Origin of the sequence: Mycoplasmopsis primatum ATCC 25948 (assembly GCF_000702785.1) — a bacterium.
Classification (GTDB): Bacteria; Bacillota_I; Bacilli_A; order Mycoplasmatales; family Metamycoplasmataceae; genus Mycoplasmopsis; species Mycoplasmopsis primatum.
Genome location: NZ_JNJV01000003.1, coordinates 1 through 41,745 on the forward strand (window position 1 = coordinate 1; position 41,745 = coordinate 41,745).

The window sequence follows — 41,745 nt, forward strand, 5'->3', positions numbered from 1 at the left end:
CTTTCTGTCTTCAATCGATTGAAAATCTTCTATTTTTTCTTTTAAAATCTCTAAAAAATTAGGATTAATTTCCTTGAGTGTATTTACATTGCCTAAACAAGCAATTCTTTTAAAACCTTTTGAAAAACCGCCTGATTGAACCACATGACAATAATCAAATTTTCCATTGCTATTTATTAAAATTATATATTTTCCCATATGCTAATTATAGCATAAATTGTATGTAATTGTAATAAATAATTAGTTTTTTTAAATACAAAGTATTTAAGTATAAAAAATGACCCAAAAAATGGGTCAAACTCAGAAACTCGGGATTTTCTCTCTATTGCTTCTCACACTTCATCATTTATGTCCTCTGTAAAAATCGTGTTATTTATATAGAGATCTCCATCTTTAACCTGAAACAAAAAAAGACCCATTTTTTTGATTTTAGGTCTTTTTTGTATAGTGTGTCTCTTTTAATTTATTAATAAATTATTTTTTTAAGTTTTCGAGTGTTAATTTATGTAATGCTGATCTAGCAGCTTCTCAAATAATTTCATTAAAAGTAGGGTGTGGATGAATTGTGTGAGTTAAATCTTTTACACAAGCGCCTTTTTCAATAGCTAATGCTATTTCAGCGACATAATCGGTCACGTTAGCACCAATCATATGCGCACCTAAAATGTGTCCGTTTTCTTTGTTAACCACTAATTTAACAAAACCTTTGGTTTGACTAGCAGCAATAGCTTTACCTAGAAAACTAAATGAATATTTAGATGTTATAACATTATAACCAGCATCAGTTGCTTGTTGTTCTGTTAAGCCTACGAAAGCAATTTCTGGATTTGTATAAATACATGCAGGCACAGGTTTTGATTCTGGTTTATAAGGAATACCATAAACATCAAGTATATGATATACAGCAGTTACAGCATGTGAGTATGCAACGTGAGCTAACATATTTTGTCCAGTTACGTCTCCAATAGCATAAACGCCTTTAACATTTGTACGCATGAATTCATCAACAAGAACTTCTTTACGAGCACCTAATTTAACGCCAACTTCTTCAAGTTTTTCAGAAGCAGGAATTCTACCAGTAGCAATTAAAATAACATCTGCGCTAATCTTTTCTTCTTTGCCATCCTTAACATAAACTAGGCTTTCATCTGAATCAAGCTTGCTACTTGAAGCATTAAAGATAATTTCAATTTTGTTGTCATTTTGCAATACTTTAGTTATTTCAGTAGCAACATCTTTATCAACTCCAGGAAGCAATCTATCTTCTCTTTGAATAATAGTTACTTTTGTACCTACAGCAGCATAAACTTGTGCAAATTCAACACCAATAACACCACCACCGACAATAACCATTGATTTAGGTAAGTTTTTGTTATAGTTGATAGCTTCACGTGAAGATAATAATTTACCGCTTTCATAGCCTTTTTCAAAACCTTCAATGTTTTTCATTCTTCTAGCGTGGCTACCAGTAGCAATAATTAAATTCTTAGCACGGTAAACTTTACCATTGACTTTAATTTCCTTAGCACCAACAAATTCAGCATCGCCATCAATTACTTGGCACTTCGAGCCCTTCATAAGCATTTTAACGCCACCTGATAATTGGGCAACAACCTTAGCTTTTCTTTCATGCATTTTTAATCATGTTTTGTCATAATCAATTTTTAAGTCAGCAAAATTTGCCTCAATACCATATTTAGCAGCATCTAATATTTCTTCAAGCACGTGCGTTGACTTAAGCATTGCTTTAGTTGGAATACATCCAATATTAAGACATACACCGCCTCAAAATTCTTTTTCAACAATTAAAGTTTTAAGACCAGCTTTTCCAGCCATTTCAGCAGCTAAATAACCACCAGGACCTGAACCAACTACAATAACATCAAATTCATCATCAACTGAACCAGTGTATTTTTTACCAGCATCTTTTCATGCTAATTTAGTTTTTTCACTTTCATAAGGTTTATTACATGATTGCTTAGAACATGTGCAATCAGTGCATTTAGTTTTGCATGCTTCTTTAGCCATATTAAAATTCTCCTAATTGTTCTGGACTTTCAATTAATTCCTTAACTCTACCTTGGAATCTAGCCATATCAGCGCCGTCTACTCATTGATGATCAGCAGCAATTGATAAGTACATAATTTTTCTATTTTCAACTTTAGCATCTTTAGTTAATTTTAATTCATCGATAATAGCACCAGTAGCTGTAATAGCAACTTCACCTTTATTCATTATTGGAGAGCCAAAAAGAACACCTGAACTACCAACATTAGTAATAGTGAAGCATCCACCAGTCATATCAGACATTTTTAATTTTTTGTCTCTAGCAAGAGTCGATAATCTTACTATTTCATTTTGAATATCAATAACATTTAGTTTTTCAACACCTCTAATAACTGGGACAACAAGACCATAAGGTGTATCAACAGCTATACCAATATTAATTGTATCTGGATAAATAATTTTTGCATTTGCAGCATCTCACTTAGCAGTAAAGTTTGGAAATTCACTTAGGGCTATTGAGGAAGCTTTAACTATTCATGATAAAAAAGTTAGTTTAACATTATGATCTTTTAAAACTTTATCTTTAACTGCACTACGTAAATTTCATAAGTTTGTAACATCTGCTTTAATTGTTAGAGCACAATAAGCAACTGAATCAACAACTTCTTTAAGGTTTTTTGCTATTGCCTTACGAATGGTTGGAATAGGTAATTCTTTTGCTTCTAATGCTTTTTCCTTTACAATTTCGGCCATATTATTTACCTTCTTTTCTTGCTTTAATAGCTCTTTCACGTGGTGTTAGTTTAGAATCATCGCCGCATTCTTTATCACATTCTTTTTCAGTTTTTTTACTTGGTTTAGCAGCATATGCTGAGAAGTCTAATAAATCATTTGAAACCTTAAGTTGTCCAACAACAGCAGGCGCGTCTGCTGATCCAACTTCTTCTTCAACTTTTTGTTTTTCTTTATCTAACATATTTCTCCTTTGCATTAATTAAACTTTTGTTTGTTTTTTTGAAATAGACAAATCAAACAAACATTAGTTTAATATTAAAATTAATAAATTTGATTAAATTATAAAACAAAAAGCATAAATGCTTTTTGTTTTTTTAATAGATTATTAGATTAGCCTAACATTTCTTCGATTACTGTTGCAATTTTTTCTTTATTAACCATGAAGTAGTGTTCTAGTGCTGGAAGTGGAACAGTAACGTCTGGGCCGTTTAATCTTCTTGGTTGAGCAACTAAATCATCAAAGCAGTGTTCGTTAACACGTGTAATGATTTCTGAAGTAATTGAAAGTGTTTGAACAGATTCTGAAACTGCTAATACACGACCTGTTTTCTTAACTGATTTAACAATGGTTTCTGTGTCCATTGGTTTAAGAGTTCTAAGGTCAACAACTTCGATAGAGTAGTTTTTGCCTTTTTCTTGTAGCAATTTAATTGCTGCAAGGGTTTCATGAACCATGTGACCATAGGTTACAACTGTTAAGTCTTCACCTGGAACTACAACATTAGCTTTTCCAATTTCAACTGTATAGTGACCAGCTGGAATTTCTTGTTTGAAAGCACGGTAGTCACGTTTGTGTTCAAGGAATATTACAGGGTCATTTTGTTCAAATGCTGCTAACATTAAACCTTTTGTATCGTAAGGTGTAGCAGGCATTATAACTTTAAGGCCTGGAATGTGTGAAAATAGTGTTTCAATAGATTCTGAGTGGTGTTCCAATGCTTTAACACCTCCACCACAAGGCATTCTAAAGATTGCAGGACATGACATAGCACCACGTGTTCTATTTCTGTAACGTGCTGCGTTACCAAAGATTTGTTGCATAGCATAAATAGCAAAACCTGAAAATTGCATTTCAACAACTGGTCTAAGACCTGCTAATGCAGCGCCAATTGCTGAACCTGCTATTGCAGATTCTGAAATAGGTGAGTCTCATACTCTTTCTTCGCCATATTTCTTTTGAAGACCATCAGTAGCACGGAATACACCACCTTCGAAACCAGCATCTTCACCATAAACAACTGCATTAGGGTATTTTTCTAATGCTACATCAAGAGCATTAGTTAAAGCAGCTATATTGTTAACTGAAATCATTTTTTCTGACATAATTATTCTCCTTTAAAATATAGATTTTTACTTAATTATTTTAAGAATCTTCTGTTAGCTTCTTTTTGTTCAGCTAATTCAGCTGGCATTGTTTCATAGGTGTAATCGTAAATATCATCAAAGCCTTCGCTTGATAAAATTGCTGCTGAGTCTGCATATGCTTGTTTTGCTTCTGCTTCTGCTTCTTGTGCCAATGCTTCAATTTGATCTTTAGTAATAATTTTTTCTTTAAGCAAGTATGCTTCAATACGATGGAATGGTTCTCATTCTTCGTGTTTTTCTTCTTCTTCTCTTGAACGGTAAACTCTAGGGTTATCGCTAGTTGTATGTTGTCCTTGACGTCATGTAAGCATTTCAATTAGAATAGGACCGTTGCCTTTTCTTGTATATTCATAAGCTTCTTTAATAACTTCTGAAGTAGCAAGTAAGTCATTACCATCAACACGAACACTAGGAATACCATATGACATAGCTCTTTGTGAAAGTGTTTTAACTTTATAGCTGTGGTGTTCTGGAACTGAAATAGCTCATTGGTTGTTCATAACTACCATAACAAGTGGTCAATTACGAACTGAAGCCATATTTAAGCCTTCGTGGAATTCACCTTCATTTGTTCCACCATTACCAATTGTAGTTAAGCAAATTTGACCTTTGCCATTAGCTTTAAGTGCTGATGCTACACCACCAGCCATTGATGTTTGTGAACCAATAATAACTTGCATAGGTAATGTATTAAGACCTGGCATTTTTGATCCAAGTTCTGAACCATTTCAGTATGCATAGATTGATTTCATTTCAACACCACGTGCTAATAATGTTGGCAGTGCACGGTAGTGTGGAGCATATCAGTCATCTTTTTTAAGATTGTATCCGATTGCTGCTAATGCAGCTTCTTCACCTAAGTTAGGAGCAAAAGTTCCTAGACGACCTGTTTTTTGTAATGTTAATGAGTAATTGTCTCATTGACGAGATCTAACCATAATTTTATACATTGCAAGTAATTGTTTCTTTTGAGCTTCTGTAGGTTTGTAATCAGCGTTGATTAACTTTCCTTTTTTGTCAAGAAAACGAATCACTTCTTTAGGGTCACTAACAGCATGACCTGGGTAATGTATTTAAATTTCATCCGCTTCTCCTTGTTTTTTTTAATTAGTATTCTCATTGATATTTTGCTAACAAATGAGATACTAAAATTATATATTGATACATAGTTAAAGGACTAAAATATGGAATTTTTTCCACATTTTTTATTTTTTTTATTTGTTATTATTATTTAGAAAAAAATAAAAGCGTGTAGAAATAAATTAACAGATATTTATTCAATAAATTTCTTTGAATATTTTTATTTTTTTAGATATTTAAATTAAAATAAATCTATTATTTTTTACTATATTTATTCAAATACCCAATTTAACATGAAAGGTGATAATTTATGAATTTAGCAGACAATCTTTTTATTATTTCGTTAACTTTAACCTTTGTTTCTGGAATCGGTCTTTATATTTTAGTTTCGTTAAATTGATATAAAACTATTTTTTATCGTGCTACTTTTGTGAAAAATTATTGTATAAATAATGAAAAAAGAGTAAGAGATTTTTATATAAAAAATATAGTAAAAAATATCACTTTTATCACATTTTTAACAGCCACATTATCATTCTTAAATATTTTTAGTATTGTGGCTTTTATATATTTATTTGCTTCAAAACAAAACAGTATCATAACTTATTATCACCTAATAGGTTTTGTCACTTTTGGGGTTATGCTATACCTAACCATTACTAATGCAATGATGATTGCAAAATTAAAAGAATGAAGTATTTCTAATATTAAATTGCCAAAAGCAAACTATATAGAAAATGATATTAATTGAAATTTAAAAGGCATCAAACAAATATCTTTTATGGAAGATGAATTGAGAGTTATAACAACATTAGGTAAAAAATCAATAAATATGAGCATTAGAATTTCTAAAAATTTTGAAGACAAAACTGATAATGAAAAGCAAAAAGAAATTTATGAAAAATTAATTTTTGATTTTGATAACACTAAATGAGCTAATGGTGAAGACATTGATATTAATTCATTTCAAGCAATCTTTAGCAAATATAATATTGTATAAATCTGTTTTTCAATAATTAAAACTCGTGCCACTTATAAAAGCACGATTTTTGTTTAATATTATTTTAGTTCATTTCAGATAAATTTAGCTGCAATAGCACCATCAGAAGCTGCGGTTACAATTTGCCTAATTTCTTTTTGGCGAATGTCTCCAATAGCATAAATGCCTTGAATTTTAGTTTGCATTTTTTCGTTAGTAACAATAAAGCCATCTTTGTTAGTTATATCTAAATGACTTATAAAATCAGAAACTGGTACAAAACCAATCATTGGGAATAAACCGTCGCAATGTTTAGCAACAATTTTGCCATTTTCATCTATTAAATAGATTTTTTCAACAAAATTTTCGCCTTCTAACTTTTTGATATACGTGTTAAATAAAATCTTAATTTTTGGATGGTTTTTAACTTTGTCCACTGTAACTTTTTCTGCATAAAATTTTGACCCGCGAACAATCAAATTAACTTCAGAAGCAAAAGCTGTGAGATATAAAGCTTCTTCAAAAGCTGAATTGCCATCGCCAAGAACATAAAGCACTTTATTCTTAAATAAAGGGCCATCACACACGCCACAATAACTAATGCCTTTTTTATCAAATTTATCAAAATTTTCAATATCACTAGGTTTGCGATTCACTAAGCCAGTAGCAATAATAACTGTTTTTGACTGAATGATTGAATTATCTTGCAAAACTATTTCTTGCAAATTATTAGCAAGGTGATTTATTTTAATTACATTTGCACTTTTAAATTGGGAACCAAAAGACATCGCATGAGAATAAAGCATATCTGCTAATTCGTAGCCTGAAACTTTTTTTGTACCTAATCAATTTTCAACTTCAGTTGTTGAATTTATTTTTCCACCGGGTACTTCTTTTTCAATAATTAAAGTTTTTAAGCCACTTCTTGAAGCATATAAAGCTGCATTAAGACCGCCAGGCCCAGAACCAACAATAACTACATCATATAAAACATTTTGTTCCATATTAAGAAAACACTCTTTCTATAGCTTTAGCATTTTTAGATTTAATTCTGGTTTTTTCGATCCAAGCAATATATTCTTCTGGATGGGCATATTGATAAATAAATCTATTTTTTCTTCATTCACGCAAGTAGTGTAATGGGTTGAAAAATTGAAAGAATAATAAGCCTAATGAACCAATAGCAAAGAAGATATAAGCAGCAATAATATACATTTGTTGACGATAAGCACGCAATGGTTCCATAGCTATACGTACAAGTCCATATCAAACAAAGTATAGTGAAGCAGAAGCCCCTGGTTTTAATAAACCAAATCTATTGACTACTCATACAAGTAATATGTATGCTATAAAGTTAATAATACCTTCATATAAGAATAATGGATATCTATAGCCCGTGCCTTCTGTATCTTTGATAAACATATTAGCAGCAAATGTTTTTCCAAAGATTAAAGAGCTTGAGCCATCTCAGTCTATTCTTCCATAAACTTCATGATTAGCATAATTACCCCAACGTCCAATCACTTGTCCTATTAAAACAGCTGGAATAATAAAATCAGCAGCTTTTCTAATATCAATTCTATCTCTTATAAAGTAACCATATGTAAAATCGGCTATCATGGCGAAAATAACACCACCTTGGATACTTAGACCACCTTCTCAAACTTTATACCAGTTTCGCCAGTTATAGTTTGGATTATTAATAGATTGATCAACAACGTTTCATAAACGCGCGCCTAAAATGGCTGATGGAATCGTTAAGAAAATTAAGGTTAGTAATATTTCTCATGGATATCTTGCTCTTCGTCAAAAAATTACAATTGTTAAAATAGCAGCGACCATACCAAGCATCATAGTTAATGAATAAGTGTGCACTGGAAAAGAGCCGATGTTAAAGAGTACACTAGCAGTATTTGCTGTTTTTCCAGCATCGGGAGTTCAAACTCCAGGATAAACTTTTCATAAATTTGGATCATTTTGAGTGCTTGTGGTGTCAAATAATTGATATAAATTATTCATGAACATCTCCTTTATCTAATTCTTTTTGCCTTTGAGCTAGTAAATCTAACGAATTAAAGCCTTCTCTTTTCGCTAAGAATGCTATCACGGCTCCTTCAATTAACGATGATACAGAAGCTCCAACTTTAATAGGCACCTGAACCTTTGGTATTTTGCCATCTAACACATTATAATAAATCTTTTTATCACCCAGGCGGTCTAATTTTTCATAATCTATGTTAGCATGGTCAACTAATTCAACACACAAATTAATTACTGAACCACGCATAATTGACTTAATTCCATATGTTTGTAAAATATTGATTAAACCTGTTCCACGCATTTCAAGTAAATCTTGTGTTAGATATGGTGCAGACCCTCAAAAATGCGCTCCAATGTGCTTAACTAAAACAGCATCATCAGCGATAAATAAATGACCTCTTTGAATTAGCTCATGAGTAGCTTCTGATTTACCAGCACCAGAAATACCGACTATCAAGACACCTATACCATGAATTGAAAGAAGACAGCCGTGAACTTGTGTTTCTTCTGAATAAAAATCGCTAAGATAAGTACCAATTGTTGAAGTAATTTTTGAAGTGCTTCGATTAGCAATATAAAGTGGAATTTGATATTTATTGCACACTTGTGTAATGATTTTATGATGTGTTGGTAAAACACCCTTAGATAAAATTAATAATGGAGGCTTAACAGAAAGCACTCTATCAAGTGTTTTTAACAATTGATCTTTTTTTAATGTTTTAAAATAAATTGATTCATTTGTTCCTCAACAAATTACATTTTTTGAATACCTTGTATTTTTAGAAGCACCAGCAATTTCTAATCCAAGCCTTTGAATTGCTGGATACTTAATATTTCTATAAACAAGTTTTTGATCTTTATTCACAAGTTCAATATCAAACTTGTTGATTACTTCTAAAACATTAATAACTTTTTTTATCATTGGTTCCTTAAATAAGTATTAATTAATTTTAAAAATTATATAGTAAATCATATATTTAATATTAAAGAAAAATAAAGCCTGAGCTTATTTATTAGAGTTGGCGATTGTTAAATCATCAGAATTATCAGACTGTTTTTCATCAGTGGGTTTTTGCTCAACTGATTCTTTTGCATCTGTTGGCTTTTGACTAAAGTTATCACTGACTATATTCTTGTTAAAATTTAAAAATTCTTTTTCCTCATTAATGTAAGAAATATATAAATTTGGATATTTTTTAAAACTTAATTTAGCATACAAGGAAACTCATTTTCTGGCTGTGCTTTCATTATTTTTTTTGATGTTTTTAATAGCTACCAGTAATATTATGTTTGCAATAGTAATCAACAAAAATCACATTAATAAAAGTGAAAAAATAACATCTGTAAAAATGATGATGTAGACTGTTTTAGTGGATTTAACAAGCATAATATTTGTTCAAATCATCATGGCAAAAAACAAGATAAATGAAGGAATAGCAGCAGAAAGCATTTGCACTGCTTGTTTGTTCATTGAAAGTTGTTTGGACTCGATAACATCATATCAAGCATCGTTTTTTTCTTCTTGTGTATATTTGTGTTTCATATTTTTTCCTAATCAAATGTTACATTTTTAAGATTCTTAATTCAATTAATAAAATAGTTATATGTTTTATTAAAATCATATATATTATTTTGCTTAAAACCCTTTAAATCAGCAATTTTAGTCAAAATATTATATGTATTTATTTCATCCAAATTCATTAAGGTTTCTTTTTCGATGTTAAATTCATCAATAATTAATTCAGGATAATAATCTACTAAAACTTTTAAAAAAGTGCTGAAAATAAATTTCTGTGGAAATATTTTGGTTTCAATTGAACCGATCATTGCTAATTTAGCAGCAGCATATTGGTCATTTAATTTAGGCAATAAAATTCCAGGTGTGTCCATAAAATATAAATTGTCATTTACTACTCATTTTTTAATTCTTGTAACGCCAGGATAATTAGCAACTTTTAAACTTTTTTTATTGGAAACTAAGTTAATTAAAGTACTTTTGCCAGCGTTAGGAATGCCTAAAACAAACGTTTTGATTCTAGAATTAATAAACCCTTTCGCTTTGTCTTTCTGAATTTTGTCTTTAGCTAAAAATTTAATTTTATTAATAATAATATTTTTGCTTTTTGCATTTCTTAAATCTAATCACAAAACTTGTGAATTATCAAATCTTTTCTCAATTTTATTCTTTTTAGATTTGTCCATCAAGTCACTTTTTGTAATCACAAACAATCTTGGTTTATTTGGCATAATACTATCAAAATCTTCGTTGTAACTACTAATAGGACATCTAGCATCTAAAACAATAAGAAAAATATCTGCTAATGAAGCATCTTGTTTAATTTCTCTTAGACCTTTAGCCATATGACCTGGATATCAGTTAATTAGTTGCTCATCATCTTTGATTTCTTGTTTCATTATTTTTTATTCTTCAACTTCAAATTTTCTGCTTGCAATGAAGTTATTTCATTTTGATGCTTAGCAATAATATTTTTTATTTCATCTTCTAATGAATTATTTTTAGCATCTAAATCAGATGCTAAATCTCATAATTCTTTTATAAAATTATTAACTTCTGTAACTGAATATCCATTAAGTTCTCGACTAAATTCTTTATTAATAAATTTTTCTCTCGCTTTTTGTTCCACTCTATCTCCTTATTTCTTACTATTATATATTTTATACAAAACAATTCCAGCACTAACAGCCACATTTAGACTTTCAAACTCAATTGGTATGTATATTTTTTTGTTTGCTAGTTTATTAATATTAGAGGCAACACCTGAGCCTTCGTTGCCAAAAACAATAACTATTTTTTCATTAACAGGAAAATCAAACGAATTTATATTAATGCTATCTTTTTCTAATGAGGTTGTATAAATTTTATATCCTTGATTTTGAAGCTCTAAAATTGTTTTATATGCATTATCATATTTTTTTGTATTAACGCTAAAAATAGCTCCTTGACTTGATCTAATAACTTTTTGATTATTAAAATGAACATTTGAATAAATAGTATCGAAACCAAAAGCCTTGGCAGTTCTTATAATGGTGCCGACATTACCTGGATCTTGTACATTATCTAAAAACACAACTTTGTTTTGTTTTCTTGTCTTTTGATTTCTAAAAGAGCATAGAGCCACAATGCCCTCAGGATTGGTTGTTTGAGTCAAATACTTCAATATATCATAGCTAATAAAATTTGATTCAGCATATATAGCTTTTTTATCAATTAGTTCATATGTTGCCACAACTAAATTATTTTTATATGCTTCTTCAACCAAGTGATAGCCCTCAATTAAAAAATAGTCATCTATTTTTCCAGCTAAAATCTTGCGTAATTCTCTAATATGTGAATTGCTAACACTATTAAAAGTCTTGTTATTATATCTTTTTAGACTTTCCATTCTTTAAGAAAATCCTTTCCTTTTTGAACTTCATATAATGAAAGATCGCAAAAATCTAATTGTCGCATCACCTCAAAACCAACAATAGCAACTGAATTAGCTAAATTAATGCTTCTCATAGCACTAACCATAGGAATTCTTAGACAATAATCAATGTTGTCTTGTAATATTTTTTTATCTATCCCTGTTGACTCCTTACCAAACATTAATCATATTTCTTTATCTTTTTCGTATTGTTTTTTAAAATCAATATCAGAGTAAGTTTTATAACCATATCTAGTAATGTAATAAATTTTTTTATCTTTGTATTTGTTATAAAAGTCTTGATATGAATGGTGTACTTCATGCTCTATGTCACTTAAAAGTCTACCCGCTGCTGGTCTAGATAAATATTTAGGATCTAAATCAAAAGAAATTGGTTTAATAATGTGTAATTTAGCGCCTAATGCAAAACATGTTCTAATTATGTTAGCTGTATTAGGTGGTATTTCAGGTTGATATAAAACAATATTTAACATATTCATTCTCCTTTGAAATAATTTATTTATTATATATTTAATATGGTTCAGTCATAGTATTTAATACAGACGATAACAAAAGTTTATTTACAAAATGTTAATAATTTTTTCGATAACTGCTGTATTTATTTGCATATTAAAATTAACAAAAACAGCTGTTTTACACGCAAATAAAGAAAAGTACCATATATCAAAAATCATTTGTGCGTTAAATATAAAACTCAATTTAATAAAAAACTAGAGTAAGAACTCTAGTTAATATTATTATATTAATTATTTAAATCAATTATTTGTGTGAATACTTGACTATATACAGTATTACCATTTAAAAGTAATCTTCATGATAATTTATATATACCAGCAGATATTTCTTCAAAATCCACACCTTTATTATATTTTGTATATGTTCTTACACCAGGGGCTGCTGTAACGCCTTTGCTACCATTTGTTATAAAATGATCATCAAACTTTATAAGTGTAGTTATGTTAGTTTTATCAATTTGCACCATTTGTTTACCTTTTGATGATACTTTTATTCACTTGTTTTTAGCCCCACTTAACGCTTCCTTCAATTTTGCCTTATTATTGATAGTAAATATAGTACCATTTAATGATTTTTCATACAAATCTGGCGCGATCAAATTTTGTATATTGCTGTCATCTTTTTTGAAGTTTTCTAATTTGAAAACATGTTCTTTTAATTCGCTATTATATTGAAGTTTATACGTTACTTCTAAAATACCTGTTTTATTATTTGCTTTAATTGACTTAATTTCATATGAACTTAATTTGTCAATTCCTGAACCTATTAATTTAATGTTAGCTGTTTTGATATCACTAGGGATAGTATTAGCCATATCTGTATCTTCAACAGAAATTTTAGCATTAGCAATAAAATCATCTAATGAAAATGCAACAACCATAAAACCATGAATGTCAAATAATTTTCAAGAAGTTTGTCCATTTACTTCAATTGTAACTTTAATTTTTAAGGTACCAGTGATATCATCAGCACCCAAAATTTCTTTTGTGATCTTAGCGCCATCAAAAGTATATGTCGCGCTCGCTTTTTCAAATGTTATTTTTTCTTTATCACATTGAGATGGTTTTACTTTATTAGCGTCAGCATATTTTGCAACAACACCATCAAATTTTTCAAATAGTGCATCTTTTATAAAACCAGAAATTTTGACTTCTTTTGTAGTAGTTTTTAATGATGTTTTTTTGCCATCAAGAGTTAAATAATATGAGATAGTTATTTCACCATTTTTATGATCGATTTTAGTAATATCATAATGTAACATAGCATCTTTTATAGTTAATTTTGGTGCTACAATGCCTGCTTTATCTGCATTATTAACTTGAGTTTTATCAGCATCCGTATATTTAAATTCATTTTCTATACGAGTTGTCTCTTTTTCTAGTTCATCAGTGCCAATAGATTGAAATGGTTCAGAGGTAAATAGTTTAGTGGTTTCATAATGATACAATCTATCTTTTTCTTCCTTATGAAAAAGACCTAAAATAAATTCAATTCCATATTGTTCATCTTCTTTAATGAATTTCACAACATTTGATTTTTTATCAACAGGATTATATATTCCTGTTGCGTAAGTGCCTTTTTTATACGCTAATCTTTCATTAAATCTAAAAACTGCAATTCTATCAGCGGCGTTTTCACTAGTATAAAATGTCGAATCTTTGAAATCATAGTATAACAAACCATTAGGATTGTTAGTTACTCAGTGTTTAGAATCAATAGAATCAATAGGTTCAATAAACAATGTTCCATTTTTAATTTCTCTTAGTTGATTATAAATAGTCTCAATATGAGTTTTAGCTATCTGAATATCAAATTCATATTTAGATGATGTAACACCATTTTTTGTAAATGAAGCAACTACTGTTCTTATTCCTTGTGTTAATTCATCATCAGAAGGAGAATTATTTTTAAATTCCTTGCTTGTTACTTCAAAACCATTAGTAGAAATGTCACCACCATTAGCATCTGTAAAAGTAACTAATTTTAAATCCACACTATCTGCATATTTCTTTGTGTCGCCAGTATATTGAGATTTAAAATTCATAACCTCATCATCGATGTTATTAGTTCCTACTAAAATTGTTTTTTTAAATTCTTCATATGCTTGATCAAGTTTAGTTTTGCCTTGTAAAGCATCTTTTTCATCATTAATTTTTTCAGCTGTCACTACTTCAGTATTAATTTTTTCTATGTTAGCATTTGACGCAAATCTAATGCCTTTTTTAACACTGTTTGTATCAGTAGTTTCATTTATTTCTATAGTTGCAAGATCATTTTTAATATCAATTATTGTTTTTTTCAAAGCATCTAAGTTAGGAGTTTTAACTGTTTCATTAGTTCCTACTATTATTGCTTCCTTTAATGCTTTATAAGAACTTTGCAATTCTTTAAGCACATCATTAGCTTTTGCTTCATCAGTTTCTTTATCTGCTTTTTCTAGGGCACTCTTATATGCTTGAATTAACTTAGCAGGTGCAAATCTCTTACCTTTTTCTAATTTAGCAGGATCTTTTTCATCCGATTCCCCGAGATCTTTTAAAATATCTTCACTTACTAATTTCTTATACTCTTTTTTCAAAGCATCTAAATTAGGGGTTTTTGTCACTTCGTTTCCTGAATTCTTGCTGCTACATGCCGCTGATAATAAAATTGGCGATGTAACAGTGGCAAATGCCCCAATCATCGAAATTAATTTTTTAGACTTTTTACTCATCACTCTCCTTAAAAAACATAACGTGTAAAAAATGTATTTTCTAATACAAAATAAGTATAAAACTTTAATGATTGGACGTTCCATATATGGAAATGTGGAAATATATGATCTTTGATGCCTCATCATATAGATTTAAAAATTAATAATCATTATTTGATATTTTAATGTTAAATATGTTTAACTTTGATGACCGCGTCACTTCTAAACGCTTTTTACATTGTAATTTTAAAGTGGTTTAATTCCATATATATCTATAAATCAGTCATATATGAACTTTTTAACACTTTAACTGGGAAACTTATAAATAAAAAAAGCACAAGTATAAATCTTATGCTTTTTAAAATTATTTTTCAATTTTAATTTTAACACCAGGTCCCATAGTTGCAGATAATACTATATTTTGAATATATGTACCCTTAACAGTAGCTGGTTTCAATTTTTTAATTAAATTAATAACAGTTTTGATATTTTCTACAAGTTTGTTTGAATCCATTGAAACTTTTCCAACCAATGTGTGAACAACACCGGCTTTATCTGTACGATAATTTGCTTTACCTTTTTTAAGTTCTTCAACTGCTTTTTCAGGCGTTGGAGTAACTGTTCCGGTTTTAGGGTTAGGCATTAAACCTTTAGGCCCTAATTTTTTACCGTATTTTCCTAAAAGAGGCATCATAGCAGGATCAGCAACCATAACTTCAAAGTCAAAATTATCTTCTTTAATTTTTTGCTCTAATGCTGGGCCATCCACAACTTGATCAGCACCTGCAGCTTTCGCTAGTTTTTGTTTTTCAACATTATTTGTAACAACTAATACTTTAATTGATTTACCAGTACCATTAGGTAATAATACAGAGCCACGAAGTTGTTGTTCTGCTTTTCTAACATCAAGGTTAAGTTTGAATACTAAATCAACAGAAGCATCAAATTTAGCATATGAAGTTCTTTTAACAATTTCTACTGCTTCCAATAAATCATAAGCAATATTTTTGTCATATGAACTTCTAGCATTTTGAAGTTTTTTTCCAATTTTTGAAGACATATTATTTTTCTCCTTCAGCTTCTGATGATTGTTCTATAGTTTCAACATCAATTGCCTTATCTTTGGTTTCAATCATACGTGCTTCTGCTTCTTTTAATTCAGCTTCCTTAGCTTCACTGATTTGTTGAGCTTTTAGTGCGTCGGCTGCAGCTTTTTTAGCAGCTTTAACATTGTCATAACCTTCAATTAATATACCCATGTTTTTTGCTGTACCAGCAATAATTGCCATAGCAGTTTCAACATCATCTGTGTTTAAATCTGGTAATTTATATTCAGCGATTTCTCTTAGTTGTTGTTTGGTAATTGTAGCAGCAATAGTTGTTTTACTGTTAGCACTACCTTTATTTACCTTAGCAGCTTGCTTTAGTTTGTAGCTAGCTGGCGAAGTAAATAATTTGAATTCAAATGATTTATCATTATAAACTGTAATTTGAACTGGAACTGGTTCATTTCCTCTGTCACGTGTCGCATCATTGAAAGCACGTGTAAATTCTGGCATATTAATACCAACACCTGCAAGAGCAGGCCCTGGTTTAGCTTGGCCAGCATTAAATTGTAGCTTACGAACACGGACAATATCAGCTTTTGATTTTGCCATATCTTGTTATCCTTTCGATAATGTGGTTCTGACGATTAAATCTCCCACTAGTTAAGAACAATTTATATAATATTAATTATTAAATTGCATTAACAATTATATAGTAAAAAGAAAATTTTCAGCCTTGATATTTTATTTTGAAAAAACATCCCTTTCTGTGTGCTTTCAAATGTTTAACCTTTGTTTTTTAGCCTCATTTTCAGCAAATTTTAATTTATTAAAATAATTTAATAAAACACCTTCATTAACAGCAAAATAATTTCCTTTCTTAATTGAAATATAATGAACTCTTGCTAACCCGTTTTTTACTAATTCATAACCAACATCAATTTCGCCGTTTTGCTCTGTTTTACAATATAAAAAAGCAACTTTTCTTGCATATTTATCTTCACTAACATATTTGTAATATACCTCTTTATTGTGTAATAAACTAATCAAAAATTGTTTTGCTTTTTGAGCAAAATAATTTTCATATTTAGCTAGATTTTGATGAATACTTTTATATGTTTCTGGTGCATCAATACCTATGATTCTAAGACCTACTTTTTGCTCATTTTGGATAAAATAAATTGTATCTCCGTCAACAACACTGATAAATGAATCAATAAAACTTTTTCGCAAATAATGTTCGCCAGAATTAGGAAAATGACAACTTACTATGCCCACGTTCGCTAACATTATGAGTATCACATTAAATAGTTTGAATTTCATTATTTAATATTTTGTGTTGTAGCATTATTTCTAAAAAATATAAAAAAAATAGAAAAACGAACCATTTTTCCTATTTTTTTAATATCTATTATTAGAACCAAATTCCCTAATTTTTTCTTTAACTACATCTTGAATAGCATTAGCGCCAGGTGCTAATAATTTTCTAGGGTCATAATTTTTACCTTGTTTTGATTTCCCAGAAATTATGAATTCCTCAGTAGCATGTGCAAAAGCAATTTGTAATTCAGTATTAACATTTATTTTTACAACACCTAATTTAATAGCTTTTTGTATTTGATCAAGTGGAATGCCACTACCGCCATGCAACACTATGCCTATATCAGTGGATTTTGCAATTTCGGATAAAGCATCAAAATTTAATGATTTTCAGCTTTCAGGATATTTACCATGTATATTGCCTATACCAGCTGCTAAAATATCAATGCCAGTGTTTTTCATAGTTAATGCTTCATTAACATTAGATATAACACCAGATGAAATAATCCCATCTTCTTCACCACCAACAGCGCCAACTTCCGCTTCAACAGAAATATTATTTTTTTTAGCCAAAGCCACCACTTTTTTTGTTTTATCAACATTTTCATCAAACGGAAGTGAAGAACCGTCAAACATAACTGATGTAAAACCAGCTTCAATAGCTTTTAGGCAAGCATCATAATCACCATGATCTAAATGCAGAACCACTGGAATATTTATTTGTAAATCTTTTACTAATGATTTAACCATATTAGCAACAGTGGAATATCCACCCATATATTTAATAGCACCCATACTTGCGCCAATAATTAAGGGAGATCTTTCCTCTTGAGCTGCAATCAAAACATTTTTAGTTCACTCTAAATTATTAATATTAATATGCGGAACAGCATATTTATTAACTTTTGCATGATTAATTATATTAATAGCATTAACTAATTCATATTTATTTGGCATTTATTATTCAAAACCCTCTCTAGTTGTTCACAATCCTTTTGCATTTCTTTTAAAACGCGAATCAACAGTTAATAAACGATATAATTCACCAATTTTATTTTGCCTAATAACTGAATAATCTGTTTTTTTAGAATTTGATTCGTCTTCTCATTTTAGTCTAAGTTGTTCTTCCACCTTATCAAAAATTGTGTTGAAGTCCACATATTCTTGACCTTCTGATTTTTTAAGTAAAAATTCAATTGTAACATCTAACATTGTGCTCATATCTACCTCTTTTTTAAATTTACATAATTATAAAAATAAATTTATATTTTAATTAAAAAACTAATTTTTATATGTATTAATAATTCTACTTATTTTATTTGCAATATCCAATAAATCTTGCAGTGTGTCTTTGAATAATGATTTAAATTGATTTGGATCAAGATCACTTGGGTGAATCTTCATATTTCAATCAGATATATTATCAACAGCTTCAAAAATAAATTCATCAAATAATTCATGAAAATCAAAGTCTATTATGTTGGCTAAATTTTTCTTCTCAGTAAAACGCAAAATGAGTTTTTTATTCTTGTTTGTTTTTAATATTTCGCTTGTTTTATAGAGTTTTTGGACAAAATTAATTGTTTCTTTAATCTTGTTGTTTGATCAATTTATAGTTTTATTAGATGAGTTTTCCTCGTATTTTGGTACAGCAATTGTATTTCATTCATTTCATAAATTAACAAGGGCATGTGTGTGACCAAAATTATTTTCCGGATTTCCTTTAATTTTTGAATAATCAATGTTTATTTTTTTAGCATCATAATATCTACGCACATATTCAGCACTCATACTTTCAGCATCTTTTTTTAAACTTTCAAAAAATATTCCTTGATAATCTGCTCTTAAATTACTTGATACATTTTTAAAAAAAGGTCAGCCTTCATATGTGTTAAAATGATTTACAAATAATTTAAATGCAGAATTTGTATTTAATTGATAAATTCAATCCTTAATAATACTATCAAGCTCATCATTTAAAATTCGCACATAACTCATATTAAGTCGTGCATTCGCAATATTATTTTTTGGCGCATTAGTTAGCTCATTAAAAACATCAATTTTCTTATTTTTATAATATTCATTTTCAGTTAATTCAACAAAACTCTGTTTGTCTGGATCAGGAAAATATCCTAATTTTAATTCGTATAAAGATTGTCCATCATTATATGAGTCGGTATATATAGATATTTTTTTTATCACTAAATCAAATCATTTTTTGGTGATTTTATTAATTTTTTGATAGTTGTCATAATAATATTTTTGATATTCGTTCTTATCATTAATAGCTTTTAAAAATTTATTTCATAAAGATTTATATTGATTATATTCAAAGGTAAGTTCCTTATTAAACTCTGCCTCAATTATGCTTTTTTGTTTATAAAAACTACTTTGGCAACTAACTAATGCAAAAGGAATAGGGGTTATTGACAAATATAAAAATTTATTGTTTTTTTTACTAAACATAACATTAGACTTTATTTTCTACAAGCAGTTTAAGTTTTTTAACTTCTTTTGTGCTTAACTCTCTATAGGTTCCTTCTGGCATTTTTTCAACTGTTAAATTAGCAAATGAAATTCTTTTAAGACTTATAACTACATGACCTAATGATTCAAAAAGTCTTTTAATATGGTGATATGAACCTACATGTAATGAAATTATATAGCTTTTAGTATCAACTTGGTCAACAACTTGATGGCTTATTTTCCCGTCTAATTCGATTCCTGAATTCATTTGATTAAATTCTTTTAAAGTTAGGGGGGAGTCAATTCTAGCTCTGTAAACTCTCTCAACTTCATATTTTGGATGAGTTAGTTTATTAACTAATGCATAATCAGTAGTTAATAAAAGAGCACCAGTTGTGTCTCTATCTAATCTGCCAACTGGAACAATTCTTTCATCTGTGTTAATTAAATCAACAACTGTTTTTCTGCCTGCTGGATCTTTAACGGTAGAAATTGTATTTTTAGGTTTATTTAACAAAAAGTACTTAAAATTAGTGTTTTTTGTTAAATTCAAAACATTTTCACCTATCTTGATCTCATCATCAATAGTTGCCTTATCACCAAGATGAACAATCTTACTATTAACAAATACCTTACCTTGTTCAATTAATTTTTCTGCTTCTCTGCGTGATGCAAAACCTGATTGTGCTATTAATTTTTGAACTCTAACTAACTCGCTCATAACTACCTATCTTTAATTCATTCATTTATCATAAATTTCTTGTTGTTGCTTTGTAAAAGTTATACCTTTTTCAACATTATAATCATATGTTCTTTTTACAACTTGCTTAAAACCTTCATCAAAGTTGCTAAAAACAAGTTTACGTAATTTTTGCACTCCCTCAAATGCCCTACCATTGCATATTTTGTCCGCTATAAAAAGTATTTTATCAAGCACACTTAAATGAAGTGCTAATGATGTGTGTACATTAATAGCATTATAAATATCATCATTATCATTCATATAAATATATTTGAATCATAAGGCTCCAGCTACTTGATGTAATTTATATCAGGGAAATACTTCAATATCATAAGCATTATCATAAAACTGCGAAATAAACTTTCTAAATTCATTTTCACTAAGTTCCTTACAAACATCGTGAAATAAACCTGCATAATATGCCACTTTTGCATCATAATTAATAACTTTAGCTAATTCAGCAGCAAATTCAGCGGCAGCAACACAATGTTTTGCTCTTTTAGCACTCAATATTGAATGAATGACTTCTTTTGCATATAAAAAATTATTCCCTATATATTTATTAACTTCTGTTGATAAATATTCAAAGTGCCCTTTTCTAACGGCTGTAGAGGATTCTTTAAAAATATTATTATTTATAATTTGAAGACCATATTTTTTAGCATTAATTTTGTTAATATTTTTGTTTCTTTTATATACAACAAATTGGCAGCTTTGAACCATTTCATCGACGTATTCTCATTTGTGGAATTTAGGCAATAAATCAGAACCCATAATAAAAAATAGTTCATCATTAGGAAATTTTTGTTTGAAGTATCGAATAGTTTCAAAGGTATAACTTATACCACCTCTTTTAAGCTCAAACTGCGAAATTTCATAATTAATATTAGACTTTTCCAAAGCTAAATTTAACATGTTAACTCTATCAATATCAGGCGCAACTTTATTTTTTTTCTTAAATGGGCTAATAGCTGTTGGAATGAAATAAATTTTGTCTAATTTAAGTGTTTCATAGGCAAATTTAGCAATTTTTATGTGTCCATTATGTACAGGATTAAATGAACCACCGAACAATCCTATTTTCATAATTCTCCTTATTTTTTTATATGTACATCATCCTCAACAAAGCGACTTTGAATTGATTCTTTAACCTTTTCTCTTGATGCCTGATAAGCTGATTTCAATACATTTTTACCAACTTTTTTGTTTAAGTTATTAATAATATTATCTACTTTATTTTTTTGTTCATTAACTTCATATGTTTCAAAAATTGAAAGCTGTTTATAATAATCAAATTCATTAATTAAATTAGTCAATCTAACACCAACCCCACGAATTGGTTGCTCCTTTCAAAATTTTTCAAATAATTGAATAGCATTTTTATAAATTAGCTCATTGTCATTAGTGGGCTCCACTAATTTCATTTGCTTACTACTTCATATTTTTGAACTACTTCTGATAATTACTGTTAGAGTGCTTGCTATTAAATTTCTATTTCTAGCTCTTAGACTAACTTTATCGGAAATTTGTTTAATAATTTTGTATATCTCTCTTCTTTCATCTAAATCATAACGATCGAACGTTAATTCATTGCCTATACCTTTTAGATTATTGTGTTCATAAGATAATTGATCATTCCCGTTCCCATTAGCTTCATCTATATATGACTTTAATCTTTGTCTAAAAAGCATATATAACTCTGTATCAAATTCACTTGCTCTAGCTAAATGTCCAATAGTTTTAATGCCTATTTTCCTTAACTTAATGGCTGTTTTTTCGCCAATGCCATAATATTTAGCAATATCAAGGGGTCAAATATCAACTTCTATTTCCTCTGGAATATCAATAAACTTTATTCCAAAAGGTTTTTTTAAGCCAGTAGCCATTTTAGCCATTCATTTAGTATGAGAAATACCAATAGATAAGGGTATATCAAATGTTTTTTTAATATCTGCTTGTATTTTTCTTGCAAGTATAACTGGATGAACTTTTGAAACCAATTTAGTTACGTCCATTCAACATTCATCAATAGAACCTATCTCAATATCACGAGTATATTTTTTAGCTAAATGATCAAAAATATGATTCGATAAAGTTATATACAATTCAAAGTCAGGTTCAACAAAAATTGTATTAGGAGCCTTTTTCTCAATGATATATTTTGGTATACCAACTTTGATTCCCATATTTTTTAACTCATAAGAAATACTAGAACAAATAGAGCGGTCTAAACCTTTTGAAACCGCAACAGGAAATTTTTTTAATCTAATATCACGTGAGCGATGAGCACTAACAAAATATGAATCAAAGTCAATATGAAAAATCATTTTATTATTTTTCATTTATTAATTTTTCTTTCAATAGTTTAGATAGCATTTGAACACACTCTAAACGATTCGCATGTTGACTAACATTATCAAAAACTAACATTTCGCCAAGCTCAATCAATTCCTTTTCATCCATATTTTTTTTATATAGCATTTTTTCGTATTTATCTATAAAACAAAGAGATTGTGTTATATTTAAGCCTTTCAAATAATGACACAATAAATCTGTTGAAGCCACAAAATATGCACAGCCTGTTCCTTTAAAATATATATCTTTAATAATGCTATTGTCTATGAGATACTCAACTTCTAAATAATCACCACATGAGTTACTATATGTTTTGAGCTCACTATCAAATTCTTCTTTTTTAAAAGCAGGATTTAGATAGTGACTCATAATAATTTCTCTTTTATCTTCAAAACTATATGACAAGAAAATCGCCTCCATTTTTTAATACTTTTAAAAACTTATCTATGTCTTCTTTATTATTATAAACACCTAATGAAAGTCTCACATAAGAATTATGATCTTTAACTTTTTTAAGATAATGAGCACAAAATATTCCGGCTCTAACATATATATTATGTATGCCTAAATAATGAGCAACATCTTGAGCATTAACATTTTTTACATTAAATAAAATTATGTGATCGTCTCTTTTTGAATAAATTTCAATGTTAGATATTGTAATTAGTTGATCATAAAGATAATGACTTAATTCAAGTAATATTTGCTTGCTTTTGGTATAGCCAATATGTTTATGAAAAAAGTCAATTGCTTTATCAAACATATAAATAGCCGCAAGATTCGCTGTTCCTGGCTCGAATGCTTCAATACTTGTTTTTACTATGCACGAACCATCTTTCTCTATATCAGCAATGCTTCCTCCACCTAATGTAGGGGGATTGATTAAGTTTAATATATCTTTTTTAACTATCAAAGCACCAAAACCAGTTGGGCCGTAAAACTTATTAGCACTAAAAGCTATAATGTCACAATTTTTAAGGCTAACATTATCATAAACAATGGCTTGCGCAGCATCATTAATTAAAATAGCGCCTACTTCTTGTGTTTTTTTATAAACTTTCTCCATATCAATATCAATTTGATAATTGTTAGTAATTTGAGATAAGGCAACTATTTTTGTATTCTTATTGATAAAATTCAATATATCTTCATCAGTTACTATGTTAATTTTTAAACCTTTTTGCTGTGCTAGATTAATTCAGGGGGCAAAATTAGAAGAATGATTATAAGCGTGCAAAATAATCTCATCACTTTTTTTTAATATTTTAGATAGCATAATGGCACATTTATTTAGACTATCAGTAGTGCCAGATGTAAAAATAACTTCATCTTCATTAGCATCAGTTAAAAAAGCGATTTTACTACGCAAATTTTTCATAACTTGATTTGAATGAATCCCTAATGGTGAATCATTTGTTCTTGTACTGACTGAATAATTATTATAGAAATTACTGCATGCTTCAATTGCTTCATTTGGTTTTAAAGCTAATGCAGCATTATCTAAATAAACAATTTTATCCGCCATTGGAAAATATTTTCTTAAATCATTCTTCATAGTATTCCTTATTTTTTATCTAAAAGTTTTTGAGCAACTTTTTTAGTACATTCAATTAACTTTTTAAGAATGCTATCTTCCCATTGAGAGTGTCCAGCATCTTTTATGTAAAATAATTTTGAATCATTTAGTTGATTGTGAAGTACATAAGCACCATAAGGTCAACAAATTAAATCATGAGAACCATGAACTATATATGTCGAAATGTCTTGAATTTTAGAAATGTTATTCATAATATAGTTTTCTTCAAAGAAACAATTATTATAAAAATAATGGTTTTCAATTAGTGCAATTTCCCTAATAGCTTTTATGTCTTTTTCATCAAAAGTAGCATTTTTGATCTTAGAATTAATTGATTCTCATCTTGCTCATTCTATTAATGCTTGCTCTTTTAAAGCAGGATTATCTGAGTGCATAAGACTATGATAATAACTAATAACATCACTACGTTTGTCTTGTGGCACAAGGTTAATATATCTTTCAAAATCTATTGGATTAAAGTAATTAGTTCCTTCTTGATATAATCAAATTAAATCTTGTTTGGTTGCTAAAAACACACCACGTAAAATTAAATGTAAAACTTTATCAGGATGACTAATAGCATAACATAATGAAAGAGTTGAACCTCATGAGCCGCCAAGCAGAACTCATTTGCTCACATGACAATGCTTTCTTAACAATTCCATATCTTCTATCAAATGCCATGTTGTATTGTTTGCAAGTGATAAAGATGGCTTGCTTTCACCACAACCTCTTTGGTCAAATAAAATTATTTTATAGACTTTTGGGTCAAAAAGTCTTCTACTATCTCTGTTAGCGCCACCACCAGGTCCACCATGAACATAAAGAACAGGAATTCCTTCTGGATTACCAGAAACTTCATAGTAAATTTCATGCGGACCATCATTTGTTTTTAAAAAACCTTTTTCATAAGGTTCAAACTTAGGATATAAATATTTTTCAATTGTTTTCTTAGGCATTTTTACTTCCTTAATAATGTTTAACTATTGGGAAATCTTTAACTCATTTTTGGACGGTTTGCTTAATTTCTTTAATTCTTCTTTGTGTCTCTTTTGAAGAATTTTCAAATGCTTCATAATTTTTTAAAATCTCATCAATAAGCGATGCTAATTCAGACCATTTATTAAAATTACGTGAAGTCATGGCTGCAGTTCCTACTCTAATTCCTGATGTAACAGCAGGGCTTAATGGGTCAAAAGGCACTGTATTTTTATTAACGGTAATATCAAATTTGCCTAAAATTTGTTCGGCTTGCAATCCTGTAATTCCATAACTTTTTTGAACGTTAATTGTAAATAAATGATTGTCGGTACCATTAGAAACCACAGTAGCGCCTTTTTTAATAAACGCATTAGCAAATTCACTAGCATTAGATACCACGTTTTTAGCATATGTTTTAAATTCTGGTTTAAGTGCTTCATAAAAAGCAACAGCCTTGCCGGCTATTGTATGAAATAATGGACCACCTTGATAGCCTGGAAAAACACAACGATCAACTTTTTTAGCAATTTCAGGATCGTTCGTCATAATAATAGCCCCACGTGCGCCCCTGAGTGTTTTATGGGTAGTTGATGTAATAATGTCAGCATAGCCAACTGGTGAGGGATGAACACCCCCGATAATTAAACCTGCTATATGGGCAATATCAGCCATCAGTTTAGCTCCACATGCATCAGCAATTTCTTTGAATTTTTTAAAATCAACTATTCTTTGATAAGCAGAATAACCGCAGATAATAACTTGCGGTTTTTCTTCAATGGCTTGTTTTTTTATAGCCTCATAATCAAGGCAGCCATTTTCGTTTACTGAATATGTAATAGCATTATAAAAAATGCCGCTAAAACTAATCTTATATCCGTGAGACAAATGGCCGCCAGAAGATAAGGCTAGCCCCATAATTTTATCGCCTGGTTTAGCAATAGCAGCTAACGCTGCTGCATTAGCAACTGAACCTGAATAAGGCTGAACATTGGCATATTCAACATTAAACAATTTTTTTAATCGTTCAATTGCAAGGTTTTCTACTTGGTCTACATATTCACAACCGCCATAATACCTTTTATTTGGATAACCTTCGCCATATTTGTTAGTCAAAATACTGCCTGTTGCTTTTAAGACATCCTCACTAACATAATTTTCAGAGGCAATTAGCTCAATGTGCGATTGTTGTCTCTTGAGTTCATTGTTAATTGATTCTTGAATTTGTTTATCATTTAAAGTTATTTTTTTATACATATTGTTCTCCTTATTATTTATTGTAAAAATCATTAATTTTTGATATTTCTTCTTTTGTTCCAATAATTTTTAAAGTCACATTTCTGGTTTCACCAGTAGCAAAATCATCAATTTGTTGAATACTAAATGAAGGAGATATTTCGTTAATTTTAGCAACTTGATCACTAATATTGTCAAACTTATTTATTGTAAAAGTTAAGTCAATTGATTTAAGTGATTCATTATCAAAATCTTCAAATATAATAGGTTTTTGAATGTTAATATCATAAAATTCTGCAACTCAAACATTAAGCGAATTAAGAACAGGATGAACTTTTCCAATTCAGCCTATAAAATTGTCTTTATAGTAAATTTTTGCTGATACATTTGGATGTATATTTTCATTGTTTTTATAAGGTATAAATTGCAATTTATCAGTTTTTAAAAAGTTGCAAATATCTTGCTTCATTTCATCAAATGATTTTTCATTTGAAAGCAGTCCATATACAAATTTATTGTCGTTAATCATTCCATATTCAAAAAGCGACAAATTAACCATCTTCCTTTTAATATTATATTCAGCTACTTCCAGCAATGATGTAATAATTGAGTTTCTAATTTCTTCTCTTTCTTTAGAAACGAAAGTCATTAGTTTAACTGTTTTATTGAAATTAAAAGGATTTAACTTATTTTGTTCCGTTGATATCAGTGTAAAAGTTCTAACTTCATTATAGCCCATAGCTTGAATCATATTTTTAGAATCTACATTATGAGCAACTTTATAAGGATTAAGTTTTGGCGCAACAGGAGCAAATTTATCATAACCATAAAATCTAAAATACTCTTCAATAACATCTTCATAGCATTCAATATCACTTCTATATGTAGGACAAACAACTCTATTTTTATCCATAGAGAATCCGAGATTTTTTAGCACTTCTTCAGTTTCATCAAATATTTTTAAATCCTTAAAGTCGCAATTTGAATAAATTGCTAATTTTTTTCTGCTTTGAATAACAGATCTACCTTTTTTAATTTTTGGCAAATTAACAACTTGACTTACAATGTGTCCATCTTCAATAGATTTATATTTTAAAAAAGCAATCCCATTAAACGTAATTTGTGAATTTAACGCCTTTCCACCTTGAATTGACGACGCAGAATCGATTTTAATTTCCTTGGCACCATGACGAACTAATTGCGGATCAAATAAGCCCGCTTCATAAACCACTGTTTTGGTATTGGCATCCACAGCTGCACTTTCACAACCCATAACTGATGCTAATGAAATAACTTTTTTTGAATCTTTTATTACAAGAGTATCTTTGATATTAACTTTTTTGCCACCTAATATTTCGACTTCGCCTGAATATTTAACACACGATAAAGTCCCATTTAATTTATCTTTGTCATATACATGTGTAGGCGAACCAGTTATGAGTAGTGCAATATTTGTAAGGTCAATAGCATATAAACCTTTGGAACTTATATTATGTTTAGCTAAAAATAACACATCATGTAATGATGTAGTTTTATTTTTTAATTTGCACTCAACAAAACTCAATTCATATGCTTCTTTTTTCATCGCTTTTATCTTTGTTCTAAATTTATAACCATCTTTAGGCATAAGATTAGGTCATTTAAATTCTGTGCGATAATAAGCAGCTAATTCCATTACTAAAACATAATATGAATTTGATTCAGGTCTGTTAGCAGGTGTAGTAATATCAATAATATAATCATCAAGACCGAAATATTCAATAGGGTTTGTATCTACTGTAATTGCATCATCTTTAATTAAGATAATACCATCAGGATCATAAGGTAATAAATCCGGATTAAAACCTAATTCTATATACCCTGAAAGCATGCCATTAGAAACAACGCCAGCCATTTTTTTGGCATCAAAAACTATGTCACCTTTTTTAGCTCCCGGAACAAATGCTACTGTTCAATAGCCAATTTGGGCATTTTTTGAAGTTGTTTGTATAGTGAGTTTGCCTTGATTTGTAAGTAGCTCAACAATATTTAATCTGTCACTATTGCTATTTTTTTGAACATTAACAATTTTTCCAAATTTAATGCCTTCAACATCTGAAAACTTGCTAATGCTTTCTACTTCATAACCTAAATTATTTATGTCTTTTTCAACTGAAGCATCAAGCTGTTTTTTAGGTATAAATTTATTTAATTCTCTTAATGAAATTATCATGTTTATTCCTTTCTTAAATCAAAATTAATTTTTTCTTCTAATTTATTATTTACTTTAATAAAAAAATTTGAGTCTTTAAAGCTGTGGTTTGTTTTAGCATATGCTAATGGCGATGGGTGGGTAGTAAAAATTATTCTGTTATTATCTATTTTATTTTTAACCAATGCCAATGCATCGTTGCCCCAAATACCAAAAATCACTTTATTATTCAATTTGATTATGTAATCCAAAAGATTGCTAACAAAAATTTTTCATCCAAAATTGCTGTGGCTTTTAGGCATATTTTCATTTACAGTTAATGAACTATTAAGCAAAAGCACACCTTGTTTAGCCCATGATTTTAAACTATATGTTTCTATTATCGTGTTAGGATAATCTTTTTTGAGCTCTTTCAATATGTTCTGCAAACTTTTTGGACATTGTTTATTTTGAGTGCTAAATGCTAAACCATCTGCTTGATCTTTAAGATAATATGGATCTTGCCCAATAATAATCAATTTAAGATCTTCTGGCTCGCAATATTTTAAACACTCAAAGATATTTTTATCTTCCGGAAAAACATTATGCCTTTGTTTTTCTATTTCAATTTTTTTCATCAGGTTTTGAAAATATTCCTGATTTCTTTCATGCTCTATAAAATCTCAAAATTTATTTTTCATTATTAAATTGATAAAGAACTCTTAAATCATTCTTATATAAATGTCTAATATCTTTAATACCATATTTAATCATTGCTAAACGCTCGAGTCCAATTCCTGCTGCAAAACCATTATATTTTTTATCATCATAACCGGCTTTTTGCATTACATTAGGATGTAGCATTCCAGCACCTAATATTTCTATTCATTTACCTTTATATAAAATATCAACCTCAGCACTAGGCTCAGTAAATGGGAAATAACTAGGTCTTAACCGAACTTCTAACTCTTCTTCAAAGACATATGAAAGTAATGATTTAAGTGTTCAAATTAAATTTGGAAAACTAATTTTTTCACCAACACTTACAAAATCTAATTGTGTGAATTGATGAGAGTGAGTAGCATCATCTTCATCATTTCTATATACTTTTCCAATAGCAAAAATGTTTATTTCTTTGTTTTTATTTTGTTCAAGCTCATAAGCGGTTATACCAGTATTATGAGTTCTCAACAATATATTTGGTGTTATATATAGTGAATCGTGCATAGCTCTTGCTGGATGATTTTTAGGTATATTCAAGCGGTTGAAATTGTACTCATCGCTGACAATTTCACCACCTTTTGATTCAAAATAACCATTTTGGCTAAATCAATCTCTCAATCTTTGCTCTATAATTGAAATAGGATGAATTGAGCCAACTTTTTTAACAGGCTTAGAAACATCGATAAATTCATTTTCAATAATTTTATTAATTTTTTCTCTTTCTAACCTTGTTTCAACTTCTTGGAATTTAGCTTCATAAAAGTTTTTAATTTCGGTCATTTTTTGACCTATTAGCTTTTTCTCATCTGGTGATGCGGTTCTGATTTTTATCTTTAACTGTTCCATTTCGCTATCAGCTGAAAAAACTTTACTTTTTGCTAATTTGAATTCTTCAAATGTTTTAATTTTATCTCAGTCAATATTGTTATTCATTAGATTTATTTCCTTTCAAAAACTCAATAAATTTATAATATTCTCCAATTTTTTTTGAATCATTTTTATCAATTTCAAAAAACTTTTTGCCTATTGCTTGTTTTGGCAAATACTCTTGTTTTACTCAATGATTTGGAAAATCATGTGGATATTTATATCCTATGCCATCGCCTAATTTAGATGCTGGTGCATAATGACTATCTCGCAAAAATTTTGGCACTTCATAAATGTTCCCAGCATCAATATAAGATTCAACATTACTTATTGCTTTATAAATTGAATTGCTTTTAGGTGCCAAAGCAACAGAAGATATAGCATAATATAATGGTAATTTAGCTTCTGGAAAACCTAATATTTCAACTGCTTGTAAGGCATTTTGAACTCTTACAGCTAACATTGGATCAGCAAAGCCAACATCTTCATAAGAGCAAGCAATTAGTCTTCTAAACAAGCCTTGATAATCACCAGATTTAACAATAATAGAGCCATAATACAAAGCAGCATCAATATCGGAACCACGCAATGATTTATGGAATGCTGATAAATTATTATAATGAGCACTTGAATTCTCATCACTATAAAATGAAACATTAGGTACAACTTTTTTAATATCATCAACTGTTATTGTTTTATTCTTAGTCATAAGAACTAACATTTGTAAATTATTTAGACATACTCTATAATCACCATTAGATAATTTAACAAAAGTTTTTAGCACACTATCGCTCATGTTGTATTCTCGGAAATGTTTGTTTAAATTATATTTAATTCCATCATACATTTCTTGCTCACTTAACTTAGTAAATTGCAGTATTTGCATCCTACTTCTTAAAGCAGGGTTGACTCTGAAATAAGGATTTTCTGTAGTAGTGGCATAAACTATAATTTTGTTAAATTCCAGATAAGATAACAAAATATCTTGCTTATCTCTGTTTAACCTATGAATTTCATCAATTATTAATATTTCACTTTCGTCAAGTAATTTAACTAATTCAGCCTTGCTATTTATAGAAGCATTAAAATAACTATATTTTAAACCTATGTCATTAGCTAATGCTATTGACGCAGATGTTTTACCAGTACCCGATTCACCAAAAAAAATGAAACTAGTTTTTATCTTGCCACTAGCTACTTTTTTTAGTAAATCAACAACAGGTTTTTGACCTATAATGTCGCTTAATGTTTGCGGTCTTAATTCATTAGCTAAATTCTTCATATTGATATTAATTTTAACCATTTTTATTTAGGTTTTTAATAAATTTGAAAAATTCCTAAAAATTTTGATTTTTGCTGAAAATTAAATAAAAAAATGGCGTTCGCAACGGGAATCGAACCCACCACCCCAAGCTTAGGAGGCTTGTGCTCTACCTTATGAGCTATGCGAACATTGGTATATTTATTTTATAATAATTTATATTTTTTTAAAAAATTATGATGCTGGCGAAATTAAAAATAAAAAAATGGCGATCACGAGAGGATTCGAACCTCTGACAACAAGCTTAGAAGGCTTGTGCTCTATCCTGCTGAGCTACGCGACCACATTTGTAAAAATATTATAATACATTTTAAATTTTTAATAAAAGAATTGTAGCACACATACAAAATTTATTTACTAAACATTATTTCATATTTATTTCACATTTGTATATGTTTACTCATAAACATATCTTAAAAATTCATATTATTTGCTTCGTATATCTATATAGCGAGGCAATTATTTTATATAATTACTTCACTTACAGAATTCATAGTTAATATGTTATTAAATAATTGGAGACACACAAATGAAAAAAAGTAGAAAAGTTTTAACTTTTATATCATCTTCAGCAATTGTAGCACTGCCTTTTTCTTTTATTAGTGCTAGCTGTAATAGCAAATCTAAAATATTCGATAATTTTAAAATAGAAATGAAAAATCCACATTTGATAACTCAAACAGAAATTATTAAAGCAGGTATTGATAATTTTGTAAATTTCGTGGATACAAAATATAAAAACGGATACTCAGTTCAATTTTTAGATTTTGCCGATAATTCCAATAAAACAGCAAAAGAAAGAAAAACTATAAACGTAAAAATTAATATTCTCAAAGACGGAAAAGTTGTCTTAAAAAATGTAACTTGGTTTGAAAAGAATCTAAAAGATTACAAAGAAAACTGAAGTATTGATGAGCTAAAAGATCTCTATAACACTATAAAAAATCCAAGCGATTTAGTTTCCTTTAATAATAAAAAAATGGTAGCAACAGAAGCCGATCTTATTGTAAAGGATGCTTTTAGTAATAAAGATCCACATATACAAGTAAGTGCTGTTATTCAAGAAAGAAATGATTCCACTGGAAAAATCACCTATAAAATTGCACTGGCTAATAAAGAAAAACCAAAAACACCTAAGTTTACTTCCACTGAAATTTTTGAAATTAACAAGTTTTATTCAATAGAGGATGTTAAATCAAATATAAATACAGATAGCTTAATTCTAAATAACGCTAATATGTTTTTACCCTCAAAATATCAAGTCAAAATTAATCCCGATTCAAATATTGTTAAACAATATCCAAATCTTAAATTTGAAGTTGTGTCTTTAAATGATAACGATAGAAGCGGTAAGAAAAATATCGAGGTCAAAATAAAAAGTGCTGAAACAGATAAATTATTAGGTTCTAAATCTTTTGAATTAAAAAAATTTATGTCATTGAACCGCTTAGATTCATTAGTTGATAACATAACATTAGAAGATTTAAATATTACTTCAAATGATCAATTATTACCTTCAAGTTATAATGAGAAAATTGCTTTAAAAACTGAAAGCAATATACCTCAAGAAAATCCTAATGTTGAAGTTGTTGTTGATAATAGAACAAATAACGATAATGATGGCTCAATGGAATTAAAAATCAAACTAAGAGATGTAAAAAATGATGTCATAACCGATTCGTATTCATTATTAAGAATTGATGGCTTCTATACAAGAGTCAAATTAGAAAATCTCGTTAAGAAAATAACGTTGGATGATATTAATATTGCACCAAACAATCAAATATTTGCTTCTAACTATAATGAAAAAATTACACTAAAAACTGATAGCAAAATTTTACAAGAAAATCCAAATATTGAGCTTGTTGTAGATAACAGAGCTAATAACGATAATGACGGACTTTTAGAGTTAAAAATTAAGTTAAAAGACACTAAAAATGCTACTATAACTAACTCACATACATTATTAAATGTTAACGGTTTTTATCCAAAATCTCAATTTGAAAATCTGGCTAAAAAGATGACATTGGATGATTTAAATATTAGTGCTAATGATCAATTATTGCCATCCAACTATAACGAAAAAATAACATTAAAAACTGATAGTAAGATTCTTACCGAAAACTCTAATATTGAGGTTGTTGTTGAAAATAGAGTCAATGATGATAATAACGGATTAATGGATTTGAAGATCAGATTAAAAGATATTAAAAATGATGCAATTACTGAGACAGTCGCTTCATTAGTCTTTAATGATTTGTGAAGTATTAATAAATTTAATGAGTTAGTAAAAAACCTCAATCACGATAGTTTTGAATTAATAGGGTGAAAAAAATATGAAAAATACCCTGAAAATTATAAAAATGGCGATTTATTACTAAAAAACGAAATTAAAGAACAATATAAAATTAAAAACATTTTGTTGTCTTCAAACCTCGTTAAAAAAGATATAACTGAAAATAATTTATCAAAAATTGAATTTAAAATAAAGGATGCTATTAATAATTTAAAACACACTAAAATAGTTGATATTCCTTATTTCTTTTCAGAGGCTGAATTTAATTATTTAATTAAAAAAATAACAAAAAATAACCTTGAAGTTGAAAAAGATGTAAATAAATTATCAAAAGCATATGCCAACAAATCTTATACAGATTTTGTTAAATTGAAACATAATGATGCAGATCCATTTGCAAAGAAAAATATAATAAATACATACACTAATATATTATTAAAATCGTTAGTTGTAAATTTTCAGGGTGGTGCAATCCCTGGCGTTAATGGTTTTGCTTTTATAAGATGTGAATTGCATGTTAGCTTTTTATCAAATCCAACTAATTATCTTTCGCCAATAAATCTAATAGTTTCATATAACCTCAAACAAATCAATAAGTGATTTAACGCCTGGCGTTTGGATGAAGACAGCATAACCATATCCTTCGCATAAAACAAAAATCAAGCATAGGCTTGATTTTATTATTTTGCTGTTTTATAGGCGAATAATTAAAATAATTTAAATTGGTCTGTGTCGCTTAGGCTATCTAAAATACCCATCCTATTCATGTTATCAAATATTGTTTTAGACACACCAGTTCTTGCTTTAAAGTCTTCTTTTGATAAAAATGCTTTTTCTTTTCTAGCTACAACTATATCGTTAGCTTTAACTTCACCTAAACTTTCAATCGAGGCAAATGGTGGAATTAAACATTGTCTTTCTTTGTCTATAATTCACTTATCTGCTTGTGACCTATTAATATCTACGTTTGCTATATAAAAGCCCCTTGCATATAATTCTTCGGCTACTTCAAAAACACCAATTAAGTCATTTTCTTTATTTGTTCTTTCAGGCATTTTTTTAAGTTCAAAAAGTCTTTTTGATACTTTTATACCATTGCGTCTATCAATCATATTTTCAATATCATCAGCTTTTGAGTGAGCTGTAAAATAACTAGCATAAAATGCTAATGGTTCATAAAGTTTAAATCATGCTATCCAAAGTGCCATAGTTACATATGCAGTAGCGTGTGCCTTAGGAAAAAGATACTCAATTTTTTGCATGCTTTTAATTAATCATTTTGGTACTTTGTGTTCTTCAAGTAAAGCAACTTCATCATTTGTTAATCCTTTACCTTTACGAACTTTTTCCATTAACAAGAAAGATTTTAATGGCTCAACACCTTTTTTCATAAGCATAGGCATAATGTCGTCCCTACAACAAATAACTTCATTCAATGTATGACCTTTTTCAAGCACTAATTCATCCGCATTATTAATTCACACATTTGTTCCGTGACTCAAACCTGATATAGAAATTAAATTAGCTACTGATTTTGGTTTTATATCATTTAACATTTGTCTAACAAATGTTGTACCAAATTCAGGTAAGCCTAATGCTCCTGTTTTCTCATTAGAAATTTGTTCTGGCTTAATTTTCATTGGATCAACAGAACTAAATAACTTAATAACATTTTTATCATTTTTAGGTACATCTTGAATATTGATGCCTGTATATTCTTCAAGTAATTTTATAGATGTAGGGTTATCATGACCTAGAATATCAAATTTTAGTACATTATCATGAATAGCTTTGTAATCAAAGTGTGTTGTCAATCATGTTGAATTTTGATCATTCGCCGGAAAATTAACTGGCGTAAAATCAAATATGTCAAATTGTTTAGGAATAATAATAATTCCACCAGGGTGTTGACCCGTTGTTCTCTTAACATCTTTAATTCTGTTAGCTAAAAATTCTACAAAGATTTGAGGAATATTTTGACGTGTTTGATCAGCATATGATTTAACATAACCAAAGGCTGTTTTTTCAGCAACTTTTGATATAGTTCCCGCTCTGTATGTATGGCTAGCACCAAAAAGTCTTCTGATTTCTTCATGCACAACGCTTTGGAATTCACCAGTAAAGTTAAGGTCAATATCTGGTACTTTATCAGCGTTAAAACCTAAGAATGTTTCAAATGGTATAGATTGCCCATCACCTTTCATAAGAGTTCCACATTTAGGACAGGGCTTATCAGGTAAATCAAAACCACTGGTTATTCCTTCAACTTCAGCAAGCTCAAAATGTTTACAATTAGAACAATTATAATGCGGAACTAATGGATTAACTTCAGATATACCAATTAATGAAGCAACAAATGAAGAGCCAATCGAGCCACGACTTCCAACTATAAAACCTTGATCAAAAGACAACTTCACCAGCTTATAACTTATTCAATAAATGACGTCAAAACCATATTTAATAATAGGCTTCAATTCAGCATCAATTCTTTTTTGGATTATTTCAGGTAATTTTTCACCATATTTTTTATGAGCGTTTTCATAAACTAAATCATGAAGCTTTTGATTGGAATTATCAAAGTCTGGTGTATATAAATCTTTTTTAATAACTTCTAAATTTTGAGCCATATTTGCTATCAATTGGCTATTATCAATAACGACTTCATTAATTAGTTTTTGATCCTTTAAAAAGCTAAATTGTTCTATCATTTCATCTGTGGTTAAAAATCTTTGTGTTGGAATATGCAATTTTCCTTCTTCGGCTTTTTTATAGTCAAATAAATAGTGTCTGGCGTTCTTTATACCCTTAGCATAAACAAGTGATTCATAAATATATTTATCTCATGGATCAAGGTATTTTACGTCAGCTGTTGCCACACAAATTTTGCCCATTTTTTTGGCTTCTGTGATTATTTCAATTAATGCATTATAAAGTTCATCTTGACTAATAAAACCATCTGCAACTCAGTGTTCAAAACATTGAGGGGCTGGAATTTCAATAAAATCATAATAAGCTAATTCTTTAAGAAAATCTTCATGACAAGAATAAAAATATTTTTCGATTAATAAACTCTTAAGGGTTCCAGAACCAATAATAATATCTTTTTTATTATGTAATGCTAAATCTTCTTTATAAGTTATTGGACTATTTATAAAATTTTTAGTTAAGCAATCTGTAATTAAAGAAAATTGTTTTTTGAGACCTTCTTGTGTTAGAGCAATTGTTGAAACTTCATAACCAAACGATTTAGCATATAAATCCTTTGAAGTATATTCAGAAAGTTCTTTAAAAGTGAAAACTTCGCCTTTATTTAGCTGGGCAATTATATTAGTTCACACCTCAGCTAAAACCTTAGCATCATAATCACCACGGTGTGCTACATTAGGATCATATATAACACCTAGTCTGGAAGCAACATCTTCAAGTCTATGTCTTTTGTTGTTTGGAAAAGCAATTCTAGAAGCTATCAGTGTATCAATAACAGTCACCTTAGGAAAAGGCATATTATGAATTCTAAATTGTTCCTTTAAAAAGTTATAGTCAAATTTTGCATTGTGAGCTAATGCAATTTTATTATTTAAGCAGTCATAAATTTTTTGCAAAGCATTTTTAATTTCTAAGCCTTCTTTATTAAGCATATCATTAGTTATGCCTGTCAAGTCTGTTGTAAAATTGCCTATTGGTAATTTAGGTTTAATAAAAAATTGAACAACATTTCCTAGTTTTAATTCATTGTTAATTTCGACTGCACCAAATTCGATAATTTCATGAAATTTAGGGCTTAGCCCTGTGGTTTCAATATCAAAAGATACATATGAATAGTCTTTAAATGTTCCAGTTGGAATATCACCATAAATTGCTTTATTATGCTTACTTATAGTTGTAAAAGCTGTTCCATAAATGGCTTTTATACCAGCTTTTTTAGCTGAATTAAACAATTTAGGATATCCCTGGGCACCGTCAGTATCCATAATACCAACCGCCGACATTTTTCACTCTTTTGCTCTTGCTACAAAATCATCAGCATTAAAAAGACCGTCCATAGTATTCATTTTGGTCGATATATGAAATTCAACTCTTTTTTTATCAATATCAGCGTTATCTTTTGAAATTTTAAGTGGTGATTTTGTTATTTCAACAGAATCCACATAAACAAAAAAGTTATTATTTCTAATTCTTTCTGCCACTGGAATGCTTCCTCTAACTTTTACCCAATTTTGTTTATCGGGATCTATTAAATCTTTTTGTTCGTTAGTTAGTCAGTCCGTATCTAAAAACCACGAGCATGAAATTGCACTTTTAAAATCGCCAACCTTAAAATTAATCATCATCCTTTTATCTTTTAAAGAGTTTGTTTTAGATGAAAAAAGCAGTCCTAAAAATTCAATATTAGTTTTTTCAGGTAGATTAGCTATATCAGAAATAGAACAAGAAATATATGATTTATTTTCCGCTTTTCTTTTTCTCTTTATAAGCGGTTCATTATAATAAGATACCTCAGCAGTGGTTTTTTGGTTAATTTCAAGCATTTTTTTAGCTAATGAAACTTGTGCTTCACGTACTTCTTTTTTGCGTTCTTTATTAACTTCTTGTTCATTAACATCTATTTTTTTTCTATCAAAAACGAATTTGAAACCTACTAATCCATAATTATTAAGTCTTTTTTCTATTTCAGCAAATTTGTCGGCGTATTGATCTTCAAAACTTCTAGAAGATATTTTTAAAACAGCATTATGATTTTCATCAATATTTATTGTTTTATCTAAATTAACACTTTTAAGTGCCCCTAACCTTACACTTTTTTTACTAATAATTGTTTGAATAAAATCAATAAGCTCTTTTTTACTTAGTTGATCAATAGGCATACTGAAAGACACATTTCAATTTTGCGAGTTTTTTTTAAAAAACTTCTTTAAATTAGCAATAGTTTCATAGGAAACAATTTTAGGAAAAATGATTTGAAACTGAATTTTGTCATTAGAACCATCATCATATACATCATTTAATATATTTAATTCAGCATCCTTAATATCAGGTATTATTTCTAATTCTTGTGACTCACAAAATGCAATAAATCTCTTATTTCCCAAATTATTCATAATTTTAATTATAATGTTTAGAAAACAAATAATAATATAAATGATAAAAAATATACAGTTAATGATTTATTGTGGGGGATAGAATGAACAAAATAGATAGCAGAGAAAAAATTATTAAAATAATTGGCGAGGAATATTTAACATCGAATATTGAAAATGGTGAATTTTCATACAAAAAATTAAAAATAGATATTAATAATGTGGTTGAAAAAATTAAAGAAAAATTTGGAAAATACAACTCACATTGATTTGTTGATATAAGATTTGTCGATGAAAATAGTAACGTTACTGTTCTGTTTGAAACAAAGAAAAACCATTTAGGTATGACAAATGATGATGCTGAGCAAATATATAATTACTATTTGTTAGAAAAAGAATTCTCTGATAATGATGTAATAAGTATTTTTTATAATTTTAGAGACCAAACCATCAAAATATGAAAAAATGAAGAACTATTAGATAATGAAAAACAGCTAAATAATATGCAATATTACATAGATTTATTTAGAGAAAAAAGAAAAAATGATAAGAATAAAGTGTTGGACACTACTAATAAATTAAATGAAAAATTGCATAAAAATAATATCGATGAAAATCAACGATCTCAATTTGTTGGTTGTTTGTTAGTGGCGCTAAATAATGGTTTAAATATTAATAATGACTGAACATCAACCGCTGAAATTCTAGATAAAATAAAATTTATACTAAAGGATAAAATCAACAAAAATTCTGATGACCTTCAACAAGAAACAAAAATAAATCTATTAATTAATATATTAGAAAATCAAAATATAAGAGATCTACATTTAGGCGAATTTAAACAATTACTGCTTACTATTTATAAAGATTTAATCCCTTATATTAATGACAAAACAGCACAAGGTGAAGATTTATTAAATTTGTTTTTTACTACATTCAATAAATACGTTGGAAAAAAAGATAAAAATCAAGCATTTACCCCAACACATATAACTGACTTCATGTGTTCAATTGTTGGATTAAATACTAACTCAAAAGTTTTAGACCCAACATGTGGATCAGGTTCTTTTTTGGTTCAAGCAATGTCAAAAATGATTAAAAATGCTGAAAATAATATGCAAAAAATTAATGATATAAAGCAAAAACAATTGTTTGGGATTGAAAAAGAAGAATTAGCTTTCGGATTAGCAACTACCAATATGCTAATACATAAAGATGGTAGATCTAATATAATTCTTGGCGATTGTTTTGAATTATCTGATTGAATTAAGAAACAAAATATAAATGTTGTGTTAATGAACCCACCATTCAATGCTAAGAAAATGCCAAAGAAATGCCCTCAAAAACAAAAAAGTGGAATGGATGCTACAAAAGGTTTTTATTTTGTTAAACATATCGCAGATACTGTAAATAATGGACTTTTAGCAACTATCCTTCCGTTATCATGCGCTATTGGAAATGATTCTGTAATTAAAAATATTAAAAGTGATATTTTAAAAAATCATCACTTAAAAGCTGTTTTTTCTTTGCCTAATGATGTCTTTCATCCTGGCGCTGCTGTTAGTACTTGCATAATGTTGTTTCAACTAAACACACCACATATGGAAGCTGATGAAGGAACATTCTTTGGTTATTATAAAAACGATGGTTTTATTAAGAAAAAAAATATGGGTCGTGTTGAAAAAGTTGATTGACAAAAAACTAGAGCTCAATGAATTAATACATTTAGAAATAGAGAACAAATTCCGGGTTTTTCTATAATTAAAAGAGTTGACGAAAATGATGAGTGATTACCAGAAGCGTATATGGAAACAGATTATTCACAAATAAGTGAAGAAAATTTTGTAAAAACAATTAGAGAATTCTTATCTTATAAGGTAAAAAAGCCAATATCAATTAAAAATTAAGCGAGGGAAAATGAGTAATTATATTGATACTTCAAAATGAACTTACTTCAAATTAAGCGATATATTTATATTTGAAAAAGGTAAGTGCAGTAATTCAACAGAGCTAAATGATGAAATTCAAGAAGTTCCATACGTTGGAGCTAAAAAAACAAGCAACGGAGTTATGAAGTGAGTTGAAAGAGACGATGCATTGATTTCAAAAGGCAATTGCGTTATTTTCATATGCCAAGGTGAAGGTAGTAACGGTTATAACTTATATTTTGATATTGATTCTATACAAACCACATCTAATATGATAGGTTATAATGAACATTTAAATGAATTTAATGCTTTATTTTTAATTACTATTTTAGATTTAGAACGACCAAAATGATATTTTGGTAGAGGAAGAGCACCAAAATTAAAAGATACTGTAATTAAATTGCCTTCTAAAAATAATGAACCTGATTGAAAATATATGGAAGAATATATTAAATGTCTTAAAACGAAAGAAAAAGAAAGAATTCTAAGCTTTCTAAATTATTAAATGGTAAAAAGATATTCTAAACACATAAAATAATTAGTATTTTAAAAAAAGAAAAATTCAAAAATTTTCAAAGAAACCTTAATCTCCTAAGTTTCCATGTTACAAATAACAAAAAAACGAATAAGCCTATAAAAAAGGTATATTCGTTTTTTAATATGATTAATTTACTATCCTAAATAATTTTAATAAATTATTACTTATTCTTTAATTTCTC

Annotated in this window: 37 protein-coding genes and 2 tRNA genes; 4 read left to right on the forward strand and 35 right to left on the reverse strand. The window is 28.7% G+C overall.

Translation table 4 applies throughout. The features are described 5' to 3' along the window. The 6 genes from T386_RS04255 to T386_RS0100570 all read right to left on the reverse strand — a co-directional run. The coding region (locus tag T386_RS04255; protein ID WP_036459825.1) for a hypothetical protein at positions 1–198 on the reverse strand (198 nt) is incomplete at its 3' end. 276 nt (positions 199–474) lie between these two features. Further along, positions 475–2,028 (reverse strand): dihydrolipoyl dehydrogenase, encoded by a 1,554-nt coding sequence (lpdA, locus tag T386_RS0100550; protein WP_051622757.1) that lies wholly within the window; start codon positions 2,026–2,028, stop codon positions 475–477. A 1-nt stretch (position 2,029) separates the two neighbouring features. Beyond that, positions 2,030–2,761 (reverse strand): 2-oxo acid dehydrogenase subunit E2, encoded by a 732-nt coding sequence (locus T386_RS0100555; RefSeq protein WP_029513232.1) that lies wholly within the window; start codon positions 2,759–2,761, stop codon positions 2,030–2,032. Between the two features lies 1 nt (position 2,762). Further along, entirely contained in the window at positions 2,763–2,984 is a 222-nt protein-coding gene (locus tag T386_RS0100560) for a hypothetical protein (protein ID WP_029513233.1), read from the reverse strand. A gap of 149 nt (positions 2,985–3,133) precedes the next feature. Next, on the reverse strand, positions 3,134–4,126 hold the full coding sequence (locus T386_RS0100565) for an alpha-ketoacid dehydrogenase subunit beta (protein WP_029513234.1): 993 nt from the start codon (positions 4,124–4,126) through the stop codon (positions 3,134–3,136). 35 nt (positions 4,127–4,161) lie between these two features. Then, positions 4,162–5,202, reverse strand: a complete 1,041-nt coding sequence (locus T386_RS0100570) for a thiamine pyrophosphate-dependent enzyme (protein ID WP_235732232.1) — start codon at positions 5,200–5,202, stop codon at positions 4,162–4,164. 356 nt (positions 5,203–5,558) lie between these two features. On the opposite strand from T386_RS0100570, the gene T386_RS0100575 reads away from it, so the two are divergent. Continuing rightward, positions 5,559–6,248 (forward strand): MAG0920 family protein, encoded by a 690-nt coding sequence (locus tag T386_RS0100575; protein ID WP_029513236.1) that lies wholly within the window; start codon positions 5,559–5,561, stop codon positions 6,246–6,248. A gap of 59 nt (positions 6,249–6,307) precedes the next feature. Here T386_RS0100575 and T386_RS0100580 read toward each other — a convergent pair whose 3' ends face one another. The 28 genes from T386_RS0100580 to T386_RS0100715 form a co-directional block, all read right to left on the reverse strand. Then, a complete protein-coding gene (locus tag T386_RS0100580; RefSeq protein WP_029513237.1) occupies positions 6,308–7,231 on the reverse strand; it encodes an NAD(P)/FAD-dependent oxidoreductase in 924 nt (307 codons plus the stop codon). Position 7,232: 1 nt separating this feature from the next. Beyond that, on the reverse strand, positions 7,233–8,246 hold the full coding sequence (lgt, locus tag T386_RS0100585; RefSeq protein WP_029513238.1) for a prolipoprotein diacylglyceryl transferase: 1,014 nt from the start codon (positions 8,244–8,246) through the stop codon (positions 7,233–7,235). Then, on the reverse strand, positions 8,239–9,189 hold the full coding sequence (gene hprK / locus T386_RS0100590) for an HPr(Ser) kinase/phosphatase (protein WP_029513239.1): 951 nt from the start codon (positions 9,187–9,189) through the stop codon (positions 8,239–8,241). The genes lgt and hprK overlap by 8 nt, the downstream gene beginning before the upstream one ends. Before the next feature lie 84 nt (positions 9,190–9,273). Then, entirely contained in the window at positions 9,274–9,810 is a 537-nt protein-coding gene (locus tag T386_RS0100595; RefSeq protein ID WP_029513240.1) for a UbiA prenyltransferase family protein, read from the reverse strand. 8 nt (positions 9,811–9,818) lie between these two features. Then, complete coding sequence (gene ylqF / locus T386_RS0100600; RefSeq protein WP_029513241.1) at positions 9,819–10,682, reverse strand: ribosome biogenesis GTPase YlqF; 864 nt, start codon at positions 10,680–10,682, stop codon at positions 9,819–9,821. Beyond that, positions 10,682–10,912 (reverse strand): MAG0865 family DivIVA-related protein, encoded by a 231-nt coding sequence (locus T386_RS0100605; RefSeq protein ID WP_029513242.1) that lies wholly within the window; start codon positions 10,910–10,912, stop codon positions 10,682–10,684. Before T386_RS0100605 ends, ylqF begins: the two co-directional genes overlap by 1 nt. A gap of 9 nt (positions 10,913–10,921) precedes the next feature. Next, positions 10,922–11,671: a TrmH family RNA methyltransferase gene (locus T386_RS0100610; protein ID WP_051622758.1), complete on the reverse strand. Its 750-nt coding sequence runs from the start codon at positions 11,669–11,671 to the stop codon at positions 10,922–10,924. Then, positions 11,659–12,189, reverse strand: coding sequence for a tRNA (cytidine(34)-2'-O)-methyltransferase (locus T386_RS0100615; RefSeq protein ID WP_029513244.1), 531 nt, complete (start codon positions 12,187–12,189; stop codon positions 11,659–11,661). Before T386_RS0100615 ends, T386_RS0100610 begins: the two co-directional genes overlap by 13 nt. Positions 12,190–12,458: 269 nt before the next feature. After that, positions 12,459–14,945, reverse strand: coding sequence for a lipoprotein 17-related variable surface protein (locus T386_RS0100620; RefSeq protein ID WP_029513245.1), 2,487 nt, complete (start codon positions 14,943–14,945; stop codon positions 12,459–12,461). 343 nt (positions 14,946–15,288) lie between these two features. Then, a complete protein-coding gene (rplA, locus tag T386_RS0100625; RefSeq protein ID WP_029513246.1) occupies positions 15,289–15,984 on the reverse strand; it encodes a 50S ribosomal protein L1 in 696 nt (231 codons plus the stop codon). A 1-nt stretch (position 15,985) separates the two neighbouring features. After that, positions 15,986–16,582 (reverse strand): 50S ribosomal protein L11, encoded by a 597-nt coding sequence (gene rplK, locus T386_RS0100630; RefSeq protein ID WP_029513247.1) that lies wholly within the window; start codon positions 16,580–16,582, stop codon positions 15,986–15,988. A gap of 132 nt (positions 16,583–16,714) precedes the next feature. After that, positions 16,715–17,260 carry a thermonuclease family protein gene (locus T386_RS0100635; RefSeq protein ID WP_235732233.1) on the reverse strand — a complete coding sequence of 182 codons (546 nt, stop codon included), beginning with the start codon at positions 17,258–17,260 and terminating at the stop codon, positions 16,715–16,717. Positions 17,261–17,371: 111 nt separating this feature from the next. Continuing rightward, positions 17,372–18,247 carry a class II fructose-1,6-bisphosphate aldolase gene (gene fba, locus T386_RS0100640; RefSeq protein ID WP_029513249.1) on the reverse strand — a complete coding sequence of 292 codons (876 nt, stop codon included), beginning with the start codon at positions 18,245–18,247 and terminating at the stop codon, positions 17,372–17,374. A gap of 3 nt (positions 18,248–18,250) precedes the next feature. After that, positions 18,251–18,511, reverse strand: coding sequence for a DNA-directed RNA polymerase subunit delta (gene rpoE, locus T386_RS0100645; RefSeq protein WP_029513250.1), 261 nt, complete (start codon positions 18,509–18,511; stop codon positions 18,251–18,253). 60 nt (positions 18,512–18,571) lie between these two features. Next, positions 18,572–19,756, reverse strand: a complete 1,185-nt coding sequence (locus tag T386_RS0100650; RefSeq protein ID WP_029513251.1) for an MAG0770 family lipoprotein — start codon at positions 19,754–19,756, stop codon at positions 18,572–18,574. A gap of 4 nt (positions 19,757–19,760) precedes the next feature. Further along, complete coding sequence (locus tag T386_RS0100655) at positions 19,761–20,477, reverse strand: pseudouridine synthase (RefSeq protein WP_029513252.1); 717 nt, start codon at positions 20,475–20,477, stop codon at positions 19,761–19,763. A gap of 12 nt (positions 20,478–20,489) precedes the next feature. After that, positions 20,490–21,584, reverse strand: a complete 1,095-nt coding sequence (locus T386_RS0100660) for a nicotinate-nucleotide adenylyltransferase (protein ID WP_029513253.1) — start codon at positions 21,582–21,584, stop codon at positions 20,490–20,492. Positions 21,585–21,592: 8 nt separating this feature from the next. Continuing rightward, positions 21,593–22,840, reverse strand: a complete 1,248-nt coding sequence (locus T386_RS0100665) for a Y-family DNA polymerase (RefSeq protein WP_029513254.1) — start codon at positions 22,838–22,840, stop codon at positions 21,593–21,595. Then, positions 22,830–23,258 (reverse strand): iron-sulfur cluster assembly scaffold protein, encoded by a 429-nt coding sequence (locus T386_RS0100670; protein WP_235732234.1) that lies wholly within the window; start codon positions 23,256–23,258, stop codon positions 22,830–22,832. The genes T386_RS0100665 and T386_RS0100670 overlap by 11 nt, the downstream gene beginning before the upstream one ends. Further along, positions 23,248–24,408, reverse strand: a complete 1,161-nt coding sequence (locus T386_RS0100675) for an aminotransferase class V-fold PLP-dependent enzyme (RefSeq protein WP_029513256.1) — start codon at positions 24,406–24,408, stop codon at positions 23,248–23,250. The genes T386_RS0100670 and T386_RS0100675 overlap by 11 nt, the downstream gene beginning before the upstream one ends. 8 nt (positions 24,409–24,416) lie before the next feature. Continuing rightward, complete coding sequence (gene pip / locus T386_RS0100680) at positions 24,417–25,388, reverse strand: prolyl aminopeptidase (protein ID WP_029513257.1); 972 nt, start codon at positions 25,386–25,388, stop codon at positions 24,417–24,419. Positions 25,389–25,398: 10 nt separating this feature from the next. Then, positions 25,399–26,664 carry a serine hydroxymethyltransferase gene (gene glyA, locus T386_RS0100685; protein ID WP_029513258.1) on the reverse strand — a complete coding sequence of 422 codons (1,266 nt, stop codon included), beginning with the start codon at positions 26,662–26,664 and terminating at the stop codon, positions 25,399–25,401. Between the two features lie 13 nt (positions 26,665–26,677). Continuing rightward, positions 26,678–28,855, reverse strand: a complete 2,178-nt coding sequence (locus tag T386_RS0100690; RefSeq protein WP_029513259.1) for a phenylalanine--tRNA ligase subunit beta — start codon at positions 28,853–28,855, stop codon at positions 26,678–26,680. Between the two features lie 2 nt (positions 28,856–28,857). Next, on the reverse strand, positions 28,858–29,514 hold the full coding sequence (locus tag T386_RS0100695; protein ID WP_029513260.1) for a uracil-DNA glycosylase: 657 nt from the start codon (positions 29,512–29,514) through the stop codon (positions 28,858–28,860). Then, a complete protein-coding gene (pheS, locus tag T386_RS0100700; RefSeq protein ID WP_029513261.1) occupies positions 29,504–30,469 on the reverse strand; it encodes a phenylalanine--tRNA ligase subunit alpha in 966 nt (321 codons plus the stop codon). Before pheS ends, T386_RS0100695 begins: the two co-directional genes overlap by 11 nt. Then, positions 30,462–31,685: an AAA family ATPase gene (locus tag T386_RS0100705; RefSeq protein ID WP_029513262.1), complete on the reverse strand. Its 1,224-nt coding sequence runs from the start codon at positions 31,683–31,685 to the stop codon at positions 30,462–30,464. The genes pheS and T386_RS0100705 overlap by 8 nt, the downstream gene beginning before the upstream one ends. A gap of 94 nt (positions 31,686–31,779) precedes the next feature. Beyond that, positions 31,780–31,855, reverse strand: a tRNA-Arg gene (locus T386_RS0100710). A gap of 75 nt (positions 31,856–31,930) precedes the next feature. After that, a tRNA-Arg gene (locus T386_RS0100715) sits at positions 31,931–32,007 on the reverse strand. Positions 32,008–32,253: 246 nt separating this feature from the next. Here T386_RS0100715 and T386_RS0100720 point away from each other — a divergent pair. After that, positions 32,254–34,671, forward strand: a complete 2,418-nt coding sequence (locus tag T386_RS0100720) for a hypothetical protein (protein WP_029513263.1) — start codon at positions 32,254–32,256, stop codon at positions 34,669–34,671. Between the two features lie 56 nt (positions 34,672–34,727). On the opposite strand, the gene T386_RS0100725 is transcribed toward T386_RS0100720, so the two are convergent. Beyond that, complete coding sequence (locus T386_RS0100725; protein ID WP_029513264.1) at positions 34,728–39,119, reverse strand: PolC-type DNA polymerase III; 4,392 nt, start codon at positions 39,117–39,119, stop codon at positions 34,728–34,730. An 83-nt stretch (positions 39,120–39,202) separates the two neighbouring features. Here T386_RS0100725 and T386_RS0100730 point away from each other — a divergent pair, with 83 nt between their 5' ends. Further along, positions 39,203–41,005, forward strand: a complete 1,803-nt coding sequence (locus tag T386_RS0100730) for an HsdM family class I SAM-dependent methyltransferase (RefSeq protein WP_029513265.1) — start codon at positions 39,203–39,205, stop codon at positions 41,003–41,005. Positions 41,006–41,015: 10 nt separating this feature from the next. Beyond that, entirely contained in the window at positions 41,016–41,531 is a 516-nt protein-coding gene (locus T386_RS0100735) for a restriction endonuclease subunit S (RefSeq protein ID WP_029513266.1), read from the forward strand. Positions 41,532–41,745: the final 214 nt, after the last annotated feature.